Genomic DNA, 57,671 nt, shown 5'->3' on the forward strand with positions numbered 1-57,671 from the left:
CATCGGTGCATCGCGCGGGCTCGGTCATGCCATGGCCGAAGAATTCTTCAAGAAGGGCTGGTCCGTCGTCGGCACGGTGCGTGCCTCGCCGTCAAGGACGAAACTGCACGATCTGGCGGACGGCTCCGACGACCGCGTCACCATCGAGAGGCTCGACATCAACGAACCGGCACAGCTTGCGTCACTGCGCCAGCGCCTCGACGGCCGGGTCTTCGACATGCTGTTCGTCAATGCCGGAACGATAAATGTGCCGACCGAAACCATCGCGGAGGTGACGACCGAAGAGTTCGTGCGCGTCATGGTGACGAACGCGCTGAGCCCGATGCGCACCGTGGAAGGCCTGCAGGATCTCGTCTCGCCCACTGGATTGATCGGTGTCATGTCGTCGGGGCAGGGGAGCGTCAGCAACAATACGACGGGCATGAGAGAGGTCTATCGCGGCAGCAAGGCGGCTTTGAACACATTGATGCGTAGTTATGCCGCCCGGCATGCAGACGAGGCGCGCGCATTGGTGCTGATGGCGCCCGGCTGGGTCAAGACCGACTTGGGCGGTCCCGACGGGAGGCTGACGATCGAAGAGAGCATTCCGAACCTGGTGAACGTGCTTCTCGATCAGCGCGGAAAGCCGGGGCTGGAGTATCTGGACTATCTGGGCCGAACCGTCCCCTGGTGATTTTTCTGCAGAGGAGAGATGCGGGCAGCCGCTTTGGTGAAGGCGGCGCCGCAGATGGCCGAATACATAACGGAAATGAATCGGACCTGACCGACCGATTCAAAACACTCGTTGGACCGCAGCGGCGTGATCGACGAGTCTGCTTCCATGCTTGCTCAGCCCTATCATCTCTACATCGAGCGCACCAATGTCGCGAAGAACATGGCTCGCTACTACTCTTTGGAGATATCGACGACATTGTTCGGGGACACCTGTCTCACCCGACGCTGGGGCCGCATAGGCTTCGGCGGCCAGACGATGGCGCATCATTTCGAGGACGAAAGGGATGCCGTCAGACTGTTCCTCGCGCTGACGCGACAGAAGCGGGCCAAAGGCTACCGCCCGTGCCCCTTGCGGAGCAGGGCGCTCTTCTGATTTGCATCGCCTTTAGCGAGAATTCCGTACGCGGCTGCAGCTTATGCGAGATCAACTCAAGCTTCAAGCAAGTCAAGAATGCAACCTTGCATTACGTTCCCCCCATGCTCGGAGGCTTGCGCTGGGATGCAGATTTCGACAGACAGATACGGCATGCAGATCCCGATCAAGGCTCGTTCCGCCCTGGGCGATGTCGCCATGATCGATGCCCAAAGCGAGGCGGCAAGATCCGCCTCTGGATCATCTGCGGCCCCTGTTCCCGATCGTAAGAACCCTGCCTCTGCATTCCAGGCGTCGCTTTCGGCAATGGCCCTGGATAGGGCGGACGCCGCAACCCAGCAGACGAGCGGACAGACCATCAACCCGGCAGACTATCTCATCGCGTCCGACATCAAGCTCTATGAGAAGACCACGGGCGGAACCATCAAGGATGGTGTTCTTTACGACAAGGATGGCAATGTGAATGCGAGTCAGGCCAATATGGATCTGGTCTGCGCCATGTACGAGATGCGGGCTCATGGCACCTTCTCGTCCCGCGATCAGTCACGCACCTTGCTCTCGGGTGACATCACAGCCGCCGATCTCCGCAGTTTCATCGAGCATTACAGCAAAAATCCCGGCGCATACGATATGGACATTCTCGATAGGGCGCTGGGCGAAGTGGGAGCGTGACCCGAAAGGGCAAGCGGTGTCGTGGAGGTCGTACAGTCGCGACTGAAGGTTGGAGCTTCGCGATTTTCGCGCGTGCAATAACTCCAAGCCGCTTGAGGCCTACCCGGCCATCAAGTGGAGACGGACATCGCGCCCGAGTGCACTACCCGAGATCTCGGGTAGTGACTTGTCCGTAGTGATTAGAGCGGTCTGACGTTTTCCGCCTTTGACTTGCCGGTCTTCCGGTCCTGACCCAGATCGTAGGAAACGGATTGTCCCTCTCTGAGCACATTGCCGTATTGCAGGGCGGAGACGTGAACGAAAACGTCAGGTCCTCCGCTTTCCGGCGTAATGAAGCCAAAGCCCTTATCGGTGTTGAAAAACTTAACCGTGCCAGTTGGCATGATATCCCCATGTATTTGCAGTTGATCGCGGCGGCAACCTAGCGGGCAACTGCCGCCAGATCAAGCTGATCTAATAGCGGAACTTGACAGGTGTTGCGATCAAAATGTGCTTTCTGCGCTCGGACAGTGTCTGAAGCCCCAATGTCACCGCGGTAAATACGGGAAAGGTGCCCAGTTATGGGCAAGATGCTCCCGATGCGGGAGTTGGCTTCATCGATCCTTCCTTGCAGGGGAAATGCACAGTTTCTGTCAGCCGCGGTAACTGGAATCTGATGCAAACTGTGATGGACTAGCCGGCAAAAGGATCTATTCTCGGGATATGCCTTCCGGTTTGGGAGGCATCAATCATTCGATCCGCCAACAAGCATGAGTTCCATCCATGACCAAAGGCTCAGATCTCCTGGTGGCCGCACTCGAAAACGAGGGTGTCGACCGGATCTTCGGTATCCCAGGCGAAGAAAATCTCGATGTTGTCGAGTCCATCCGCAAATCGTCCATTCAGCTCGTGTTGACACGGCATGAGCAGGCGGCCGCATTCATGGCCGCGACCTATGGCCGTCTGACAGGCAAACCGGGCGTCTGCCTGACGACGCTCGGGCCGGGCGCCTTGAATCTTTCGACGGGTGCGGCATACGCGCTCCTCGGCGCCATGCCGATGGTGATGATCACCGGACAGAAAGGGATACTTTCGTCCAGGCAGGCCCGGTTCCAGGTGGTCGATGTGGTCGCCTCGATGAAGCCGCTCACCAAGCTTACCAGGCAGATCGTCTCGCCGCAGATGATCCCGACAATGGTCCGGGAGGCGTTCCGGATCGCGCAGGAGGAAAGACCCGGGCCGGTCCATCTCGAGCTTCCGGAGGATATCGCCGCCGAGGAGTGCCAGCCGGTCGCGCTGGTCGCGCCGCATCAGTTGGAACTGCCGATCGCAAGCGACGCGGCCCTCGACCGCGCGGCAGCACTCATCATCGCGGCGAAATGCCCGCTCCTCATGCTCGGCGCCGCCGCTTCACGCCCGCGTTCGACGTCTGACATCGCGCAATTCGTCATCCGTACCCGCATCCCGTTCTTTACGACGCAGATGGGGAAGGGAACGGTTCCCGGCGGAACGGAGCTCTACATGGGTACCGCCGCTCTCTCGGAAAAAGACTATGTCCACGAGGCAATCGAGCAGGCCGATCTCATCATCACGATAGGCCATGATACGATCGAGAAGCCGCCCTTCATCATGGGCAAGGGCGGGCCGAACGTCGTCCATGTCGGCTATCAGCCTGCGACGGTCGAGCAGGTCTACTTTCCGCAATCGGAAGTCATCGGCGACATCGGCCCATCGCTGAAGGCGCTGGCGGACCGCCTCGAAGGCAAGTTGCCGAACGCGCAGGCCCTGCTGCATCTGCGAGAGCGCATCCTCGATCGCATCGCGGATCGAGCAACGGAAGATCGCTTCACGCCGCAGCGGCTGGTCCATGACATCCGTGAGGTCATGCCGCATGACGGCATCCTCGCGCTCGACAACGGAATGTACAAGATCTGGTTCGCGCGGAACTATCGCACGCGTATGGCGAACACGCTGCTGCTCGACAACGCGCTTGCGACCATGGGCGCCGGGCTCCCGTCTGCGATGGTCGCCTCGATGCTCTATCCCGGACGACGCGTCATGGCGGTCTGCGGCGACGGCGGTTTCATGATGAACTCGCAGGAAATCGAGACTGCTGTGCGGCTAAAGCTGAACCTCGTCATTCTCGTCATCGAGGACGACGCCTATGGCATGATCCGGTGGAAGCAGGCGGTGGACGAATTCCCGGATTTCGGGATGACCTTCGGCAATCCCGATTTCGTGAAATATGCGGAGTCCTATGGCGCCAAGGGAACGAGGGTCGACGATATCAGCCAGTTCAAGCCGGCTCTTGAAAATGCCTTTTCCGGAGGTGGCGTCCATCTGGTGAACGTCCCCGTCGATTACTCTGAAAACGAGCGCGTGCTGGTGAAGGAATTGCGCGAGCGGCTTCCCGCCATTCTGGAGGACGCAAATGACGCCTAACCTGCAGGTCTATCAGGCATTTGACCGCGAGCTCATCGCAGAAATCCCGGCGGACGATGCGGGCGCTCTTGAGCGCAAGCTCGACATCGCCGCGAGGACTTTCGCCGACCGTGATGGCTGGCTGCCGGCGCATCGCAGGATGGCGATCTTGAGAAGGGTGTCCGAGCTTCTCTTCGAGAACCGCGACCGCTTTGCCATGGTGATCGCCCGCGAAGGCGGCAAACCCCTGACGGACGCGATCATCGAGGTGACGCGTGGCATCGATGGCCTCGTCAATGCGGCCGACGAGCTTCGTAATTTTGGTGGCAAGGAAATCCCGATGGGCCTGACTGCCGCCAGCGCGAACCGATGGGCTTTCACCACCAAGGAGCCGATCGGCGTCGTGGCGGCGATATCGGCGTTCAACCATCCCCTCAATCTCATCATCCACCAGATTGCCCCGGCCGTGGCCGTTGGCTGCCCGGTCATCGTCAAGCCGGCGGCGACCACGCCGATTTCCTGCATCGAGATCGTCAAATTGTTCTGGGAGGCGGGGCTGGACGAGCGCTGGTGCCAGACATTCATCACGGAAGACAATGCGCTTGCCGAGCGTCTCGCCACGGATCAGCGCGTTGCGTTCATGAGCTTCATCGGTTCCGCAAAGGTCGGCTGGTATCTGAAGAGCAAGCTGCCGCCAGGCACGCGATGCGCGCTGGAACACGGCGGAGCCGCCCCCGTCATCGTCGACCGCAGTGCGCGCGTCGATGCGATCGTCGGGACGATCGTCAAGGGCGGCTACTATCATGCGGGGCAGGTCTGCGTGTCGGTGCAGCGCATCCTCGTCCAAAATGATATTCTAGCCAATTTTACCGAGGCGCTTGCCACCAAGGTAGCCGGCCTGCATGTCGGCGATCCCAGGCTGAAGGAGACCGAGGTCGGGCCACTGATCCTGCCGCGCGAGACCGAACGTGTGGCAAGCTGGATCAAGGAGGCGATCGACGCAGGGGCAAAGCAGTTCGGCGGAGGGCGTTTGTCCGAGACCACGCTTCTGCCCTCTGTCCTGCTCGATCCGCCTGCCGATGCCAAGGTGTCGCGGCTGGAAGTCTTCGGTCCGCTCACTTGCGTCTACGGGTATAGCGACGTTGACGAGGCAATCCGAATTGCCAACTCGCTGCCATACGCGTTCCAGGCAAGCGTCTTTTCCTCGGATATAGCGATCGCTCTTAAGGCGGCACGGCATCTCGATGCCGCGGCTGTACTCGTGAACGACCATACCGCCTTTCGAACCGACTGGATGCCTTTTGCCGGGCGCAGGCAGTCGGGATATGGTGTCGGGGGTATTCCCTGGACGATGGAAGAGATGGCCGATGACAAGATGGTGGTGTTTAACGGCGTCGGCTAGACGACTGGCTGCAATTCATTGAAAGCCCTGCCGTGTCGGGACGGGCCCGCAATTGATTCGGCAGAGATTGCAGCCGGCATTCCGTGGCGCGCAGTTGAGGGTCAGATAGTTCCAATTTCGTGGAGGGTGCAATTTGCGGCTTTTGCGGCGAGGCCCGGTGTTATATGGGAAGGGAATCGCTTTGAACTTGGCGACGCAACCGCTCGTTCATCGAGTTTCAAGATGGTCCGTGGTGCCAATGGATGTACGTCCACCATGTGATCCCGTAACTGAAGGCAGATGATGAACAAGTTTCTCGGTCTCATTTTGACCTGCCTTGCCCTTTCCGCATGCGAGCAACGCGGTACGGAGGCTGTGGACTGCCCGTCTCAGAGCCCCAACCAGATCGCTCAAGGTCCCGACGGCCCCTACGAGTTCCGGGAGGATTGCGCACCCAGTGCCTTGACCTGTATCGATCCGGACAAGAAGGCCCGGACGGGTAACGGGACCGTCATATGCAGAGCCAGGAAGCAATAGCGCGGGTCAGTGAAAGACTTTGGCCTTGGCTATATTCCGGGTCGCCGTAAGGACCGCGCCAGCGTGAGCGCGATCCCTGATTGCGAGATCAGACAATCCTGCGAACTGACCCGCAAGGACTGGCCGAGATCCATAGATTAAAACTCTTCCCAGGAAGCCGCAGCCGCCGCGCCGGAGCCGGCGAACGCGCCGGCGATCTTGGAGCGGAGCGAACGCGCCGGCGATGCGGCCGGGCTGGAGCGTTCCGTTGCGACGACGGGTCGTGCATGGTTTCGGCCGTTCTGCAGGTTGAATTCTCCCAGAAGGTCGTTCAGCGCCGTAACCTCCTTGGCGAGGCTATAGCTTGCGGCAGTGGATTCCTCGACCATGGCGGCGTTCTGTTGCGTCCCCTGGTCGATGCTGTTGACGGCCGTGTTGATCTCCTGCAGGCCGGTCGCCTGCTCGCGGGCAGATTCGACGATCGCTCGCACATTGCGGTCGATTTCCTCGACTTCCTTGACGATTTGCTGCAGCGACTGTCCGGTTCTCGTGACGAGATTGACGCCGCTGTCGACCTGCTGGCCGGACGTCGAAATCAATGCCTTGATCTCCTTGGCGGCCGTGGCGGATCGTTGCGCCAGTTCGCGCACTTCCTGCGCGACGACGGCAAAGCCCTTGCCGGCGTCGCCCGCCCGGGCAGCCTCAACCCCCGCATTGAGCGCAAGCAGGTTTGTCTGGAAGGCTATGTCGTCGATAACGCCGATAATGTTGCTGATCTCGCCTGAGGATTTCGAGATTGCCGCCATTGCTGCAATCGCTTCCTGCATGACCTCGCCGGATTTTTCCGCGCCGATCCGCGCGCGGCCGACGAGCGAGCTTGCCTCCTCTGCGCGGCGGGTGGAATCCTTGACGGTGGTGGTGATCTCCTCCAGTGCGGCGGCGGTCTCCTCGACGGAGGCTGCCTGCTGCTCTGTGCGCTTGGAGAGATCATCGGCCGCGGAGCGGATCTGGCTGGCGCCGGCGGCGATGGCCTGGCCCCCTTGGCCGACGGAACGCAATGTTTCCTCCAGTTTCGTCATCGAGGCGTTGAAATCCGCCCGCAGGCGGTCGAGATGAGTAACGAAGGGCTGCTCGATGCGGTAGACCAGATTGCCGTTCGAAAGCTCGGCAAGACCGTTTGCCAGACCGTCGACCGCAAATTGCGTATCCGCTGCGTCCTTGGCCTTCTGGGCCTCGCGTTCAAGCCGCTCCTTTTCGGAGAGGCTGCGGTTGGCGTCGGCCTGCTGCTCCAGCCTGATGCGTTCGATGGCGTTGTCACGGAAGATGGAGACGGCGGCCGCCATCTGACCGACTTCGTCCTTGCGTTCGATCCCAGAAATCGCCTCGTCCGTATTTCCGTCGGCCAGCGACACCATGCGAGCCCGCAGGCGTTCGATGGGAGCGGCAATGCCGCGCGCGGAAACAAGAACGGCAACAACGATTGCTGCGGCAAAGAGAACGCCGAGCGCGATCAGGGCATTCATGATCGTGCTGCTCGCGTGCTCGTCCAGCCTGTCGCTCTTGTCATTGATGTTCTTGTTGAATGTATCGATCCACTCGCGAACCGCGACGACTTCGTTGTTGATAAGCGGGTCCGCCTGCTTCAGGAACTTGGCGGCGGTATCGTTGTCGTCGACCAGTCCGGCCTTCACGGCCTGGTCCGTGAGGGCAAGGATGTCATTGGCTTTTGCCGCCAGCTTGTCGATTGCGTCCGCTTCCGAGGGGATCAATTGCCGAACTGTCGCGAAGCGCTGGAGAAGGACTGTCTTGTTCTCCTCATATTGCTTGGAGAACGTCGCCATTTCCGGATCTTTCGTACTGTAGATCAGGATCTGGTAGGCATTGTAGCTCAATGCGGTCACGCGCTGGCTGGCCCTGGCCATTTCCACCGCTGCCGTCTCATCCTTCGCAATGAAATTCGAATAGGTCGCAACCGTATCCTTGTATTGGCTCGATACGACAAGGACACTGGCAATCCCGATCAGGCAGATCGGAATGATGATGGAAAGCACCTTCGTGCGGATCTTGGCGTTCTGAAGAAATGACATGGCGGCTCGTTGACTTTTAGCGAGCCGGCGACTGCCTACACGACGAAGATCGAGATAGGTCGGGGGTTGCCTGCTCTGAAGACCGGGAACATTGCAGGCGTGGAGCATTCTGCTCGTCGCATTGGGCGCTGCAATAGAAAGCAAGCCAGATATGTCTGAGAAAATGATTAATGGTGACGAATATTACATAATTTTAATTAAATAATTCAATAGGTTGAGCATTGACTACAAATTGTATAATCAAAAAATTCTCTGCAAATCAACGGTAGTCTTTTGATTGAAATGACGTGTCAGTGCTTGCAATGTACCTCACACAGATGGTGGCGTCGCATCCGATTTCAGTTTTTGATTGCCGTAATCATGCGATCGAGCAAGCAAACTGCAACTGCTGACCGCATTAGCAGATATGCATGCGCTGCTGAAATTCAGGCCGCCTGATCAGATCAAACGGTGCTGAATGATCTTAAAATATGGCAGCTGTTCCCGAACGGATACAGGGTCACCGCTGCTGAATTATACTTTTGATAGTGTCTACTGGCGCCTTGTCGGTATGCGAGTGCCGGCGATGAAGACCGCCGGCATCGTTATTTGCATGAAATAGCTGCCTGCCTTGTCCGGGTTCAACCCTCGCCCAATGCAAGCTGGACGACGCGCACGAGTACCATGCCGACCGCGACGACAAGATAACCGCGCAATACGATCATCCATACGCGCCGCGACAGTGACAGATGGATGGGTTCCAGGTCGGAGAGCGGCGGCATGCGCCAGGTGAGCCGTTTGGAGCGGTCGTCTTCCAGCAGCCTGGGATAGCCGCTCTGGCCGGGTGCGCGTTTTGCACGGCGCTGCAGCGTCGCGGTTACGACGAAGCCAGCAAATCCGAGAAGCGTTCCCCCTGCAAGTACCCAGAGGATCTGCTCGCCGGTGATATCCGGATAGAGAACCGAAGCCGTCAGAATGATCGACAGCATCACGAGCACGGCAATGACTGCACCGGTGAACAAGTTCATCAACTTGCCGTTTACCCACGGCCCGAGAACGGCCTTATCGTTGCAAAGCAGCAGCAGGAAGACCGTGGCACTTGGCAGCAAGACGCCGGCGAGGGTCTGCACGGCAAGCGTAATCAGGCCGAGCGGCGAGCCGGGGATGAGCACGAGGGCCGCGGCGGCAGCGATCAGGCCGCAATAGACGAGATAGAAGCCTTTCGCTTCACCAACCTTGCGATGGAGAGAATGATTGAGGGAGAGGACATCACCGATTGCATAAGCAGTCGCCAACGATACGGCGGCAGCGCCGATGATGGCGGCGTCGATAAGTGCAATGGCGAACAATACGCCCATGGTCGGGCTTACATATTTGCCAAGTCCGGCAGCAATGCCACCGGCATCCGTGAAGTTGCCGAACTCCGGCTGTCCCTGAAAGATCGCTGCGCAGAACACCATCATTGCAATGGCACCGATCATGACGAGAACGATACCCAGCCAGAGGTCGGCTTTCTCGTAACCGATGAAGCGTGGCGTGATGCGTTTGTCGATGACATAGCTCTGCTGAAAGAACAGTTGCCACGGAGCGACCGTCGTGCCGACAATCCCGATGATAAGAAGAAGAATATCGGACAGCTTGCCGTCCGGCAGATTGGGAACCGTCAGATCGCGTATGATCTGGTGGCCAGATACATGCGCCGCAAGCACGATCGGAACCAGCAGCAGGCTACCGAGGCACAAGAACAGCGCGAAGCGCTCGAAACGGCGAAAACTGCCCGTGCTTGCCGCAGCCATGGTCAACAGTGCAGCAATTGCAACACCTGTGATCTTAGAGACGCCGAGATAGTCGAGCGCCAGGCTGATGCCGATAAATTCAGTAACGATCGTCAGGCCATTGAGGATGAACAGATCGATGACACTGAAAGCACCCCAGAATTTGCCGAACCGTTCCAGAATGAGTCGAGCATGGCCAACGCCCGTCACTGCGCCAAGGCGGAGCACCATTTCCTGGTTCACATAGAGGACCGGCACCAGAAGCAGCAATGTCCAGAGCAGCGATGTGCCGTAGTTCTGTCCAGCTTGAGTATAGGTGGCGAAAGCACCGGCGTCATTATCTCCGACCATGACGATCAGGCCGGGGCCGAGGATCGCCAGCAGGGTGAGTAGTCGGGCGCGCCATGTAGAGCGGGCGGCGACATCGCCGTGATTGATGGTTCCCAGTGCGCCGCGAATATCACCGACATGGGCTGTGTCGAGGACAGCCGAGTTTGCTCCGGTTGATTGCAAATTATCCATAGTCTTGCTCCCGTGCGGGGCGAGCCGCAACGTTTTGACCTGTTATTGAGGAGCCGCCGGTGTGGTGGCCTAGACAAGCATGTTCGATAAAGAGAACCCGTTGGGCATTCAGCCCGATTGGGGGGACGAGATCACGCCTCGTTCCCGATGGTAAATCGGCCGAGGGTAGTAAGGCGAAGCCGCGCAAGCCGACCGGGGGAACAGGTCTGCGAGCCCTTCGTCACAATAGCGAGAGATTGGTTCGGCATGAATGCCGTTCATAACGGCGTGTTCGAAGATGGTGGTCATGATACCGACCTCCTCCTGGTTCGATAGTTGCTCGAACCCGGGAGACCGGAGCCGCGGATCAACGCCGACGGCGTTGGCCCTTGCGGTCACATGTTCTGCCCGGGCATTTTGTCGGCACAGCGGTCTCGACGTTCGACAAGCGTCGACTGTCGCCTTCCGTGTGCTGACTGCTAGATCGCGGGTTCATATGGTCCTCTGTGGCGTTACACGTCCGGTCATGCCGAACTTGTCCGGAACACGATGATCCCGAACATCATCCGGTATACTCCTCTGACGGCAACCTACAACCGATACCTTGGTATAAAGAGCCTCATAGATAGGGGAGACGAAGGGCGTCTATCATCTTGAGTTCATATGAAGGTGCTTAATCTGCCTCTCCGCCCTTAACCCAAGAGATTCGGGAGCATCGGATGTCGGGAAGCGATCGTTCGGCCAAACCGTCGCCGCCGTTGGTCATGGCAAGCATTGGTGCGCTTGGTGTCGTGTTCGGCGATATAGGCACCAGTCCGCTCTATACGCTCAAGACTGTGCTCGACATGACCGGCACCGGTGATCCTTCCGCGATAACGGGCGTACTGTCATTGATCGTATGGACGCTCATCATCGTGACTTCGGTCAAATATGCCGGTTTTGCCATGCGGATCAACAACGATGGCGAGGGTGGAATACTCGCGCTCATGGCTCTGCTCGGCATCAAGCGCCAGGCCCGGCCGCTTATCGTTGCCGTTGGGCTGTTCGGCGCTGCGCTGATCTATGGCGATGGCGCGATCACGCCGGCGATCTCGGTGCTTTCGGCGCTGGAGGGCCTCAATATCGTTGCCCCATCGCTGCATGCCTATGTCCTGCCGCTGACGGTCGCGATCCTACTCGGGCTGTTTCTCATCCAGCCGTTCGGCACGGCGCGAATAGGGCGCGCGTTCGGCCCGATCATGAGCCTGTGGTTCCTGGCGATGGCATTGATGGGGATATGGGGCATTGCGCAGCATCCGGCTGTGTTGTGGGCATTGAGCCCCTTGAACGGCCTTTCCTATCTGCTCCATCATGGCAGCATCGGTTTTCTCGTGCTTGGCGGCGTCTTTCTCTGCGTTACGGGCGCCGAGGCGCTCTATGCGGATATGGGGCATTTTGGCGCAGGGCCGATCAAGCTATCCTGGTCCTTTATCGTCTTTCCAAGTCTTGTTCTGAATTATGCGGGGCAGTCCGCGATCGTCCTTGCCGGCGCGCCGACTGATGGCAATATCTTCTATCGCCTTTGTCCGTCAGGCCTGACCTTGCCGCTGATCCTGTTGTCGACCGTGGCAACGATCATCGCTAGTCAATCGATCGTCACCGGCGCATTCTCCATGACGCGGCAAGCCATAGCACTTGGATGGATGCCGCGGTTGAAGGTGATGCAGACCTCCGCCGAGGGTTATGGCCAGATCTATGTCGGGGCGGTCAACTGGCTGCTGATGATCGTCACGATCGGCCTCGCTTTGACTTTCAAGAAGTCGGACAATTTGGCCGCGGCCTATGGTATTGCCGTGTCCGCCACCATGCTGATGACGACGGCTTTGCTGTTCATGGCGATGCGGGAGATATGGCGCTGGAGTCTGCTCGTCAGCGTCGTCGTTGCCGGCCTGTTTCTCGTCGTGGACATGGCTTTCTTCATATCGAACCTGTCGAAGCTGCTGGATGGCGGTTACGTTCCCCTCATCCTTGCCGCCATCGTCTATGCGGTCATGTACATCTGGCATCGCGGCGTGCTCGCGATGACGGCAAGCATGGAGGAGAATCCTATCTCGGTCGGCGATTTCATCGCCAGCTTGCCACAGCGGCAGATCGCGCGCGTGCCCGGCACGGCTGTCTTCCTGACACGCTCGACGGCCAACACGCCCTTGTTGATCCAGTGGTATGTGAAGCATTCGAATTCGCTGCATCATAAGGTGCTGACGATCACCTTGCGGACGGAATCCGTGCCATGGGTGGCTGAGGCCGACCGCGTCGTCTTTTCCGAAGAAGCGCCCGGCTTCTGGCGCGCCGTCACGCGTTATGGCTTCATGGAGCGCCCCGATATTCCCGCCCTCGTTCGACAAATCGCAGCGCTCGACTGCCCCGTCGACCTTGAGAGCGTCAATTACTTCATCGGTACGCAAAAGATCGTTCGACGGGAGGACGGTCACGGTTTGCCCTACTGGCAACAGGCCTCGTTTGCCGCGCTGATGCGCAATAGTGCCCACATGACGGAGTTCTTCCGCATCCCAGCCGGCGAGCTTCTCGACCTTGGCCATGAGGTTGCCGTCTAGCGCCATTTGAAGAGCCGCCGAAAAAGTGTGGCAGTGAATGCTGTCCGGAGACGCGCGTGTCGTCTTGTCCACGGTTCGCGATGCGCTGGTTGCGCATCAAGTCGACCATGGGTGGTGCTGCTGCCCGCTCGCCCGTGCAGGTCGAGCGCCTTGGCGTGTTAACCAATAATTAAGATTTACGCCGCGGACCGAGGCGCGAAATTGACTTCTCGAACGGCAGAATTTAACCCTTTGTTAACTTGTTCCCTCAGGCAAAGGCGTTTGTATGTTTTGCGTCGTCCGGCCAGCCAACCTTCTCTCTGCAGGCAAGAGCATCCTCCTGGCTCTGTCTTTTACTGCTGCATTGTTGGGATACGACTCGGGTGCCTCAGCGGCATCAAGCCCGTTCATGCCGACGGGATCGGTAACATCGCAGCCGATCGGGCACTATGAATTCTGCAAGCGGCGGCCCGACGAATGCTCGATCCACCCCAGTGACCTGCGCCCGCTTGCAATTAACAAGAAGCTCTGGGATGAGATCGTCGCGGTCAACACCTCCGTGAATGAATGGGTCAAGCCGGTCAGCGACCTCGATCATTATGGCGTGGTGCAATATTGGAACTATCCCGACGACGGCATGGGCAATTGCGAGCACTATGCGCTCGAGAAGCGTCGGGAATTGATGGAAAAGGGCATATCGCTTGCCGATCTGCTCATCACCGTTGTCCGTCTTCCGGATGGAGAGGGGCATGCGGTTGTCACAGTTCGTACTGATCGCGGTGATTTCATTCTCGATAATCTGACCGACCAGGTGAAGAACTGGACGCAAACGCCCTATCACTACCTCAAGCGACAGGCGACCGATGATACCGGGCTTTGGGTCGATATCATTCAGAAGCCGACCGTTGTCGCGGCCGTCGCCAATTGATGTGTCGAGCGGTGTAGCCTATGTCGTTGCGCGCTCCCCCGAGGCTTTTGCCTTCACGCATTCGGGATGGGAGGCCGCCACGTACTCTTCCGAATCGTTAATTCCATGAATTGTTGCAAGCCGGCCATGCTGTCCCGATAGCTGTTCGAGGCGGCATGGCCGGTTCGCGCCTGCTCATTTCAGCGTGACAACGCCGGAGGCGACATCCGGAGCGGCCGGGATGATGCCGTTCTTGGCATACCATTCCGCCACTTTGCCGATCTGCTCCGCATCGGCCTTCGAGACAGCTGTCGTCGGGACGGCATTGTTCTCGCCGATCTTCTGGGCGAGATCGGCCGGCACATTCATTTCCTTGGCCCAGATGGCGCCGGCTTCCGGCTTGTTGGCAATGGCCCAGGCATTTTCCGATTTGATGACGTCGAAGACGAGCTGAAGCTGATCGAGCTTGGATTGGGCGAATTCCTTGCTTGCGACCAGAACGACGGCATTGTCGGAGCGGATGGTTGCGCCATCGGCAACGATCTTTCCATCATAGGCCCTTTCCGCAATGGTCAGAAAGGGGTCCCAGGTCGCCCAGGCGTCGACATGGCCCTGGACGAAGCTCGGGCCGCTGTCGCTTGGACTGAGATAGACGCGCTCGACGCTCTTCGGATCGATGCCGTTGGTCGCAAGACCCTGCATGAGCAGATATTCGCCCGTGCCGCCGCGGTTGACCGCAACCTTCTTGCCGGCGAGATCCTTGATCGAACTGATGCTGGAATCCTTCTTGACGACAATCCCTTCCGAACCCGGCGCCATTTTCTGATAGGCGAAGACGACCAGCGGGATCTTGGCGGCAAGTGCTGCGATCGCGGATGTCGAACTGCCGGCTGTTATGTCGATACTGCCGGCATTGAGCGCTTCGAAGGCGGGAGCTGCCGCGGGGAAGGGACCTGCCCATTCCACCTTGATGCCTTTTTCGGCAAGCGCCTTTTCAAGCGTGCCGCGCGATTTGGCGAGAGTGATATCGTTTGGCCCTCTGAGCCAGCCGATACGCACGACCTGATCGGCAGCCCGAGCGACAGAGGTCAGGTTCGCGACAGCGGCCGTCACCGCCATGGCGATGAGGAATTTGCGCTTGGTGATCATTTTCTTGGTTCCGATCTGCCGAAATGGCGTGGCTTGGAGCGATAAATATCAGGCATGGGACGGTTCGACGCCGAGCTCTGTCAGAAGCTCGGCTTCAATGCGACTTGCTTCCGGGTCGCTGCGGCGACGGGGATGGTCGAGGGTGACGGGTATCTCCCGGACGAAGCGGCCGTTATCGAGCACGAGGATGCGGTCGGCGAGTGTAATGGCCTCGCCGATGTCATGGGTGACCAACAGCACGGCGGGTCTGTGCTTTCGCCAGAGATCGAACACCAGCCCATGCATGCGCAGGCGGGTCAGCGCGTCGAGAGCGGCGAAAGGCTCGTCCAATAGCAGAAGTTCGGGCTCACGCACGAGCGCACGGGCAAGAGCCGCGCGTTGCGCCTCGCCCCCGGAGAGGGTAAGCGGCCAGGCGTTTTGCCGATGCGACAGGCCGACATCGTCGAGCGCCTGCATCGCAACCGAGCGGGCATCCTGATGTCTGACGCCGAGTGTGACGTTGTCGATCACGCTCTTCCACGGCATCAGCCTCGGCTCCTGAAACACGACGGAGCGGCGTTGCGGGAGTTGCAACTGCCGGGCCGGCGCGGCATCGAGGCCGGCAAGCACGCGCAGCAAGGTGGATTTGCCGGAGCCGCTACGACCAAGCAGGGCGACGAATTCTCCCTTTTCGATCGTAAGATCTATACCGTCGAGGATGGCTGGGCCGCCGAAAGAGCGTGTGAGACCGCGAATATCGACCAGAGCTGTCATGCGATCACCTGTGGGCGCCAGCGCAGCGCATAGGCCTCGATCAAGCGCACCAGACCATCCGTCAGCAGTCCCATGATGGCATAGACCATGAGGCAGACCACGATGACATCCGTCTGCAGGAAATCTCGGGCGTAGGTGATGATATAGCCGATACCGCTCGACGCATTGATCTGTTCACCGACCACGAGGCTCAGCCAGGCAACGCTCAGGCCATATCGAACGCCGATCAGAAGCGAGGGCAGCGCGCCGGGAATGACGATGTGGCGAATGATGCCGAACGTATCGAGACCGAGCGTGCGCCCGGCTTCGACGAGTTTGCGGTCAATTCCGCGAATGCCGCCGTGCAGGGTCAGATAGATCGGAAAGACCGAGCCGAATGCGACAAGGCCGATCTTCGGCGCTTCACCGATCCCGAACCAGAGGATGAAGAGCGGCAGGAGGCCGAGAAAGGGCATGGCCTTCAGCATCTGAAGCGGCGGGTCGATCGCGCTCTCTCCAAACCTGGAGAGACCTGCAACAAGCGCCAGCGCGACACCGACGATGAAGGCAATGGTAAAGCCGAGCAGAACACGCAGGAACGAGACGGCAAGGCCTGTTATCAGTTCTCCCGACATGATCAATCGATTTGCCGCGCCGAGGATTTCTCCGGGCGAAGCAAGGATGCGCGGCGGCAGAAGTCCGGTCATGCTGGCAATCTGCCAGACAATGATGATTGCGACCGGCGAGACGAGACGCGCTGCAAAGCGCGCCAATCTCTTGCCGGCGAGTCCACGCGGCGGGGCACTGCCGTCATGGCGGGAGACGTCTCGATCCAGGGTCGAAATTTCAGCCATGCTGCGCGGGCTTTCCACCAAGATCGCGATCAAACAGCGTCGACCAGGTGAAGTGCTTGCGCTCCGGCGCGGCACGCTCGACCGGAAGTCGCGGCAGAACGAGTTCGCCGAAGCGATAGGCTTCCTCCAGAAGCGGCATGCCGGAGAGGATGAAGGTGTCGACGCCAACCTTCTGATAGGCTTCCAGCGTGCGGATCACCGTATCCGGCGAGCCGACGATTGCAGTCCCCGGTCCGGGGCGCACCAGACCTATTCCGGCCCACAGATTGGGGGAGATTTCGAGGTCACGCAGGTTGTCCGGCTTGATGCCGCCATGCATCGCGCTCATCCGCTGCTGGCCGACGGAATCCGTGTTGGAAACAAACCGTTGGTTGGCTGCAATCGCTGCAGCATCCATTTGTTCGTAGAGATCCTCGGCTGCCTCCCAGGCCTTTTCGTCGGTCTGGCGGACGATGACATAGAGCCGAATGCCGTAGTCGAGGGTGCGGCCGTGCGCCTCGGCGCGCAGTTTCACCTTGGCAACCTTGTCGCCCATCTGCTCCGGGGTTTCTCCCCAGGAGAGATAGGTTTCGACATGCTTGGCGGCGACTTCGATCGCGCTGTCGGAGGAGCCCCCGAACCAGAGCGGCGGCGGCTTGATGGCCGAGCCGGCCGGCAGCGCAAGCTTTGCGCCGTCCGTTTGGAAATACTTGCCCTCATGGGTCACGCTTTCGCCGGCCATCAGTCGGTGCCAGATGGTCAGATATTCGTCCGCCATCAGATAACGTTCGTCGTGCGGCAGCATCATGCCGTAGGCGCCGAGCATCTTGGCATCGCCGGAGACGACGTTCAGCATCAGCCGTCCGTTCGAGAACTCCTGGAAGGTTGCCGCCATCTTGGCGAGCAGCGTCGGTGCGATGAGCCCCGGATGGAAGGCGATGAGAAATTTCATCCGCTCGGTATAGGGGAGGAGCGCGCCGGCAAGCGGCCAGACGTCGTGAGCGCCGGTTGCAAACAATGCACCGGTGAAGCCCAGATGATCATAGGCCTGGGCGAGTTGCTTGTAGTAACCATAGTCGATGGTGCGCGACCCCTCGGCCTTCCACGGATAAGCACCGTCCGGCGCGCACATGTACCAGAGTACGTTCATTTCAAATCTCTTTGTCGCTTGTCGTCTCTATTGTCAGTCTGGCCGGCAGATCGCCATGCTTGAAAAGTGTGTCGGCTTCTGCCTGCTGCTCGCGAAGTAGTGCGGCGTTGATGGCGCTCACCTGCCAGTTCCGGCCGGAAACGACGCGCGTCCAGGCCCGTTGTTCCGTCTCATCTCCCGATTTGGAGAGGAGGGATGCCGCCTTTTCTGGGTCGGCTGCAATCTCCTGGCCGAGGCGCTTCAGTTCGCCGGCAAAATCGACCGCCGCATCCCCGGAAAGGCCGCGTTCGTCGATGGTCCAGAACAGGGAACGGTTCGGAATGAGGTCGCCGCAATGGGCAAGCACGCGAAACTCGCCGCCGAGCAGCGATTGTTCGAGATGCGGAGCCATCGCGACCCAGGCGGCAACGGTGCCGTCTTTCAGCGCATCCCGTGAGGGAACTGGCGGCATGTCCCGGCGCTGGATATCGGCGAGCGTCAGGCTGGCTTCTTCCAGCCGTCTGGCAAGCAGGTATGTCAGGAAGGAGCCGTCCACCAGGGCGATTGCTGCGCCTTTGAGATCGGTAATACTTTCAATTGTCGAGGTTTTCGTCACCAGGATTGCCCCATTGGCCGGGCGGGGTGCCGATGCCGCGACATAGGAGACCGAAAGCCCGGATGCGGCGGCAAGGATCGGCGGTGTGGACCCGGTTCCGCCAATATCGAATTCTCCGCGAACCAGTTTTTCCGCCGTATCGCGACCTTCGTCGTAAGCGATGAATTCCGGGTTCATCGCGGCAAAGGCCCCCGGCCACAGGGACGCCAGGTGCAGGTGGAGATTGTTTGGATGGTGGCCAATCCTGAAAGCCAAGATATTTACCTCGTTGCCAGTTGTTATATAAATTTATATAATAAGTAGAGAATTGCTGGCGAGAAATTCGACGCTGAAAATTCCCCAAGAAAGAGAAAACTATTCCGATCGAATGCGAGGGCCGAAACGGATGACCAAAACTGAAGACGATCAGGGGCGACAGCGCAGACCGCACGAACCCAAGGTCAAATGTCGCGCCATTGGTACGGCCTCGGATTTCATGAAAGCCATGGCGAACCCGGTTCGGCTGGCGATTCTGTGCGTGCTCATGGAAGGTGCGAGGACCGTGGGCGAACTGGAAGAGATTCTCGATGTTCATCAGCCGACGCTTTCACAGCAGATCGGCGAATTGCGAGATGCCGGCATCATTATCGGAAGACGGGTCGCGAAGGCTGTCGTCTATCGTCTGGCCGATCCGCGCGCCGGCCAGCTCATAGCTCATTTGCGGCTGCTATTCGCAGATCCCGAAGCATCGGTCATATGGCGTGGAGCTCAATTCGAAGCCGGCATTGCCACACAGATGGCGTAGTTACCTCGCGATGCTGCTCGTAGGTGTGGAGATCGAGCACAGCTCGCCAACCCCGGCGAGAATCAATGAAGCTGTCTTTATCTGTGGGGCCTGCCGCCCGGCACATGGGCACGGCGTTCTGGCTCGGTTTTCCACTTTCCCGTTTCGGCGGGCTGCGACGCCCGATCCAGGCGACAGTCTGGCGCATCGGTATCCCGATGAGTGCTCCAGAACCCGATATCGCGCTGGCACCTTATCCCAATAAGTGGGAATATCCGATATTTTTCAATTGCATATGGAAATAGATGCTGGCAGGCGTCGACGCTTGCGAACCCTATCGAGGGTCTTCGTGGCGACCATACTGATAGCATTTCGGCCAATCGCCAGCGTGTGCGTGGGGACACAGCTAGGCGCGGAATTCTCTTTCTTCCTTCGGGGTACTAGCGTCTTACCGTTAACATTGTGTAAGAAATCGAAACTTAAGGCCGGGATTATTTCGATTCCGAAATTTATTAATAAGCGAATTGAGTTGTGGGAGAAAGTGATGGTTTCCATTCGTACTGCCGCCCCCGCCCTGCTGCTAGTTTTGGCAGGTTGCGTGAGCGGCCCAGACCACAAGCCACCGGAAATGCCGCTTCCGGCCAAATTCTCGGAGGGTGGCCTGAAGGCGAACGGCGATGTCGCCGGCTCGCAATGGTGGACCGCCTTCAGTGATTCCAAGCTGAATGCCTTCGCCGCACAGGGACTTGCCCAGAACCTTAACATCCAGCAGTCGCTGGAGCGCATCAACCAGGCGGAAGCCGCCGTCGTAACCGCAGGTGCAGGTGGCCTCCCAAGCCTCACTCTTTCTGGCGACCATACGACGAGCGGCCAAAAGGGGTCGTTGCGGACGCAGACCGAAACGAAGAACGCCACCAGCGGCAGCGCCTCGGTGTCTTGGCTGCTTGACCTGTGGGGCCAGTACCGCCGGGCGCGGGAAGGTGCAAACGCTTCGCTTGACGCGGCCTACTCCAGCGTCGACGTTGCGCGCCTGACCTATCTGCAGGATCTTGCCAACAGCTACGTCAACGCCCGCTATTACCAGGCGCTGATTTCGATCGCTCAGGAAAACCTGAAGTCACGCCGCGACACGCTTTCGCTGACGAAGTTCCAGTTAGAGGCTGGTGCCGCATCCCGCCTCGACGTGGTTCAGGCCGAAGGCCTCGTCAACCAGACGCTGGCCCTGGTCCCGGGCTATGAAATCAGCTACCGCCAGCAGGTGCATCATATCGCAACGCTGCTGAACGTGCCTTCGGCAACGATCATCGCGCAGATGCAGGGCGGTGGCAGCCAGCCGGTGTTCCGTGGCAACGTCACGACCGGCGTTCCCGCCGACCTGATCCGCAACCGTCCGGACATTCGCGTTGCAGAACGCACTCTCGCTGCCTCGACGGCTCAGATCGGCGTGGCGGAAGCCAAGCTGTACCCGTCAATCACGCTCAGCGGCTCGATTTCGCCGTCCTATGTCAGCACCCACGCAGCAAACGGTGGCCTGACGAGCTGGTCGTTCGGTCCGTCGCTGAACCTGCCGATCTTCGATGGCGGCGCCCTGCGCGCCGGCGTCAAGAGCGCGGAATCGGCTAGCCGGGAGCAGTATATCGTCTGGAAGCAGACGGTGGCCTCTGCGGTCGAACAGGTCGAGAACGGGCTGTCGGCTGTCAGCCGCGACGCACAGACGGTTGCCGCACAGCGGGCTCAGGTCAAGTCCTATCAGTTGGCCCTGCAGCTCTCGACTGCAAGCTACAAGGACGGCGCGTCCTCGCTGCTCGACGTTCTAGATGCGCAGCGCAACGTGACGGCCGCCCAGCAGAGCCTGGTTCAGGCCATTCAGCTGAGCGCGATCGACTATATCTCGCTCAACGTCGCGATTGGCGCCGGCTATGTGCCGGCGAGCAAGGCGACCATCGCTGCGGCTCCGGCCAAGGCCAAGGTCGTCAAGGTTTCGGCCAAGAAAGTAAACTGACGATACCGCCCGCTTAGGTGGGCGTATCGCTGAAGTCAAAGACCGCCGCAGAAACCTGCGGCGGTTTTTTTATGCGAAAAGTGCGGCAGCCTTTGCTCTGAAGAGAAGATCGTAGACCTCGGCGGCGCTCCGAGGTGGCCGCCTACGACGGAAATCTCGGAGCGCCCGGCTAAAGCGGCAATGCGGTCGTATTCTTGACCGTCTCCAGAATGACGGAGCTTTGCATTTCCCGAACTCCGGGCAGCGAGAGGAGCTTGTCCTGGAGCAGGGATTGATAATGGTCGATATCGCGGACGACCACGTGCAAGTGGTAGTCGAAGTCTCCGAGCATCAATACTGCCATCTGCACTTCGGGGATTTTCTGCACTGCAAGCTTGAAATCCTCCAGGGCAGAACGCTCGTGGGTACGCAGCTTCACGCGTGCGACAACCGTCGTATTGAATCCCAGTTTTCGAGCGTCGAGAGCCACCGTTCTGCCGAGGATAACACCATCCTCTTGCATTTGGATGATCCTGCGCGAGCAGGGGGACTGCGATATTCCCACTCGCTCGGCAATCTCGGAAACGGTGAGGCTTCCGTCCTTCTGCAAGGTACGAAGAATCTTTAGATCGGTTTCATCGAGCGTGCGCATGAAACATGTTCCATTTTTCTGGATTTGAGCATGGATTATGCTCACTTCATCGTAATCCCAATAAAGGTCGATAGGAATATGCGCAAGGATGGGTCTATAATGGCCGTGTTGGTGTTGAGGAGGAGCAACAATGACGAATGTCGCAATCATCGCGGCGAAGCGCACGCCCATGGGCGCTTTTCTGGGAGAGCTTTCCGCACTTTCGGCCGTCGAGCTGGGCGGGGCGGCCATCGCCGGTGCGCTCAGTGACATTTCCCTCGATCCCAATCGCATAGATCAGACCCTGATGGGGATCGTGCTGCCTGCGGGCGTCGGCCAGGCCCCCGCGAGGCAGGCAGGCGTCGCCGGCGGATTGCCTTTCTCCGTCCCGGCGACAGCGATCAGCAAAGTTTGCGGTTCGGGAATGAAGGCGGTCATTGACGGATTTCGAGACCTTTCGGCCGGCGCCGCGGATGTCGTCGTGGCCGGCGGCATGGAAAGCATGTCGAATGCTCCGCATCTTCTGCGGTCATCCCGCAAGGGGCACAGATTGGGGGACGTCGCGCTGATCGATCATATGGCCTTCGACGGCCTGCAGGACGCCTACGAGACCGGCGCCTCCATGGGGAAATTCGCGGAGGACTGTGCAAGCCAGTATCAGTTCGCCCGCAAGCAGCAGGATCAGTACGCGCTTGAATCCCTGTCCTTATCCCTGGCGGCGGAACAGCGCGGTGCATTCAACAGAGAGATCGTCGCCGTAAAAGTGAAGGGGAGGCAGGCCGAGGTCGTCGTGGGCTCCGACGAACAGCCGCGAGCCGCCAAGCCGGAGAAGATCCCCACGCTGAAGCCTGCTTTTGTCGCTGGTGGTACGATTACCGCGGCAAGCGCCTCATCGATTTCCGACGGAGCTGCCGCTCTGGTTTTGGCGAGCGGCGATGCCATTGAGGCCAACGGCCTCGCCCCGCGTGCATGGATTGCGGGTGCTGCCTCCCATGCGCAGGAGCCGGGATGGTTCACGACAGCTCCCGTTTTTGCCGCCCGCAAGCTGCTGGCCAAGCTCAACTGGGCGTCGAGCGATGTCGACCTGTGGGAGGTAAACGAGGCCTTTGCAGTCGTCGCATTGGCATTCATGACGGAAATGGGCATCCCCCGGGAGCGGCTGAACGTGAATGGCGGGGCATGCGCGCTCGGCCATCCCATCGGAGCATCCGGCGCAAGGATCATCGTCACATTGCTGCATGCGCTGGAAGAGCGCTCGCTGAAGCGAGGTATTGCGGCAATCTGCATCGGCGGCGGCGAGGCACTGGCAATCGCAATCGAGAGGAGAGCCTGATGAGTGCGATTCTGAACGATGAACAAGGGATGATCCAGGACATCGCGCGCAAGTTCGCACAGGCGCGTTTGGCTCCCAAGGCCGCCGAGCGCGAAAAGGCGGGGCGGATCGAGGCGGATATCATCAATGAATTGGGCGAGCTCGGATTTCTCGGAATGACCGTCCCGATAGAATCCGGCGGGGCAGGGGCGGACTATGTATCCTACGCACTTGCGCTGATGGAGATTGCGGGCGGCGATGGCGCTGTTTCCACGATGATGTCGGTTCACAACGCTCCCTTCCTGGCGATCCTTCAACGTTTCGGCTCGCCCGAACAGAAGGAGCGCTGGTTGGAGCCTGCCGCTCGCGGCGCCTTCATCGGTTGCTTTGCGCTTACAGAGCCTGACACGGGCAGCGATGCCGCCGCCATCAAGGCAACCGCTCGGAGATCCGGCGACGGCTATGTGATCAACGGCACAAAGCAGTTCATAACGTCGGCCCGGATCGGCGGAGCGACGATCGTCTTTGCAGTGACCGACGCGGCAGCCGGAAAGAAGGGGCTTTCCGCATTCTACGTACCTCAGGACACACCCGGCCTGACCGTCGGCCCTCCCGAACATAAGATGGGGCAAAAAGCTTCCGATACCTGCCCGCTGACATTCGACGATGTCCATGTCGGCCGGGATGCGTTGTTGGGCGAAGAGGGGCAGGGCCTGGCGATAGCGCTGTCGTCGCTGGAATCAGGCAGGATCGGCATAGCGTCCCAATCGGTCGGCATGGCGCGGGCGGCGTTCGACTATGCGGCGCGCTATGCGCTGGATCGCAAGACGTTCGGAAAGGCGCTGGTCGAGCATCAGGCCGTTGCGTTCCGATTGGCCGACATGGATATGCAGCTGGAGGCTGCGACGCAGCTCACCCTGAATGCCGCACGTCTCAAGGACGCCGGTCTCCCATGCCTGCGGGAGGCGTCGATCGCAAAGCTGTTTGCGAGCGAGATCGCCGAGCGCGTGACGTCCGATGCGATCCAGATACTGGGCGGCTACGGCTATTTGCAGGACTATCCGCTCGAGAGGATCTATCGGGACGTGCGGGTCTGCCAGATCTACGAGGGTACGTCGGATGTCCAGAAGATCAATATTTCGAGGGAACTTCTCAAGAGGTTGAAATCATGAATCTCGGAACCAACACTCCGGCCATCGTCACCGGCGGCTCGTCCGGACTCGGCGCTGCAGTCGCGCGCATGCTGGCGTCAGCCGGTATTCCCGTTGGCATACTCGATCTGAATGCCGAAGCCGGCGCCGCCTTTGCCAAGGAGATCGGCGCATCATTCGCCAGATGCGACGTCGCCGATTCTCTCTCGGTCACGGCCGCACTGGAGCAGGTTCGGTCCCTCCACGGACAGGAGAGGATCTGCATCAACTGTGCCGGAATTGCGCCGGCGGCGCGCACGGTCTCGAAGGGGCTACCCCATGATCCCGGCCTGTTTGCAAAGGTCGTCTCGGTCAATCTTGTCGGCTCGTTCAATGTCGCCTCCCAGTCCGCCGCGGGAATGAGCGGCGGCGAGCCGATCGGTGACGATGGGGAAAGAGGCGTCATCATCAATACTGCGTCGATCGCCGCTTTCGAGGGGCAGATCGGTCAGATCGCCTATGCTGCGTCAAAGGCCGGCATCGTCGGAATGACGCTGCCGATGGCGCGTGATCTGGCAAAGTCGGGCATTCGGGTTGCCGCGATAGCGCCCGGTATCTTCGCAACGCAGATGGTCAGCGGATTTTCCGCGGAGGTGCAGGAAGCCCTTGTCCAGACGGCCGAGTTTCCGCGCCGTCTCGGCCGGCCCGAGGAATTTGCATCGCTGGTCCGGCACATCGTCGAAAATCCGATGATCAATGGAGAAATCATTCGTCTCGATGCAGCGGTGAGGATGGGTTCGAAATGACCTTGGCGAAAAGACTGAACCATCCGCATCCGCCGGCCCGGCCGAGCGAGACCCCCGATTTCTCCAGGATAAGGATACCGCCTGCCGGGACACTTGATGTGCCGCCTGTGGATCTGACGGCCGAGAATTCACGGCCATACGCCGAGGGGATGGTCCGCATTCTCGATGCAGACGGTCGCGCGGTCGGGCCGTGGGTGGCTCTGCTGGAGGATCTGTCGGCAGACGAGCTTCGGCGCGGCCTCCGGGATATGCTGCGCATGCGCGCGATCGACAAGCGGCTTCTCAACGCACAGCGGCAAGGCAAGACTTCCTTCTATCTGCAATGCGCCGGCGAGGAAGCGATCGGATGCGCCTTCCAGCGGCAGCTGCGGCCGGGAGACATGAATTTCCCGACATATCGGCAGCAGTCCTTGCTGGTGGCCGCCGAGTATCCGATCGAAAGCCTTATGGGGCAGATCTATGGCAATCGGCTTGATCCCATCGGGGGTCGGCAACTCCCCACCATGCATTCGGCCCGCGACTACGGATATTTCTCGATCTCGGGCAACCTTGGAACCCAGTTCGTGCAAGCCGTTGGCTGGGCCATGGCATGCGCGCTGCAAAACAGCGACAGCATCGCCGCGGGCTGGATAGGAGATGGCGCGACGGCATCCAATGATTTTCACAGCGGCCTTCTCTGCGCCTCCGTCTACCAGCCGCCGATTGTTCTGAATGTCGTCAACAATCAGTGGGCAATTTCGACCTATACCGGCGTCGCCTCCGGGGCCGGCCGGACGTATGCGTCGCGCGCCCTTGGCTACGGGGTTCCCGCCTTAAGGGTGGACGGCAACGACTATCTGGCGGTTGTGGCTGCCTCGAGATGGGCGCTGCAGCGGGTCCGCTCCGGTCTCGGACCTGTGTTGATCGAGTGGTTTACGTACCGCGTCGGGGCGCATTCGACCTCCGACGATCCCTCGGCCTATCGGCCGAAGGACGAGGCGCTTGCATGGCCGCTCGGCGATCCGATCGAAAGGCTGAAAGAGCATCTGATCGTCGAAGGTCAATGGAGCGAGGAGCGCCACATTCAGGCCGAAGCTGAAATCGTGGATGAGGTCATGCAGGCGCAGAAACTGGTCGAAAGCCACGGCACCTTCGTGAACCCGCAGCCCTTGTCGCCGGCGGAGATATTCAGAGGCGTTTACGCCGAGATGCCGGAACATCTGCGTCGTCAACGCCAGGAAATGGGATACTGATATGCCGGCAATGTCGATGATTGAAGCGTTGCGCGATGCGATGGACGTCATGCTGGCACGCGATCCGGCCGTCATCATATTCGGAGAGGATGTCGGTTATTTCGGCGGGGTGTTCCGATGCACCTCCGGCCTGCAGGCGAAGTTCGGTGAAGAGCGTGTATTCGACACGCCGATCAACGAGAGCGCAATCGTCGGATTGGCTGTCGGTATGGCCGCTCAGGGAATGAAGCCCTGTGTGGAAATCCAGTTCGCCGACTACATGTATCCCGCCTATGATCAGATTACCCAGGAAGCTGCCCGCCTCAGATATCGTTCGAACGAGCAATTTACCTGCCCCCTCGTCGTTCGCATGCCAACGGGGGGAGGCATCTTCGGCGGGCAGACCCATAGCCAGAGCCCTGAGGCGCTCTTTACGCACGTTGCCGGGTTGAAGGTGGTTGTGCCATCGACGCCGCGGGACGCCAAAGGCCTGCTCATCGCCGCAATTGAAGATCCCGACCCGGTCATCTTTCTGGAGCCGAAGCGGCTCTATAACGGGCCGTTCTACGGCAATCATTCGGGCTCGTCGCTCAGTTGGTCTTCCCATCCCGACGGCGAGGTTTCGCCGGGTTATTTCCGGATAGAGCTCGGAAAGGCATCCATCCGCCGCCCGGGAACGCAGCTGACGATCCTTGCCTATGGCACGATGGTCTATGTTGCCGAGGCCGCAGCCAAGGCAAGCGGTGTCGACGCAGAGATCGTCGACCTGAGAACGCTCCTCCCGCTCGACCACGAGACCATCGAGGCCTCCGTCAAGAAGACGGGGCGTTGCCTGGTCCTCCACGAAGCGACCCGCACGAGCGGTTTCGGAGCCGAGTTGATCGCCGAGGTTCAGGAGGCGTGCTTCTGGCACCTGAAGGCGCCGATCCTGCGGGTAACGGGCTGGGATGCCCCATATCCCCTTGCGCAGGAGTGGGATTATTTTCCGAGCGTCGAGCGTGTCGCCCGCGCGATCAAGAAGACGATGGAGGCATAGATGCCAATTCTGTCGATTAAGCTGCCCGATATCGGGGAAGGCATCACGCAGGTCGAGCTGCTCGAATGGCAGGTCGCGGTTGGGTCGGATATTCGCGAGGATGACGTGATCGCGGCCGTCATGACCGACAAGGCGACGGTGGAAATTCCGTCGCTGTATCACGGGACGATCGTCGCCTTGGGATGCCAGGTCGGGGATACGCTCGCGGTCGGCTCCGAGCTGGTCCGCATCGAGGTTGCGGAGGGCACGCAGACAGCCGACGTCGCGAACGCCGTTTACAGCGACGAACCTGTAGCGCCGGAAAGGGGTCACGAGGAGGCGGATCGCGTACAGCTTTCGGACAAGTCATCCGAGGAAAGCGAGAGATCGGAAATACCGGCTGCGTCCTCAGCTACCATTACGCCTTCCGACGTGGCTCCTTCCACGCCCCGTGGCCCGGCCACGGCTCCCCGTCCGGAAGGCGAGGAGCCGCTTGCCGCGCCGTCAGTTCGCTGGCGTGCGCGAAACGCCGGCGTCGATCTTCGGCAGGTCAAGGGAACAGGCCCTGCGGGCCGGATTTCGCACGAGGACCTCGACGCCGTCTTCCAACAGAGCGGCTCGCGATCGAAGGTGGCTGAGGCGCCTCGTGCCGAAAGCCGCCGCAGCGGCGAGCAGCAGATCAAGGTGATCGGCCTTCGCCGGAAAATTGCCGAACGGATGTCGCTCGCCAACGCGCGGATCGCGCATATCACGGTGATCGAGGAGGTCGACGTCACCTCTCTGGAGGATCTGCGCGGAAAGCTGAATGCCGACCGGGGCGAGAAACCGAAGCTGACCGTGTTGCCCTTCATCATCGCCGCTCTTGCCAAGGCGATGCCGGATCATCCGGAAATGAATGCTCACTTCGACGACGAGGCAGGCGTGATTACCCGCTTTGCTGGCCTGCACCTAGGTATTGCCACGATGACCGAGTCTGGGCTTGTCGTGCCGGTGCTGCGGCATGCCGAGGCATTGGAGCCCTTTGCGGCCGCGCGGGAAATCGCGCGTCTCGCCGAAGCGGCGCGCACCGGAAAGGCGACGCGCGAGGAACTGAGCGGGTCGACCTTCACCATCAGCTCGCTCGGTCCGCTCGGCGCATTGGCCACGACGCCAATCATCAATCATCCGGAAGTGGCGATCCTTGGCGTCAACAAGATGGCCGTGCGCCCCATGTGGGACGGTCAGCAGTTCGTCCCGCGAACGATGATGAATATTTCCGCGAGCTTCGACCATAGGGTGATCGACGGCTGGGATGCGGCAAAATTCATCCAGCGCCTCAAGACGCTGCTGGAGACGCCCGCGATGATCTTTATCGGACGCTGAACATGAAACAGATCAAAACCAAAGTCCTTATTATCGGCGGCGGCCCAGGCGGCTACGTTTGTGGCATCCGATGCGGTCAGCTTGGTCTGGACACCGTGCTTGTGGAGGCGAACGCGCTTGGCGGGACCTGTCTCAATGTCGGGTGCATTCCGTCGAAGGCGCTGATACATGCCGCGGAGGAAGCCCATAGGGTCACGACGCTGTCGGCGGGGCCGCTCGGGCTATCGGCGCATTTGAGCGGCATCGATTTTCAACGGACGATGGCCTGGAAGGATGGGATCGTCCAAAAGCTGACCGGCGGCGTTGGTGCACTGCTGAAGAAGGCAAAGACGACCGTCCTGCAGGGGAAAGCTCGTATCCTCGATGGCAAGACCGTCGAGGTCACCGGCGGGCCGGAGCCGATCGTCGTGCGGGCGGAGCATCTTATCCTTGCGACCGGATCGCGGCCCTTCGGGCTTCGAAACCTTCCCTTTGGCGATCATGTCATTTCCTCCACTGAGGCGCTGCAGCTGCCGGCAATTCCAGAAACATTGGCGATCGTCGGTGGTGGGTATATCGGCCTTGAGATCGGAACCGCGATGGCGAAACTCGGATCGAAGGTCACGGTCGTCGAGGCAGCGGATCGCATCCTGCCGCAATATGATGCCGACCTGACAAGGCCGGTTGCCTCCCGCCTGGCGCAGTTGGGCGTGACGGTCCATACCGGCGCGCAGGCGAAGGGCCTGAGCGTAGATGGGAAAAGCTTGCTCTTCTCGACCGAGGATGGCGAGCAGACGGTTGCGGCGTCCAAGATACTCGTCACCATCGGCCGCGAGCCTGTTCTAGACGGCTTTGGGCTGGAGCAGCTCGGACTGGAGATGCAGGGACGCTACATTCGCATCGACGCCAAATGTGCGACGTCGATGCATGGCGTATATGCCATCGGTGATATTACGGGCGAACCGATGCTCGCGCACCGCGCGATGGCTCAGGGCGACCTGGTCGCCAATGTCATCGCCGGCGATCATGCCTCATGGGACAAGCGCGCGATCCCCGCAGTCTGCTTCACCGATCCGGAGATCGTCAGCGTCGGACTTTTACCCACCGACAGGAGCGATCTGAAAGTCTCGTCCTTTCCTTTTGTCGGCAATGGTCGTGCGATGAGCCTGGAGAGGAGCGATGGGTTCGTCCGGTTCGTATCGGAACCGCGCAACGATCTCGTACTTGGAATCCAGGCGGTCGGCGCAGGCGTTTCGGAGCTTGCGGGCCAATTCGGTCTCGCCATCGAAATGGGGGCGACGCTGCAGGATGTTGCCGCCACGATCCACGCGCATCCGACCTTGGGGGAGACTGTGCAGGAGGCTGCCATGAAGGGATTCGGACGGGCACTCCATATCTGACAATATCTGACATTGGAATCGGCCGACGCTCGCCGGCGGGCCATCGCCGGTGGGACCTCGGCCTCAACGACGATGGACGGGCCGGAGATTCGACCTCGTTGAATCCGGACGCAGCCCTAGATCATAGCTGTCCGGCACGATATCGGTCGGCGATGGTCCTGCAGGCGCGGATGGTCAGAGCCATCACCGTCAGCGTCGTGCCGGCAATCCCACTGCCCGGGAAGGCGGATGCATCCGTCACGATCAGGTTGGGGACGTCCCAGCTCTGGTTATAGGCGTTGAGGACGGATTCCCTGCTCGACGTCCCCATGCGCGCGCCGCCAGTCTCGTGGATCGCTGCTCCCATGCACATGGTCTTGCGGAACCATGTGCGGAACATGAAGCGGCTGAATGGATCGGCATCGGGAAACGCGCCTCGGCCCATCTCCCTGAGGCCGGTGGGCGAGCCGATGAACTCCAGCTCGCCGCCGACCTCACGCACCATGTCGATCAGCACCTCTTCCTGCCGGCGCAACAGGCCATGTTCCTCATCACCCATGACGCAGCGTATGTGCGGCACTGGAATGCCCCACGCATCCTTGCGCTTCACATCGAGCGTGATGCGATTGTCGGCATAAGGCAACATGCGGCCAAAGCCGAAGAAGGCTAGTCGTGAAGGTTCGTTATCGGGCGTCGGTGCCCGACCGATACTGCCCTGATAGTCGAAATCATCGCGGCCTGCATCGCCTTCTCCGAACCGCGGCACGAAGATGCCGCCGGAGGGATTGTAGAAGGGATCTGTCGGCGCGGAATCGTCGGCCGCCCAGCCGTTTGCCTTGGGAAACGAGCCGAAGGCCAGGCAAGGCAGCTGGTCCATGAAATAGCGCCCAAGCGTGCCCGAGCTATTGCCGAGCCCCTCGGGATGGCGGGCACTGGCCGAGTTGAGAAGCAGCCGCACGCTTTCGATCGGCGATGCTGAGAGCACGACGAGGGCCGCGCGAACGGTCTCGACCCTACCGGTCACGCGGTCGATGAATTCTGCTCCAGTCGCCCTGCTGTCTGAAACATCGGTGGTGATGCGCCGCACGATGGCATCGTGGCGGATGGTCAGCCGCCCGGTTGCCAATGCCTCGCGCAAGGGTTTCGGCGTGCGCTTCGCGTCAGGCGCGATATATCGCCAGGAAACGACGTGCCGCTTCGGCCAGCGTCCTTCCACTTCCGTCTTGAAGGTCGTTTCGGCCGGTGTCAGCTTGGCGGGATGTGCGTAGACGCCGTCGGGCAGTGTCTCCACGCCATCCTCATTGCCATAAAGGCCAAGGCTTGCCTCGACCTCGGCATAATAGGGAGCGAGTTCATCGTAGGAAACCGGCCAGTCGACACCCTTGCCGGTCTTCGAGCGGATCTTGAAATCATCGTCCGTCCAGCGCAGCAGCACACGACCGAAGCTGTGCAGGCGGCCGCCGCCCTGACGTCCGCGTATCCACAGGAACGGCGCATCCTTCGGCGTCGTATAGGGATTCTTGCGATCGTTGACGAAGAAATGGCTGAAGCGCTCGGTAAAGAAAGCGGCGCGCGCCTGGATGGGCTGCCCCTTGAGCGTGGCGCGGGCGCGCTCCCAGATATTGATGCTGCTGGCGGGCGCCTTCTTGCGGTTCGGGTCGAAATCCTTCTGCGTCACGGCAGGGCCGGCTTCGAGCAGCAAGACCGTGAGTCCTTGGGCGGTCAATTCTTTGGCGGCGAAGGAGCCGGCGGCGCCGGAGCCAATCACCAGCGCGTCGTAGACAGTCTGAGACATGGATAATTTCCGTATGCTTTGAAGGTGGTCCTAGAGGCGAGCGCCATCGGCACCGAAGAGGGAGGCCTTGGCGATATCAAGGCCGGGTGCGATCGCCGCGCCCGGCTTCAGGACGGCATCATCTCCCATGATGCGATAGGAGAGGCTTTGACCCGCCCAGTCGAACCACAAAACGGTGTCGGCGCCCATCGGCTCGACAACTGAGACGACGCCGGGGATGGTAGGCCAGCCGATGTCTGCGCCATCAGGCGCGATATGTTCCGGCCGGATGCCGAGCGTCGCGGGACCAGCCTTCGCGGAGTTGAGAAAGGGATAGCCGGCGAGATCGATGGCAAGCCCGTTGCTTTCGAAGACCGGCGTGCCTGCCTTCAAGGCGATCTCGCCCTCGATAAAATTCATCGCCGGCGCGCCGATGAAGCCGGCTACGAAGAGATTGGCCGGGCGATGGTAGATTTCGGACGGGCTGGCAAGCTGCTGGATCACGCCGTCCTTCATGATGGCGATGCGGTCGGCAAGGGTGAGCGCCTCGACCTGATCATGCGTGACATAGATCATCGTGTTGCCGAGGCTCTGATGCAGCTTCTTGATCTCGACGCGCAATTCGTTGCGCAGCTTGGCATCGAGATTGGAGAGCGGTTCGTCGAACAGAAAGACGTTAACCTCGCGCACCAGGGCACGGCCGATGGCGACGCGCTGGCGCTGGCCGCCCGACAGTTCCGAAGGGCGGCGGTCGAGCAGTTTGTCGAGATGCAGGAGCGAGGCCGTGCGGGCGATGCGCGCCTCGATCTCGGTCTTGGGAAGACCGGCCACGCGCAGGCCGAAGGACAGGTTCTTGCGCACCGACATGCGGGGATAGAGCGCATAGGACTGGAAAACCATGCCGATACCGCGATCCTTCGGCTCGGCCCAGGTGACGTTCTTGTCCGATATCCAGATCTCACCATCTCTGATGTCCTGCAGGCCGGCAATGGAGTTGAGCAGGGTCGATTTTCCGCAGCCGGAGGGTCCGAGCAGCACCAGGAATTCGCGCGGGGCAATGTCGATCGACAGCTTCTCGATGACGGTGTGGTCGCCATAGGCGATCTTGAGGTCCTTGACGGAGACGGCAGGCTGCATGGCGTTACCCCTTGACGGCGCCGGCGGCGACACCACGCAGGAACCAGCGGCCGGAAAAGAAATAGATGGCGAGCGGAACGACGGCGGTCAGGATGGTGGCGGCCATGTTCACATTGTAGGCGCGCTCGCCCATGGTGGTGTTGACGATGTTGTTGAGCTGCACTGTCATCGGCAGATTGTCCCGCCCGGCAAAGACCAGGCCGATCAGGAAGTCGTTCCAGATGCCGGTAAACTGGAAGATCGAGGCGACGACGATCATGGGCACCGACATGGGCAGCATGATTTCAAGGAAGATCCGCCAGAAGCCGGCGCCATCGACGCGAGCGGCCTTGCAAAGTTCTTCGGGAATGGCGAGGAAATAGTTGCGGAACAGCAGCGTCACCAGCGGCAGGCCGAAAATGACATGGACCAGAACGACGCCGGCTACCGAATTGTAGAGACTGAGATTGGCGAGCAACCGCACCAGCGGATAGAGGAAGATCTGGTAGGGGATGAGGCCGCCGGCCATCAGAAGCCCGAACAGCAGGTTCGAGCCTCTCGGCCGCCAGAAGGAGAGGGCATAGCCGTTGATAGCGCCGATGAAGACGGAAATCGCCACCGCCGGCACGGTGATCCTGACCGAGTTCCAGAAGCCGACACGCACGCCCAGGCATTGCGTGCCCATACAGGCTCCCGACCAGGCGGTCTTCCACGCGTCGAAATCGATGGTATCGGGCAAGGCGAAGATACGGCCCTGGCGGATTTCCTCCATCGTCTTCAGCGAGGTGACAAGCATCGTATAGAGCGGCAGCAGGAAGAAGAGCGCCGACAGGATGAGGAAGGCGTAGAGCCCGATCTGACCGGCCGTCAGCCGTGACGGCTTAGGGCCGCGAGGGTGAAGAGCCGCCATCAGTGTGCTCCCCTTCTTCTGGCGCGCATGTGGAGCGCATAGCGGAACGGCGCGACGGCCATGACGACCGAGAGCACGAGCACGGTGGCGCCGGCGCTCGCAAGGCCAAGGTTCTGGCGCTCGAACAGATTGTCCATGATGAATTTCGCCGGCACTTCGGTCGAATAGCCGGGTCCACCACCGGTCTGCGCGACAATCAGGTCATAGGTCTTGATCACGCCCATCGAGAGCAGCATGCCGGATGCGGCAAGTGCCGGGCCGAGCTGCGGCAGGATGATCGAGACATAGATGCGCCAGACCGGAATGCCGTCAATCTGCGCCGCCTTCCACTGCTCTTCGCCGATTCCGCGCATGCCTGACAGTGCGATGACCATGACGAGGCCGGCGCCCTGCCAGACACCGGCAAAGACCACGGTGTAGATCGCCATATCGCGATTGACGATCCAGTCGAAGACGAAGCTCTGCCAGCCGAGCGCCCTGACCGTCGCCTGGATGCCGAAGGTCGGATTCAGCATCCATTGCCAGATGAGACCGGTCACCACGAAGGACATGGCATAGGGATAGAGGAAGATGGTGCGGAACATGCTCTCAAAGCGGACCTTGCGATCAAGGGCTGCGGCGAGCACGAAGCCGAGAGTGAGGCATCCTCCCACATAGAGCACACCGAAGATCAGCACGTTTTCCAGCGATGCCAGCCACCGCGCGTTTTTAAACAGCTTGGCGTATTGCGCGAAACCAACATAGTTGGACGACGGAAAGATGGTCGAATCCGTAAACGACAGCCGCACCGACCAGACCATGGTGCCGATATAGACGAAGATCGCGGCAATCCAGGTCGGCAGCAGGGCAAGGGTCGCAGCAAAGGGACGTCTGCGCTTGGCTTGCATCAGCAAACTTTCTCGAAAGAATGGTTGGAGCCGATCGACCGACGATCGGCTCGCTGGAAGAGCTATTCGAAGATCGCGAAGAACTTTTCCGCACCCGAAGAGCTATCCTCGGATGGATTGGTCCAGAACTCGTCGACGAAATCGTTGAGGGCGCCGGCCTGTTGCGGCGAGAGGATCAACGCTTGATCCGGCACGATCTTGCCGGCGCTCATCAGCTCGAGGCCCTTTTGCGCGCAGATGTCGAGTTTCGACTTGTCGACGTCGGTACGCATCGGCACCGAGCCTTTCCTGAGTGAAAACTCGACCTGCACGGTCGGGTCCATGGCGACTTCGGCCAGCAGGGCCTGACCTTTTTGCGAGGCGGCGTCGGCGATCTTCGGGAATGAGAAGGAATCGGCGACATAGACCATCCCAGGCGATTGCGGCGCGAGCATGCAGCCGTAATCCTTGCCCAGCTCTTTGCCGGCGGCGACGAATTCACCCTTGGCCCAATCGCCCATGAATTGCACGCCGGCCTTTCCGGTGATGACCATGGCTGTCGCGTCGTTCCAGTTGCGGCCTGCGGCACCTTCATCGACATAGGCGCGCAGCTTGCCGAGGATATCGAGCGTCTTCTTCACCCCTTCCGTCGATGCGTCACTCTTGTCCTTGTCGACATAGATCTTGAGGAAGCCGTCAATGCCGACCTGGGTCAGCAGGATCATGTTGAAGACCTTGGATTCCTGCCAGGATTGGCCGCCCCAGGCGACAGGCTGAATGCCGGCAGCCTTAAGCTTGTCGAGTGCTGCGAAGAATTCGTCCCAGCTCTTCGGTTCCTCGCTGACGCCGGCCTTGGCGAAGGCTTCCTTGGAATAGAATACCCAGCTTTCGCCATGGGCATCGCTGGGAGAAAGATAGACCTTGCCGTTATAGGAAATGAGGTCGTAGATCGACTTCGGCAGGACATCGGCCCATTTGCCGGCCTTTGCCACATCGTCGATCGAATTCATCAGACCCTGATTGACGAAATCGGTGTTGGCAAGGCCAATCACGGCCTGTTTGGCAGCCGGCGGATCGCCGGCGACCAGACGGTTCTGGAATGCGGCATCGGCCGCGCCGAAGCCGGCGATGGAGGAATCCTTCCACACGCCGCCTCGCCTTTCGAATTCCTGTCTGATGACACCGAGGGCTGCGGCTTCGCTGCCTGATGTCCAGGACGTGATCACCTCGGCTTGAGGCTTGTCTTCGGCAAGGGCAGGCAGGGAGGTCGCAATAAGCGCGACTCCCATCAAGAGCATTTTCATTATGTCTTTCATTGTTCCACCTCTTCAGGAAAGCCCTCTTGGCGGGGCTATTCGTCTTCGGATTGTTGGTATCAGCGATAGATCGGCAAAAGCGCCTGCCTGACGAGCGTCAGCCCGTTGGCGATATCGCCGACGGGATCGGGCGCGGCATCAAGCTCGAGAATGGCCCAGCCCTCATAGCCACGGTCGCGCAACAGCCTCGCCCAGCCCGGCCAATCGACCCGGCCAAGACCAAAGCCGCAGAAATAGGGGCGATGGCGATCATGGATGTGCTTGTCGATGATGGTATCGGCCGGCATCGGCCCCAGGGCATCCTTCCAGTGAGCGATGATGACACGTTCATGGTGACGGTCGACAAGCTGCAGCGGATCGGAGCCGGCAACGATAATATGCGCCGTATCCGGGCACATATGCACATAGGCAGGATCGGTCAGTAGCATCAGCAGATCGACATCGCGTGCAGCCGCGAAGATCGAATGCGCCTCGGTATGGAGCGCGAGCTGTACACCCTTGGCATAGAGAGCGGCGCCGAGGCGATTGAGGAAATCGGCAATCTTGCGCGCCTGCTCGAAATCGAAGAACCGCGTCGGCTGAGCGCCGGGCGTCTGACGAAGCGGCGCGCCGATGACCATGATGTCGCTGCCGCAGGCTTTGAGAAATTCGGCGTATTTTTCCGCCTTGTCGACGATGGCGGCCTGCGCGGATGGCTCGGTGAAATCGCCGGCAGCCTCCAACTCGGCGAAGAACCCGCTCGCAAGCGTCAGCCCGCGTCTGGAAAGCTCTGCGGCAAATTTCTCGACCGAACCGTAGGTCTTTGTCGCATCCTGCCAGTTGAATGGCGAGAAGGTGAGTTCCACACCGGTCACGCCGGAGGCTTGCACCGCATCGAGTATCTTGTCCCAGAAGGCGCGGGGCTCATTGCGCGATAGTGCGATGATGCCGTCATAATCCTCGACGCCCCAGAATCCGGGGTGGAAAAAGGTGACGAGGTCGACACCAAAGCGCAGCCGTTCCGTGGAGGTCATGAAACTATCCGTTCTTTTGACACGGGAAGTCGTTCGCGAAAGCATATTTCGCGCCGAATAATCCCTAATGATTTCAATGCACTGCAATTGGCAAACGTTTGCCGTTCCCAAATAGTAGACAAGTCGTTTTTATATGCAAGCGATTTTTGGCAAACGTTTGCTAAACGGTTCGGATTGCCGTAGCATTCGGGACAGCAGGCATTGGGAAGGGCGCGAAAAAGTGAAGGTTAACAAGGATTTGCCGGTTGAAGAGCATTCCGGTCCCTTAATGGCGGATGTTGCTCGGCTGGCAGGAGTTGCGATCTCCACCGTAAGCCGGGCACTCGCCAATCCGGGTCGCGTCAACGAGAAGACGCGCGCCAAGATCGATGCGGCCGCAAGGCAGCTCGGCTACACGCCGAATGCCATGGCAAGGGGGCTTCGCGTCGGTAAGTCCAACGTCGTCATGATCATTCTCCCGGGTTCGCTCTATTACGGCGTGTCGCAGGTCATTCCTCAGGTTTTGCAGGGGATAAACCGATCGCTGCGCCAAAATGGTTACCACCTGATGATTGCCAACCTCGATCGTGACGAGGTTTCGGAGCGTCATATCCTCGATCTTGCCTTCGGCGGCACGGTGCGAGGCGCCATCATTCTTTCCTCGGATCTCCCGGTCGACGGCGGCCGTTCACTCAGGGATTCGGCTCTGCCGGTCGTCTCGCTATTGTTCGACATGAGCCATGCGGCTCTGCCGAGTGTCGTGACTAACGACCGGCAAGCCGTTCGCGATTCAACGACGGAACTGATTGCCCTCGGCCACCGGCGCTTCCTTTATCTTGCCGGTCCGCAGGGCAATTATCATGACAATGAACGATATCTGGGCGCCGTCGAGGCGCTTGCCGCTGCTGGTCTGCCCGAGACGGCGATCGTCCGGTCAGGCGGACGTCTCGATTATCAGCATGGCTTCCAGATCGGCGCCGCCGCCGCCACGGAATTCGCCAATCTCATGTCAAAGCCGACGGCCGTCATTGCCACGAGCGATGACATGGCGATTTCCTTCATGAGCTGCGTTCAGCGGATGGGCTGGAAGATTCCGACAGATCTTTCCATCGTGTCCTTCGACGGCGCACCGGTATGCGAATATTCGACACCGCCGCTGTCGACCATCGAACAACCGGTCGAGGAGATGGGGCAAATGGCCGTAAGCTTGCTGATGGAACGAATCGACACACCGGAAAAGGCGACGGCCATGCGTCACGTCATCAAAAGCAAACTCATCCGGCGCGAAAGCTTTGGCCCGGCGCCGTCGAGTGCATAGAGATGATGTGGCATCGTGCCGGCCGGCGTCCCCACAAAGGCGCCGGCAACGCGTGCAGCCTTATGATCATTTCCATTCCCATTGATCAGGCGCGTTTGGCCGGGTTCAAGTCGCCGTTTGCGGGTATGTAGGGCGGCAGTTCCAGGTTGGAGCGGAAATCGTCGCCAACATAATCGGTATCGATGATTGCACGACGCCGCAACTCGGGCAGCAGCCCGTTCACTAGCAGATCCTCCTGGTCGGGATTGCCGAAACCGTGCAGGGAGAGCACATCGAGAATTCCGGCGCGATAGCGCTCCTCGATTGCATCAGCAAGCTGTTCCGGCGTGCCGGCTACCGACCAGTGACCCGTTTCCTGTGCCTGAATGATGAGTTGCCGCAGGGTCAACCCCTCGCGCGCGTAGCGCCGGAAGATTTCGACGCGCCCGCGCCGGCGGTTGATGCTGGTGACATCTGGCAGCAATGCTTCCGGCAGGGGCTCGTCGAGCGGCAGTTCGGAAAGATCAAGATCGCCGCCGAGCATATCTGCCAGTTTCAGCCGTCCTTGCTCGTAGTCGATCCGCTCGTGCTTTTCCTTCAGCCGTCGCGCGACATCCGCATCCGATTCTCCGATGATGGCGTGGAACGAATTCATGATGAAGGGGAGGCCCGTCGCACGGCCGAAGCTTGCCGCACGGCGCCGCAACTCCGTCGCAAAGGCGATGGCGTCATCGAGCTTGGGCTGGGATGTGTAGACCACTTCGGCATAGCGCGCGCCGACGGTCACGCCTGCCTCGGATTGTCCAGCCTGAAACTGGACGGGGCGGCCCTGCGGCAAAGGCGGCACGTTGAGGGGGCCGTCGACCTTGAAATGCTTGCCGCGATAGTTGATCGGATGGAATTTCGCCGGATCGATGCCAATCGCGCCGGACGCCTTCCGCTCGGCGGCATTGCCTTCGTTGGCATCATAAAGCGCATTGACGATCTCGATGAATTCCGCAGCCCGCTCGTAGCGCTCTTCCGGACTTGGCAGGGTCTCGCCGAAATTCTCTTCACCAACCGAGGAGGTCACGGCGTTCCAGCCGGCGCGTCCGCCGCTTGCATGGTCGAGTGTGCCGATCTGGCGCGCCAGATTGTAGGGATAGTGAAAAGTGGTGGAAACGGTAGCGATCAGGCCGATGTGGGACGTTACCTGGCTCAAGGCGGCAAGTGCAATGATCGGCTCCTGGATGCCGGCGGTTCCGGCAAGTCCCGCGGGGTCGATGTGGAGCAGGTCCGCCGTGAACAGTCCGGTGATCTTTTCCGCTTCAGCCTTACGGGCAAGTTCGACGGCACGCTTGATGCCGATGACGGGACTTGCGTCGTTTGCGGCGGAAATGACACTGCTTGCTCCGGTCAATGTCTTCAGGCGTCGGGGACGATTGTGGGTCATTGCGAATTTCCTTGATCGTTTAAAATTCTGGTCTGTGCCGGTGTTTGAATTGTGCGTCTCACGGCAAAGCCGGAACGGCTTCCAGCAGCGTGCGCGTGTAGCTGTGATGTGGACTGGTGAAGACATCTGCCACGGCGCCGGCTTCGACGATGCGCCCCTCCTTCATCACCAGAACTCGGTCCGTCAGGTGATGGACGACGCCGAGGTCGTGTGAGATGAAGAGCAGTGAGGTTCCGGATGCAGCCTGAAGCTCCGCCAGAAGGTCGAGCACCTGCGCCTGCACCGATACGTCGAGTGCGCTGACCGGCTCGTCGGCGACGAGAAGCCGCGGGCGCGGTGCAAATGCGCGTGCGATTGCGATGCGTTGGCGCTGACCGCCGGAAAGTTCGCGGGGATGGCGCTTCAGGAAGGCGTCGCTGAGGCGGACCGCATCCAGCACCTCTCGTACCCGCTCTCGGCGCGCTGCGCCGAAGATGCCGGCGCTATCGAGGCTTTCGCCGATGATTTTCTCGACCGTGTAGCGGGGATCGAAGGAACTGAGCGCGTCCTGCGCGATAAGCTGCATGTTGGAGCGCCGGGCGCGACGCGCATGTTCCGGGATATTGCTCCAGCCGCCGCCGTCAAGGCGCACCGATCCTTGATCCGGTTCCATCAAGCCGAGAACGATTTTTGCCACCGTCGTTTTGCCGGAGCCGGATTCGCCGACGATGCCGAGGGCTTCACCGGCTGCGAGGTCGAAGGAGACATCGTTGACGGCAAAGATACCGCCCGAGCCGCCATAGCGCTTGACGAGATTGCGAGCCGACAGAATGTGATTGTGACGATCGATCGTCTTTGCGGGCAGGGGGACGCGTTGCCGCGTATTTGGCGGGAGCGCGGCGAACGGCTTCTCGGTGCTGGTGCTTGTCATGGGCGCGGATGACAGCCGGAATCCCTTGGAGGCGGCTGAAGGCACGGCATCCAGCAACTGCCGCGTATAGGGGTCGCGAGGTCTCTTTAGGATCTGTTCGGTCGGACCCTCCTCGACAATCCGGCCGTTGTTCATGACGAGGACGCGATCGGCGAGATGGGAGACGACGGCGAGATCGTGGCTGATCAGAAGAAGCGTGTGGCCGCCCTTGCGCCGTTCGAGAAGCAGGTCGAGGATCTGCTTTTGAACCGTCGCATCCAACGCAGTCGTCGGCTCGTCGGCAATTAACAATGACGGGCGTCGGGCTACGGCCGTCGCGATAAGGGTGCGCTGGCGAAGACCGCCGGAAAGCTGGTGCGGGTATTGCTGTAGTCGTCGATCCGGATCGGGAATGCCGACCGACTGCAGCAGCAGGCGGCTGTCTTCGTGTCGGTTGGGTCGGCGAAAGAGACTGCGCCCGCCGAAGGCGTCGGATAGCTGCTGCGAAATCCGTCTCAGCGGATCGAGGGAGACGAGCGCATCCTGCAGAACGAAGCCGATCTTTTCGCCGCGAAGGCGCTGCCATTGCCTTTCATCGAAGCCGCGGACATCGGTTCCGTCGATATCGAAACGATCAGCACTCACAATTGCATTTGGGCCGGCGAGGCCGATGATGGAGCGGGCCGTCACCGATTTGCCGGAGCCGGATTCTCCGACAAGGGCAACTGTTTCGCCCTTGTCGATCGTCAGATCGATGCCGTGGACGACTTTGTCGTCGTGGCCATCTCGGCGAAAGCCGATTGTCAGGTTTCGAATGTCGAGAACCGGGGTCACGACGGCCTCCTGCCTTCAAATGCGAGCTGCCAGCGTCTTCCAAAGACGCTTATGGAAATGACCGTCAACGTAATGGCGAGGCCTGGCCAGACGCCGATCCACCAAGCAACGCGCAGATAGTTGCGGGCCTCCGCCAGCATCGCTCCCCATTCCGGTGCGGGCGGCTGCGGCCCCATGCCGAGGAAGCTTAGTCCCGCGGCCTGTATGATGGTCGTGCCGAGGCCGATCGTCGCGAGGATGGGTACCTGTGCCAGGGCATGGGGCAGGATATGGCGGGCCACAAGTACGCTGCGCCTCAGGCCGAACGTCCTTGCCTGCTCCACATAACCGCTTTTGGCGATCACGAAGGTCTGTGCGCGCACGACCCTGGCAAAGCGTGGCACCGAGGCAACGCCGAGCGCGAAGATAAGGTTGATCGTGCCAGGTCCGGTAAAGGAAATCAGCACGAGAGCCAAAAGCAGATCGGGGAACGATGAAATCACGTCGAGAAAACGCGAGATAGCTTCGTCGATGAGACCACGGGCAAGACCCGACAGGAGGCCTAGAAGAGCGCCGGCGATTGCGGCGATGGCAACGGCGCTGACGCCGATAAGGATGGAGTAACGCGCACCATAAATGACGCGCGCGAAGACATCTCTTCCCAGATGATCCGTACCGAACCAGTGTTCTGTCGACGGCGGCAGCTGCGCCTGTAAGGGATCGGCAGCAATCGGATTGGTAGTGGTGAGAACTTGCGGCCAGATGGTTGCGATCGCTACCAGCAACAGGAAAATCGCGGAAACAGTAAGACCCGGACTTGAGAGCCGCGCACGCAGTCGCGGCTGATGCCGACCGGCTTCTCGCTCTGAGGGGGAGGAGACGCTCAATGGCCCGCCTCCAGGTTGCGATTGCGCAGGCGAGGATCGAGTAGCAGATAAAGCACATCCACCAATGTGCTGAGGGCGACGTAGACGAAGGCTGAAAGGATGGCGACGGCGAGCACGACGGGGAGGTCGTGCGCCAGCACGGCATCGACCGTAATCCGCCCCAGCCCGGGCCGGCCGAATACCGCTTCGGTGATGACCGCGCCGGACAACAGATTGCCGACGAGCCAACCGGCAAGCGTCACGGCGGGAAGTGCGGCATGACGCAAACCGTGGCGCAGCTTCAGCACGAAATCATTGGCGCCCCAGCTCTTCACCGTCAGCATGAAGGGTTCTTCCAGTGCCCGTTCGAGCCCTTCTCGCAGCACCTGTCCGATAACGGCGCCGAGTGACAGGCCCAGAGACAAGGCCGGCAGGACCAGCGCCGAGAACGTCCGGTCGCCGGCGACGGGAAAGAGCTTCAAGGTGAAGGAGAATATGAATAGGAGCACAATGCCGAGCCAGAAGGACGGCGTCGAGATCAGGATGAGTTCAACGCCGCCGGCAATGCTGCGTGGCAGGCGCTTGCCAGCGGTCAGCAGGGCGCTGGTGACGGCAAAGACCACGGCGACGAAGAGGGCGGCCGCAGTCAGCTTCAATGTCGGCAACATCTGCGACAAGACGAGGCCCGAGACATCCGTTTGCAGGATATAGGAGCGTCCGAAATCGCCATGCAGGACACGCAGGAGATAGGTCAGGTATTGCGTCAATAGCGGCTTGTCCAAGCCCCATTCGAGGCGGATGGCGGCTTCCACCTCCGGTGTGCGCAGCTGCTCTCCGATCAAGAGGCTGACAATATCGCCCGGCGCGAGATGAATGCTGATGAAGCTCAACGTTATCGCCGCCCATAGAACCGCGATGGCGGAGCCGATCCGCACCAGGATCTGTGATGCGAGGCTGTTGCGCCTCAGCCGGCGTCTGCGCGAAAGCCAATCCGATGCGGTCTGGTCGAAGGCCGTTGTATTGTCAGCAGTCATGATCTGTCGTTCCTCCACTGTCCCCGGCCTCCACTGTCCCGAGCTGTCGCCGGGGACGCGTTGACAATACGGTTCACTCGCTGCGCCAGATGTCGTAGGCGCTCTCCGGCAATTGCTTGAAGGGTCTGAAGCTGATGCCCTTCACATAGCTTGCCGCCGCCACCTGGTCCTCAGGTTCGTAGAGCGGCAGGGCATAGCTCTGATCGAGAATGGCGAAGCGCTGCAGCTTCGAATAGAGATCGAAGCGCTTCTTCTGGTCCAGCGTCGAGGCGGCTTCATTCAGCCACTGGGCAAGTTCCGGCGCAAAGGCACGGCTGTAGTTGATGCTGCCGCCCTTATCGAGGGGTAGGTAATGATATTCGATGTCGATCGCATCCGTCGGCGTATTGGAATTGGCGATCGAGCCGAACTGACCGGTCTTGCGCCGATCGGTATAGGTACCTGCGTCCACGAAGACGATCTTGAGATCGATGCCGGCGTTCTGGCGTGCCTGCGCCTGCAGGGCCTGTAGCAGCACGTCGCGCTGATCGCGCACCGTCGCCTGCGCCTGGATGACCTCGATGGTCAGCCGCTTGCCGTCCTTTGTCCTGAAGCCGTCGGCATCCCGCGCGGTCCAGCCCGCCTCGTCAAGAAGTGTGTTTGCGACCTTGGGATCTGGCTTGTATGCCGCCTCGATGCTCTTGTCGTAGAACTGCGGATCGATCGGCGATGTGATGCCCCAAGCGCGGGTGCGTTCGCCGCGATAGACGGCTTTCAGCACCGCATCGACGTCGATTGCGGCGATCAGGGCCTTGCGTACCTTGAGATCCTGGGTTGGGCCCCAGGTGACATTGAGGAACAATGAATAGGGCGTACCGGTGTTAAGAGCCGTCTGGTAGCTGAAGTCCGGATTGCCCTTGAAAAGGCTGGCATCATTGCCGGCGATCCCCTCGATCACGTCGACCTGGCCGGACGAGAGAGCACCGGTCCTGACTGAAGATTCGGAGAGAAAACGATAGGTCACCTCATCCAGATAGGCTGGTCCCTGATGAGCTGATGTCTTGGGTGCCCAGTTGTAAGCCGGATTCTTGACGAACTGAATGTCCTGCCCCTTGGCGTAGCGCTTGAGGATGAAGGGGCCGGTTCCTGCAATCTCCGGTCCGCCGGATTTCAGCTGCGTCGAATTGAAGGCCGCGGGCGAAAGGATCTCCAGGCTGGTGGCATAGTCGAGAAAGGGGGCGTAGACCTGGTTCAATGTGAAGGAGACGGTGTGGTCGTCCAGCGCCTTCGCGCCGATGATGCGGGAAACCGGGCCGGCGCTCACGCTGCCGCTATAGGCGGCATCCTTGAGCTTGGTGAAATTGGTGATGACGGCCTGCGCATCGAGCTTCTGTCCATCGGTAAAGCTCACATCGTCGCGCAACTTGAACGTATATGTCTTGCCGTCGTCGGAAATCTTGTATTCGGTTGCAAGCCAGGGAAGGTAGCCGCCATCGGCGCTGCGCGCCAGCAGTGACTCGTAGGAGTTTCGCAGCAGCAGCTTGGTCTTATCCTGCCCGTTGAGTTGCGGATTGAGCGTGGCCGGCTCCGTCTCGACGCCCCATGTCAGCTTGCCGCCGCTGACCGGTGTGCCGTCGGCCGCCAGTGAAATGCCTGACAGCATGGAGGCCGCAAGGGTAACGGCGGTCAGGCTCAGAAAATGTCTGCGAATAAGCATTTATCGATATCTCCTTTTGAAAAACCTTTGGGAATCCAACTCAGACCTGTTGTTGGAGCCAGACGTCGTAGGCGTTTTCGGGTAGGCGCTTGAACGGGCGAAAGCCGACACCCTTGACTGCGGCCGATGCAGCGATTTGATCGTCCGGAACATAGAGCGGCAGTCCGAGTGCCTGCTCCTGAAGCGCGAAACGCTGCAGCGCCGAGTAGATCTCGAAGCGCTTCTTGGCGTCGAGCGTCGAGGCGGCCTCGGCAAGCCAAGTCGATATTTCAGACGCCACGGTGCGGCTGTAGTTGATTGATCCACCCTTTTCGCGCGGCAGATAATGAAAATAGAGGGTGAGGCCGTTTTCCTGCGCCGTGGTCGAGTTCGGAATGATGCCGTATTGGCCGTCGTTCTGTCGGTTCACATAGGTGCCGGCGTCGACATAGCGCAAGACAATATCGATGCCGGCGTTCTGACGTGCCTGCGCCTGAACAGCCTCGAGAAGAACATCGCGCTGATCGCGCAACGTCGCCTGCGACTGCACGATCTCGATTGTCAGCCGCTTGCCGTCTTTCGTGCGGATGCCATCGCCGTCTCTTTGCGACCAGCCGGCCGCGTCGAGCAGTTTGTTTGCCAAATCCGCATCAAAGCCGTAGCTGCCCTCAATGCTCTTGTCGTAGAAATCGGTGTCGGCGGGCGTCAGTACTCCCCATGCCCGCTTGCGTTCGCCGCGATAGACGGACTGGATGATCTGTTCCACATCGATCGCTGCAAGCAGGGCCTTGCGTATCTGTAGGTCGCTCGTGGGCTCCTTGGCGACATTCAGGTAAAGCGTATAGGGAGTGCCGGTATTCAACGCGCTTTGATAGGTGAAATCCGGATCGTCACGGAAGAGTGCCGCGTCATTGCCGGAAATACCTTCGATGACGTGTACTTGGCCGGAGCTCAGGGCACCGGTGCGAACCGCGGATTCGGGCAGGAAGCGATACACGACCTCATCGAGATAGGCAGGGCCTTGATGCCCGGCATTGGCCGGGGCCCAATTGTAGGCGCGATTTTTGACGAAGCGGATTTCCTGGCCTTTGACATAGCGGTCGAGAATGAAAGGGCCAGTGCCCGCGATTGCGGGGCCGCCCGCCTTCAGCTGTGGGGATGAGAACGACTTCGGAGAAATGATCTCGATGCTGCTGGCGCCGTCGAGGAAGGGCGCGTAGACGTCGTTAAGCGCAAGCACGACCGTATGGGCATCGCGTGCCGTCGCCCCGGCGATGTGGGAGACGTGACCTGCACTGATGCTGCCCGAATAGAGCGGCTCCTTCAGTTTCAGGAAATTCATTACGACGGCCGCCGCGTCGAATGCCTCTCCGTCACTGAAGGTTACGTCCTCGCGGAGGTTGAACGTATAGGTCCTGCCGTCTTCAGAGATCGAATAGTCTTTTGCCAGCCACGGTGCATAGCCGCCATCGGCCGAGCGGGCGAGAAGGCATTCATAGGCATTGCGTAGAACCAGCTTCGCCTTGGCCTGACCGTTCAAATGCGGGTTAAGCGTGGATGGTTCCGTCTCTACACCCCAGGTCAGAGATCCGCCGTGAACGGGCGCTTCGTCCGCGCGCGTCCGCGAAGGTTTCAGCCCGAGCGACAATGAGAGCGCTGCGATCCCTGAGCTCTTCAGAAATTTCCGCCGGTTGACCACTGTGTGCTTCCTATCCGATCTCGGTCTGGCTGAGGATCAGGCTGCGGCCGCGTTGCGCGTACCGGCCAGCAGTTCGATGGTGCTCAGCCGGTGCGCGCCCTCGGAAACCGGGCAGTCAATGATAAATTCATCGATGCCGAACCGGTCGTGCAGGCGCTGCAGCTCCAAATGAACGTCGGCTGGCGTTCCGCGAAGAACGCGCGGGCTTCTTTCTTCGATCCGATAGTCGGTCGCGCCTGCCTGGCGGGCATATTCGAGCGCCTGCTCGTGGCTTCCGACATTGACGTTTTGGCCGCCCTTGATTTCCAGGTGAAATCGCCGTGTGTCGCCCAGGAACCTATCGGCGATGGCGGCTGTTTGCGCCGTGATGACACTGATAGCGAGCACTGCGATCTTGCCGCCCGCCTGCCGATAGGCAGTCAGAGATTGCGCGATTGCCGCATCGTCACCGTGGATATGGCCCGCATAGACGAAGCCCCAGCCCAGACGAGCAGCCAGTCTCGCGCTGTCCGGGCTCGCCCCGAGCAGGAAGCGGCCGGGTGGCTCGTCGGGAGCTGGAAAGGCCGCGAGCTCCTCGATGGTGCTTTCAATATCGTGTTCATGACGCAGGAAGCCATCCAGCTCGGTCAGCTGCGCTTCGAATGACGGTTTGCGCGAGGGGTCGTATGCCTTCTGGAGGGCGGCGGTCGAAAGCGGAAAGCCGCCGGGTGCCTTGCCCACCCCAAGGTCGACACGGCCCGGCGCCAGAGCGGCAAGGAGATTGAAGTTCTCTGCGACCTTGTAGGCACTGTAGTGCTGCAGCATCACGCCGCCGGACCCTATCCGGATGCGGCGCGTATGCGCCAGCAGATGGCTGATCAGAATCTCTGGGGACGAACTTGCGAGCTTGGGTGAATTGTGATGCTCAGCCACCCAGAAACGCCGGTACCCGAGATCTTCGGCTCGTCTGGCGAGCGCCAAACTGCGCTGTAACGCTTGCGAGGCGGGCTCGGAGCCATCGATCGGGCTCTTGTCGAGAAAACTCAGGGCGTAAGACATCTGTCCTCTTGCGGGTTATCAGTATGATCAGTCTTTATAATCTATATTTTTAATAGATTAATTGATCGAGCAATGATGTTTTAATCGACGACTGCACAATGAAAGATCATCCCGCGCCAGGCCCCGCGCAGAACATGCATCCTGCCGAACCGGGGATTGAGCATTGGTGGCGGAGCAGCCGGCAGGGCTCAACGAGCGCCGGGGACAGATCGCGCAAGTCCGTTGCGGATTGAGTTGAAGACCTGTGGCGCGCACCGGCGAGCACGGGGCCTTGTTGCGCTTGCCTTGATCGGAATCAGGGGGTACGTTGCAAAGACCCTGGCGCCTTCCACTCCCACTGCGGAGCCCTGAACTCCTCAAGCGGGTACGATCCGCGTGCAGGGAGTCGGCGTGTATCCATTGCCGACAATCCGATAGGCAAAGGAACAAAGGGGCTTACGGAGTGCTTCTAGCGGGTGGCGCGATCAAATCGATTAAAATATTAAAATCGATTTAAATACGTTGAACTTGTTCGTATTTCTTTGAATTTCGCTTTATCCGCCCTAGACAGCACCGAGGTGTTCTGGTCGTTATTGCCGCCAACTCAACTCATGAACCAGCGGGTTTCGAAAAACGGTAACGATCAAACGCTAAGCCATCGAAGCTGAAAAACTTCGCACACTATAGTTCACGTTTCCACCACCACGCGCCCTAAAGAGTTTAGGGTAAAATCAGGAATGTTACGGGGAGAAAGCATGGTCGACGCTAAGCAGATGGCGCAGATGTCCGAGAAGAAGGGTTTCATCGCCGCCCTTGATCAGAGCGGCGGTTCCACTCCAGGCGCCTTGCGTCTCTATGGGATAGCAGATTCCGCATATAGCGGCGACGAGGAGATGTTCCGTCTGATGCACGAGATGCGCGTGCGCATCATGACGGCGCCCAGCTTTTCCGGAGACAAAGTCATCGGCGCCATCCTGTTCGAAAAGACCATGGATGGGGAGGCACAGGGCAAGCCGGTGCCTTCCTACCTGTGGGAAGATCGCGGTGTGGTGCCCTTTCTCAAGGTCGACAAGGGGCTGGCGGCCGAGGAAAACGGCGTCCAGCTGATGAAGCCGATGCCCGATCTCGACATCTTGCTCGCCCGCGCGGTGAAAAAGGGGATCTTCGGCACCAAGATGCGGTCGGTGATCGCCAATGCCGATAAGGCCGGCATTGCTGCCGTCGTGAAGCAGCAGTTCGAGGTTGGGCGGCAGATTCTGGGCCACGGCCTCATTCCGATCATTGAGCCGGAAGTCTCGATCAAGAGCCCGACGAAGCAGGAGGCGGAAGCCATTCTGAGGGACGAGATCACCAAGGAACTCGACGCTTTGCCGTCGGGCACGAAGGTCATGCTGAAGCTGACTATTCCGACGGTTGCGGATTTCTACGCGCCTCTCATCGCCCATAAGGCGGTCGCCCGCGTTGTGGCGCTGTCTGGCGGCTATAGCCGTGCCGAAGCTTGCGAAAAGCTGAGCCACAACCATGGCATGATCGCCAGCTTCTCGCGCGCTCTGACCGAGGATCTTCGCGTCACGATGAGCGATGCCGAGTTCGACGCGAGCCTTGCTGCCACGATCGACCAAATCTATGCCGGCAGCGTGACGAAGGTCTGAGTTCGAAGCCGTGATATCGCCGCAACGTCGACGATATCACGGCATTCCCGACGCGATCGCAAGGCGATAGCCCGCTCACTTGAGCGAAGCAATTCCTGTATGGGCGGCGTTCGCCGTCGCGGATGATAAACTAGTTTCGTGTCAGCTTGCCACGAAGCTGATGGCCACGAGGCCGCCCCCCCTTTTCTCATCGGAATTCTGCGGTAAATATTGCCTAGCTCAAAAAGCAGGATTCGATATGGACGAGATGGTCGAGCAGCTGCTGCGTCTTTGTGCGACCAGTTCGACGCTCATCGCAGTCTATGACAGCGAGGATCGCTTGCGATACGCGAACGATGCATTTCGCCTCGCCTTTTTCATCGATCCCGATGAGACGCCGCTATGGCCGGACCTGATGCGGCGCAACTTCGAACTCGGCCGGGGGACGGTCATTCGTTCGAGCGATTTCGACGGGTGGCTACGGTCGACGCAGTCGCGTCGCGGAAAGATCGGCTATCGAGCCTTCGAAACGGATCTGACCGATGGTCGCTGGCTCTGGATGACAGAGACCGTGCAGAAAAATGGCTGGATGCTGTGCGTTGCAAGCGAAATAACGACGTTGCGCGCCGGCGACCGAAGCGTCCGGCAAGATCGCGATCAGGCCATCAGGGCTTCTCAAACTGACGAACTGACTGGGGTCGCTAACCGCCGTTTCGTCATGGCGCGCGTCGACGATATGTTGATTGGCGCCAGGGATGGTGGCGCCGGATGTCTTGCCGTATTCGATATCGATAATTTCAAGCTGATCAACGATAGGCACGGCCATGACGCCGGAGATCTCGTTCTGCGGGATTTTGCGCATCGGCTTCATCAGTATGTGCGGCGTACCGACTGCTTCGGGCGGGTTGGCGGCGAGGAGTTCGTGCTGGTCATGCCGGGCACGGGGCTTCAGGATGCAATCGAACTCACGGAACGGATGTTGACGACGATCCGGTTTTCCCGCCCGCTCCCCAACTCACCGGATTTTGGCTACACCTGTTCTGCCGGCATTGCTGCCTGTATTGAGACAGACAGCGCGCCAGATCTGTACCGACGCGCCGACCAAGCTCTCTATGCTGCCAAGCTTAGCGGCCGTGATCGTGTTCGCGCTGCTTGAAATGTCGACACATATCAGGCACATCGCCTTGCTTCTCGACGATGGCGATAGGCAGGCCCATCAACCGATCGGCATATGCGATAAATGGCGCTTCCATTTCGCGGCATGCGTTGGTTTTGCCGCTTTTATGATGAGCAGTTGAGATCATGGCCAAAACTGGCTATCTGCCCGTCTGTCCAATTCGCAAACAGTAAGGTCATGGCCGTATGGCTCCAAATTTCCTCGTCACACATTCCGGCGGCTTTCATGCCGACGAAGTGTTGTCCAGCGTCATTCTTACGCGGCTTTTCCCTGATGCGCGGGTGGTTCGCAGCAGGGCGTCGGAATGGATTGCACCCGGCGCCGATCGCATCGTCTACGATGTCGGTGGCGCTTATGATGCGGCTGCCGGTATTTTCGATCATCACCAGCGCGGCGCGCCGCAGCGCGACGACGGTCAGCCCTACAGCTCGTTCGGGCTGATCTGGAAACATTTCGGCCGTGATTACCTGACTGCGCTTTCTATCCCGAGCACCTTCGTTGAGACTGTTCACGCTGCTTTCGATGCCGGCTTCGTCGTACCGGTTGATCTGGTCGATAATGGCGCGCTGAGCCCGGATAGCGCCGGTCTTCTAGCCGGATTGACCCTGCCGTCCTTATTCGAAACGTTGAAACCCGTCTTCGACGATCCTGATCCGGAAGCGACTGATCGGGCATTCCATGCCGCAGTCGCGATTGCCCGCCATTTTGTCGAAGGAAAGATTGCCGGCATTCATGCGAAGCTGCGCGCCGAAGCCTTGGTCCTGCAGGCGATTGCGTCTGCCGGGAAGGGCCGCGTTCTTGAACTGCCGATGGGGATGCCGTTTCGTTCGGCGATCGTCAAGGCAGGCGCCGATCATCTCCTGTTCGTGGTTCATCCGCGCGAGGCGGATTGGTGCCTGACCGGAATCCGCCGGGCGGAGGAGGGGTTCGAACTGCGCGCGGATCTTCCGCTCGCCTGGGCCGGGTTGAGCGGTCGCGACCTGGAAGTTGTCACGGGAGTTGAAGGTGCCAGTTTCTGTCACAACGGCCGTTTCATTGCCGCCGCAAAGACGCGGGAGGCAGCGCTTGCCCTGGCGAAACTGGCTGTGGAGAATGCGCAGGGGGGAGCCGGTTAGGGTACCGTCGGACCTGTCTGCATGACGCGCGATGCTTGAGCTACTTTGATGAAGGCGGATGATATCGAAACAGCAAATCATAGATCCGCATGCCGTCCGATGGAATGCGAACCCCGTCGATCTTGCGCGACGTCGGGAGAAGCGTCGCGATCAAGAACAGCGCCTGGTAAAATCCGAACACGAGTAACACTTCCTCGTGGCCAGGCCACAGTCGATAGAGCGCCGCGATTGGCGCAAGGGCCAATCCATTTGCCAACGGGCCGGCGGCATCGATGACGATGCGTGCCCAGCGCCGCTTCGTTGGTTCTCGCCATATGTGACCGGTAATCGGTACCAGCTTTAGAATAAAGTCGGTCCGCCCCACACGCAACTTTAGGACGGTCGGGCCGATGCCGATGACAAAGGAAGAAAGCCGGAGCCCACATGCGAGCGTCGCGAGCGCGTGGCCCTCCTCGTGTATGATCACCGCAACGAGGACCGCCGCAATCGTCTCGCCGACAATGACAATGATGACAGATAACATTGGACTGTTGATCCCAAGTATATGGCAATTGGTGGAGGCTATCATGATGTCAGCATTCATTGTGTGGCTGCCGCCACGCGATTGTCGACGGACTCGACACTCAAACGGAGAATTCTCGTCAATCGCTCGGAAAAGCATGATGAGCGATGCAGGATTCCTATCTGCGGGAGGCCTGCAGAGCTTCGATTCGGCGCTTCCAAACCTACTCGCCGTCTCACCTCACGAGCGCTCCGTCCCCGCCATCTAGCTTCATCGGACATGCGCGGTCGAACGTGCTGATCGCACCAGGTAATAAATTTGAGCAATCGGGCCAGCCCACGCTGGCGACATCAATAATGGCGTCGACAACTTCGAGCCTGCTGCAAGCTTGACGGCGCGAGCGCTCCCGAAACATAGATAGGGCCGCATTTGTCGGAGTCTTTGCTGACGGGGGAGCCTTTTGGACGCGATTTCCGAGTTCGCATTGTTTCGAACCATTGTCGAGGAAGGCGGAATTTCCGCAGCCGCATTGCGCCTGGAGTCGTCGCCGGCGGCGGTCAGCCGTCGCTTGTCGGCGCTGGAAGCGAAGCTCGGCGTTCGCCTGGCCGATAGGAGTTCACGCCGGTTTCGCCTCACTGACGAGGGCCTGCTTCTCTATGAGCGAAGCCGGGTCATATTGGAGCAGGTAAGGGATGTCGAGGCTGAGGTTGCGTCGCTCGGTGGTGTGGCAAGAGGGCTTCTTCGCGTCGGAGCTTCGGCGGATTTCGGGCGGAGACACCTTGCTCCCCTGCTCTCTTCCTTCGTCGCGCAGCATCCCGGTGTCGAGGCGCATCTGGTCTTGTCCGACATCGGCCTCGAGAATGAAATCGATCACTGCGATCTCGTCCTGCGCTTCGGGCTGCCGAATGACGAAGGCATGGTTGCACGCAAGGTTGCCACCACGCGCCAGGTCGTTTGCGCGGCACCGTCCTATCTCGAACGGTTCGGCACTCCCATGGAGCCGGCCGATCTCGTGAGCCATCGCTGCCTTCGTCTGGCCCGCCGCCACAGATTGATCGACATGTGGCGTTTCAGGCGCGATGACGAGGTGTTCGAAATCCAGGTCACGGGGGTTCTGTCGAGCGGCGATGGAACAGTCTTGCGGGACTGGGCCCTGTCGGGCCAGGGCATCTCCTGGGAGGCCAGGTGGGACGTCAGCGCCGATCTTGATGACGGACGGCTCGTCGAATTGCTGCCTGACTACCAAAGCGCTGAAATGGACCTCTACGCCGTCTTCGCGCCCGGCAGGCCTATACCGCCGAGGATCAGGTTGTTCCTGGACCATGTATCCCGGGCGTTCGGGCCGTTGCGGAAAGATCCAGGCAAGGACGGTCTGTCGCAATAACCGCCTGGAGCGCCCCTGTTGCCGGATCGAGATGTCTCAAGTCGAAGGCATGCCAATCGCAGACAGGATTGCCCCGAGCCATTTGGGTGGCGTCGCTATCGTTACCGTCGGCTCGACCGACATGCCTGGCGACAGCATGTCGAGTGTCTGCTGTGGCCCGTCGAGCATGATTTTTACCGGGATGCGCTGCACGACTTTGACATAGTTGCCGGTGGCATTCTCGGGGGGTAGCAGAGCAAAGCTCGAACCGGTTCCCCGCTGAATGCTGTCGAGATGGCCCTCGAGTATTTGTCCGGGAAGGGCATCGACCCGGATGCGAACAGGCTGCCCTTGCCGCATGCCGGAAAGTTCGGTCTCCTTGAAGTTGGCAACAATGTACATTTGCCTTGGAACGTCTGAGAACAACGTCTGTCCGGGTTGCACGAAGCTTCCGACCTGAACGGTCTTGTTGGCGACGCTGCCGGCGTCGGCGGCATAGATCTTCGTGTATGAGAGGTTGAGCTGCGCCTGGGCGACAGCCGCCTGCGCCCCCGTGATCGCCGCATCGGCCTGATCGATCTGGCTCTGCAAGACATTGATCTGCGACTGGGCCGCCGCAAGAGCGGCGCGGTCGTGCTCGACCAGAGCCTTGCGCTGACCGATATCCGCTTGAGCCTGTTGCCAGAGCTGTTCGCTTCCGGCTCCATGCGTCGCCAGATCGCTGTTTCTTGCGAGCTGCTGCTGTGCGTATTGAAGCTGTGCTTCGTCGCTTTGGACCGTTGCCTGCGCAGCGGCAATCTGGTGTTGCTGCTGCGCCAACTGTGCGTTGACGTTTTCCTTCGAGGCCTGTGCGCTCAATAGGCCCGCCTGCGCACTTTTCAGAGCGACCTCGAAATCACGGGGATCGATCTCCACAAGCAGGTCGTTCTTCGCGAAGACGCTGTTATCGTCGACGTGCAATGCGGTGACATAGCCCGCGACCTTCGGAACGACCGCAACGGTGTCGGCCTGGACGCTGGCGTCATTCGTCTGGCGTATATAGAGCGCGGGCATGTATATGTAGGCGCCCGCCAGAAGGATGACGGCAGCGACGCCCCCCACCCAGGCAGACATTCGCCGACGCTTGCTCGGAGCAATTGCCGCCGCCGGGAGTGTGTTGCCAACTGCGGGGTCGGCCTTGGGTGCTGGAAATTCCATCGTCGAGCGAGGTGCTGTTGGGGAGGCAAGTTTGAGCTTGGTCATTTCTTCACCACCGGTGTTGGAGACATGAGGGGTATGAAGCAAAGGGAGATGATCCCGATTGCCGCCATGAAGAGAAATGCGTCGGCATAGGCAAGGGTGGCCGCCTGGCGAGTACTCGTTTCCGCCAGCAGTTTCAGTGCCATGTCGTGGGCCTGTTCGGAGGTAACACCGCCGCGCTGCATCATGCTGTCGGCCGCCGTTGTGATCCATTGCGACATCACAGCCGATGTCGCGTTCAGGTGTTCGAAGAGACGACCGGAATGCAGCTCCTCGCGGCGATCGATGATGATCGTCACCAATGTCACGCCGAGCGATGCGCCGAACTGGCGGAAAGTCATATAGATCGAGACGGCATCCAGCTGCGCTTCCTGTGGAAGGCGCGCGACGGTTCCCCCGGCGATTGATGACAAGAGTGGTGCCAGGCAAAAGGCATAAAGAACCAACGGCAACGCGAAATAAGTGTAAGGGGTTTCAGTTGTGATCAGCCTTGCCATCATCAGCATCGAAGCGATCAGCATCAGGAGGGCAAATGCCAGGATCTTTCGCTGACCGTATTTGCCGATTGCCGAGGTGACGAACGGTCGGATCAGGGCAGCCGTCAGGGCGTAGACCGCCATCAGACGTCCGGTGTCCGTTGCGCTCAGCATCTGCGGATTGACGTTGCGAAGAAACTCGGGAAGTGCGTAGAGGCTTCCGGAGAGAATGATGCCGGCGAAAACGCCGAGGAAGATCGCTGCCAGCAGGTGTCGATCGCGGATGAGTTCGAGCCGCAACAGGCGAGCGTCGTTACGCTCGTTCAATTGCCATGCCACGAAGGAAGCCAGAGATGCCACGCAGATGAGGGACAGGACCTGAATCCGCGTCGAGCCGAACCAGTCATCGATTTCCCCACGGCTGAGCACTGTCTGTCCGCATATCAGGGCTGTGGCGAGAAGCACTATGCCTGGCCCATCGATGCCTCGCGCACGGCGGTCCAGACTCCTCGGAATTTGAGGAAAGTACTGGCGCAGAAGAATGATCGCGGCGATGACAAAGATCACATTCGGCAGAAAGATCAATCGCCAGCTGAAATTGTCGGTCACGAAGCCGCTAAAGAGAAGGCCGGCGCTGGTTGCGAGATAGAGCATCACCGAGATCTTCATGAGCGATCTGCTGCGGCTCTGTTTCGGGACGAGCATGTAGACGCTGGCGCGCCACCACATAGTCAGACCGGCGCCGGAAAAGCCGAGGATGATGCGCCATAGGAGCATCGTCTCCTGGTTGGTTGCGACAGCGCACCCAAGCGAGGCGATCACGAAGATGATGGCGGAACCGAGGATATAACGTAGATGGCCGACATAGCCGGCCATCCAGATCGATACGGGAACGCCAAGGAGCAGCGCCGAGCTATACGTCGTCAGAAACCAGCTCGCCTCGTCCTGGGAGATTCCGAAGGAGCCGGCCATGTCAGGCAGCACCAGATTGACGGCGTCATAGGTGTAGAATTCCATCCATGTGGCAAGGCCGAGCCCTATCAGGACCATGTTGGTCTGAGCGGGGTTTGTCATACTGAATTGACCGACACCGCCGGCCAGCGCGGCTTGCGACGAATTGTGACCCGTTTCATCCGACATCATTGGTAAACACCACTGTTGATATTTTCGACGCCAATGTGCCGCCGCGGGCCACTTTTCGGAAAGTGGCGTGGGTGCAAACCATCATTGCGAATAATGGAAGCCATCGATCGGAAGATGGGGCGATAGCGGCGAGCCTACCGATCCATAGTGCGGCTTGAACCGGTTGCTTTGCGCAAAGCCAGCGTGGGGAATGTCTCCGAAGGGCTTTTTAAGCTCACCGCCGCGAAGAGCTGAAATAGGGATATGGCTTTGGTTTATGCCGCGTGAAGGCGGGCGACTTGGCACCAACTATCGAATGCTGTTGGGCGCAGTTCGCGACGGCGAGCTGATGCGGTGTGGTCTCGAGCCGAAGGCTCATGCTTGAATACTCTAGGCGCGAATCCCGCGCATTCAGTAATCGATGACTCGGGCGTCGGCCGGATCAGCCCAGCGCGTATTTGGTACGGTAGAGAACCAGCCCGGGCGGGCCGGGTCTCGATCGTAAAGGTAGCCGCCCAGCGATTTATACAGATCTGAATATTGGCCGAGCTTCTCGCGGTCGATTTCCACGCCGAGGCCATGGCCGGTCGGCACTTTGATCGAGCCGTTCGTGTATTTCATAGGACCGCCGACGATGATGTCGTCGGTCAGCTGGTGGTAGTGCGCATCCGCCGTGTAGACGAGGTTCGGCAGGACGGCGCCCAGATGCAGCATGGTCGCGAGTTGGATGCCGAGTTCGCCGGACGAATGCACGGCGACCCCGAGCTGGAATGTCTCGCACACGCCCGCCGCCTTGATACAGGGTCGGATGCCGCCCCAGAAGGTGGTGTCGAGCAGGATTACATCGACCGCCGGGTTCAGCACGTTGGTGGCAAGCTGCTCGAAGTTGATGACGATCGTGTTGGTGGCAAGCGGCATATGGGTGTTTTCCCGCACGCGCCGCATGCCGTTCAGACCCCAGGTTGGGTCCTCATAATAATCGTTGTTCAGGTCCTCGATCCCTTTGGCGAAGCGGACGGCCTCCTCGACGCTGAAGGCCGCGTTCGGGTCGTAGCGCACGGAATCAGTGCCAACGGCGCTTGCAAGCGCACGGAAGACCTCGAGCTCGTAGTCCGGCGGGAAGACGCCGCTTTTCAGCTTGTGCGCCCTGAAGCCGTGGCTGCGCTTGAGTTCCAGCGCCTGTTCGATCAACTGATCGGCAGTGCGGATCTCGCCCGTGCCGGTGTCCTTGTTGGGCAGACGGAAGAACAGATAGCTTGCAAAACCGACCTCGTCGCGCATCTTGCCGCCAAGTACGTCATAGGCAGGCACACCCAGAAATTTGCCGATGATATCTATGCAGGCAAATTCAATGGCGGCATGCATCTGCGTGCGGTTGTTGTAGAGGCTGGCCGTGGGGTTGCAGATCTTGAAGCGCAGTTGCTCCAGTTCGAACGGGTCGTGG

At 60.0% G+C, this 57,671-nt stretch carries 48 protein-coding genes (2 of these 48 running past the window's edge); 22 read left to right on the plus strand and 26 right to left on the minus strand.

The genetic code is table 11. The features are described 5' to 3' along the window. The 3 genes from BJ928_RS16305 to BJ928_RS16315 all read left to right on the plus strand — a co-directional run. A protein-coding gene (locus BJ928_RS16305) for an SDR family NAD(P)-dependent oxidoreductase (protein ID WP_047631456.1) crosses the window boundary here: on the plus strand, positions 1-673 show its 3' portion. It extends 41 nt beyond the left edge of the window; only the last 673 of its 714 coding nucleotides appear in the window; its start codon lies beyond the left edge, outside the window; its stop codon occupies positions 671-673. Between the two features lie 147 nt (positions 674-820). Further along, on the plus strand, positions 821-1,087 hold the full coding sequence (locus BJ928_RS16310) for a WGR domain-containing protein (protein WP_052227695.1): 267 nt from the start codon (positions 821-823) through the stop codon (positions 1,085-1,087). A 126-nt stretch (positions 1,088-1,213) separates the two neighbouring features. Further along, the gene (locus BJ928_RS16315; RefSeq protein WP_047631454.1) at positions 1,214-1,759 is read left to right on the plus strand and encodes a hypothetical protein; all 546 of its coding nucleotides are present in this window, start codon (positions 1,214-1,216) and stop codon (positions 1,757-1,759) included. A 179-nt stretch (positions 1,760-1,938) separates the two neighbouring features. Here BJ928_RS16315 and BJ928_RS16320 read toward each other — a convergent pair whose 3' ends face one another. Further along, positions 1,939-2,142 (minus strand): cold-shock protein, encoded by a 204-nt coding sequence (locus BJ928_RS16320; protein ID WP_047631453.1) that lies wholly within the window; start codon positions 2,140-2,142, stop codon positions 1,939-1,941. Between the two features lie 379 nt (positions 2,143-2,521). Here BJ928_RS16320 and BJ928_RS16325 point away from each other — a divergent pair, with 379 nt between their 5' ends. Both BJ928_RS16325 and BJ928_RS16330 read left to right on the plus strand, forming a co-directional pair. Beyond that, on the plus strand, positions 2,522-4,180 hold the full coding sequence (locus BJ928_RS16325) for an acetolactate synthase large subunit (RefSeq protein WP_047631452.1): 1,659 nt from the start codon (positions 2,522-2,524) through the stop codon (positions 4,178-4,180). Next, entirely contained in the window at positions 4,170-5,561 is a 1,392-nt protein-coding gene (locus tag BJ928_RS16330; RefSeq protein ID WP_047631451.1) for an aldehyde dehydrogenase family protein, read from the plus strand. Before BJ928_RS16325 ends, BJ928_RS16330 begins: the two co-directional genes overlap by 11 nt. 653 nt (positions 5,562-6,214) lie before the next feature. Here the strand turns inward: BJ928_RS16330 and BJ928_RS16340 are convergent. Together BJ928_RS16340 and BJ928_RS16345 are read right to left on the minus strand one after the other, a co-directional pair. Then, on the minus strand, positions 6,215-8,143 hold the full coding sequence (locus tag BJ928_RS16340; RefSeq protein ID WP_047631449.1) for a methyl-accepting chemotaxis protein: 1,929 nt from the start codon (positions 8,141-8,143) through the stop codon (positions 6,215-6,217). Between the two features lie 620 nt (positions 8,144-8,763). Next, the gene (locus BJ928_RS16345) at positions 8,764-10,419 is read right to left on the minus strand and encodes an NRAMP family divalent metal transporter (RefSeq protein ID WP_047631448.1); all 1,656 of its coding nucleotides are present in this window, start codon (positions 10,417-10,419) and stop codon (positions 8,764-8,766) included. A gap of 698 nt (positions 10,420-11,117) precedes the next feature. On the opposite strand from BJ928_RS16345, the gene BJ928_RS16355 reads away from it, so the two are divergent. Both BJ928_RS16355 and BJ928_RS16360 read left to right on the plus strand, forming a co-directional pair. Continuing rightward, positions 11,118-12,992 (plus strand): KUP/HAK/KT family potassium transporter, encoded by a 1,875-nt coding sequence (locus tag BJ928_RS16355; RefSeq protein WP_047631446.1) that lies wholly within the window; start codon positions 11,118-11,120, stop codon positions 12,990-12,992. Between the two features lie 265 nt (positions 12,993-13,257). Further along, positions 13,258-13,899 carry a transglutaminase-like cysteine peptidase gene (locus BJ928_RS16360; RefSeq protein ID WP_082011851.1) on the plus strand — a complete coding sequence of 214 codons (642 nt, stop codon included), beginning with the start codon at positions 13,258-13,260 and terminating at the stop codon, positions 13,897-13,899. A gap of 174 nt (positions 13,900-14,073) precedes the next feature. On the opposite strand, the gene BJ928_RS16365 is transcribed toward BJ928_RS16360, so the two are convergent. The 5 genes from BJ928_RS16365 to BJ928_RS16385 are packed head-to-tail and all read right to left on the minus strand — an operon-like array spanning position 14,074 to position 18,592. Further along, positions 14,074-15,027 (minus strand): aliphatic sulfonate ABC transporter substrate-binding protein, encoded by a 954-nt coding sequence (locus BJ928_RS16365; RefSeq protein ID WP_245432373.1) that lies wholly within the window; start codon positions 15,025-15,027, stop codon positions 14,074-14,076. A gap of 48 nt (positions 15,028-15,075) precedes the next feature. After that, the gene (locus BJ928_RS16370) at positions 15,076-15,780 is read right to left on the minus strand and encodes an ABC transporter ATP-binding protein (RefSeq protein ID WP_047631445.1); all 705 of its coding nucleotides are present in this window, start codon (positions 15,778-15,780) and stop codon (positions 15,076-15,078) included. Further along, positions 15,777-16,613: an ABC transporter permease subunit gene (locus BJ928_RS16375; protein ID WP_047631444.1), complete on the minus strand. Its 837-nt coding sequence runs from the start codon at positions 16,611-16,613 to the stop codon at positions 15,777-15,779. The genes BJ928_RS16370 and BJ928_RS16375 overlap by 4 nt, the downstream gene beginning before the upstream one ends. Further along, on the minus strand, positions 16,606-17,742 hold the full coding sequence (locus BJ928_RS16380) for an LLM class flavin-dependent oxidoreductase (RefSeq protein ID WP_047631443.1): 1,137 nt from the start codon (positions 17,740-17,742) through the stop codon (positions 16,606-16,608). Before BJ928_RS16380 ends, BJ928_RS16375 begins: the two co-directional genes overlap by 8 nt. Before the next feature lies 1 nt (position 17,743). Beyond that, positions 17,744-18,592, minus strand: a complete 849-nt coding sequence (locus BJ928_RS16385) for an ABC transporter substrate-binding protein (protein ID WP_047631442.1) — start codon at positions 18,590-18,592, stop codon at positions 17,744-17,746. Between the two features lie 130 nt (positions 18,593-18,722). On the opposite strand from BJ928_RS16385, the gene BJ928_RS16390 reads away from it, so the two are divergent. The 3 genes from BJ928_RS16390 to BJ928_RS16400 all read left to right on the plus strand — a co-directional run bounded on the left by BJ928_RS16390 (position 18,723) and on the right by BJ928_RS16400 (position 21,102). After that, complete coding sequence (locus tag BJ928_RS16390; RefSeq protein WP_245432374.1) at positions 18,723-19,121, plus strand: metalloregulator ArsR/SmtB family transcription factor; 399 nt, start codon at positions 18,723-18,725, stop codon at positions 19,119-19,121. Between the two features lie 65 nt (positions 19,122-19,186). Then, entirely contained in the window at positions 19,187-19,405 is a 219-nt protein-coding gene (locus tag BJ928_RS16395; protein ID WP_147413916.1) for a hypothetical protein, read from the plus strand. 239 nt (positions 19,406-19,644) lie between these two features. Then, positions 19,645-21,102 carry an efflux transporter outer membrane subunit gene (locus BJ928_RS16400; RefSeq protein WP_047631439.1) on the plus strand — a complete coding sequence of 486 codons (1,458 nt, stop codon included), beginning with the start codon at positions 19,645-19,647 and terminating at the stop codon, positions 21,100-21,102. 169 nt (positions 21,103-21,271) lie between these two features. Here the strand turns inward: BJ928_RS16400 and BJ928_RS16405 are convergent, their stop codons facing one another. Further along, a complete protein-coding gene (locus tag BJ928_RS16405; protein ID WP_197070130.1) occupies positions 21,272-21,904 on the minus strand; it encodes an Lrp/AsnC family transcriptional regulator in 633 nt (210 codons plus the stop codon). Here BJ928_RS16405 and BJ928_RS16410 point away from each other — a divergent pair. Genes BJ928_RS16410 through lpdA form a run of 7 tightly spaced genes read left to right on the plus strand, consistent with a single transcriptional unit; the run spans position 21,864 to position 29,927 of the window. Beyond that, entirely contained in the window at positions 21,864-23,045 is a 1,182-nt protein-coding gene (locus BJ928_RS16410) for a thiolase family protein (protein WP_047631437.1), read from the plus strand. The genes BJ928_RS16405 and BJ928_RS16410 overlap by 41 nt on opposite strands. After that, positions 23,045-24,196: an acyl-CoA dehydrogenase family protein gene (locus tag BJ928_RS16415; RefSeq protein ID WP_120296573.1), complete on the plus strand. Its 1,152-nt coding sequence runs from the start codon at positions 23,045-23,047 to the stop codon at positions 24,194-24,196. Before BJ928_RS16410 ends, BJ928_RS16415 begins: the two co-directional genes overlap by 1 nt. Beyond that, on the plus strand, positions 24,193-24,960 hold the full coding sequence (locus BJ928_RS16420; RefSeq protein ID WP_047631436.1) for an SDR family NAD(P)-dependent oxidoreductase: 768 nt from the start codon (positions 24,193-24,195) through the stop codon (positions 24,958-24,960). The genes BJ928_RS16415 and BJ928_RS16420 overlap by 4 nt, the downstream gene beginning before the upstream one ends. After that, positions 24,957-26,192 (plus strand): thiamine pyrophosphate-dependent dehydrogenase E1 component subunit alpha, encoded by a 1,236-nt coding sequence (locus BJ928_RS16425; RefSeq protein WP_047631435.1) that lies wholly within the window; start codon positions 24,957-24,959, stop codon positions 26,190-26,192. Before BJ928_RS16420 ends, BJ928_RS16425 begins: the two co-directional genes overlap by 4 nt. A 1-nt stretch (position 26,193) precedes the next feature. Next, the gene (locus BJ928_RS16430; protein WP_047631434.1) at positions 26,194-27,207 is read left to right on the plus strand and encodes an alpha-ketoacid dehydrogenase subunit beta; all 1,014 of its coding nucleotides are present in this window, start codon (positions 26,194-26,196) and stop codon (positions 27,205-27,207) included. Then, positions 27,208-28,548, plus strand: coding sequence for a dihydrolipoamide acetyltransferase family protein (locus BJ928_RS16435; protein ID WP_047631433.1), 1,341 nt, complete (start codon positions 27,208-27,210; stop codon positions 28,546-28,548). Between the two features lie 2 nt (positions 28,549-28,550). Further along, positions 28,551-29,927, plus strand: a complete 1,377-nt coding sequence (gene lpdA, locus BJ928_RS16440) for a dihydrolipoyl dehydrogenase (protein ID WP_047631432.1) — start codon at positions 28,551-28,553, stop codon at positions 29,925-29,927. Positions 29,928-30,048: 121 nt separating this feature from the next. On the opposite strand, the gene BJ928_RS16445 is transcribed toward lpdA, so the two are convergent. From BJ928_RS16445 to BJ928_RS16470, 6 genes are all read right to left on the minus strand, one after another. Beyond that, complete coding sequence (locus BJ928_RS16445; RefSeq protein ID WP_047631430.1) at positions 30,049-31,701, minus strand: GMC family oxidoreductase; 1,653 nt, start codon at positions 31,699-31,701, stop codon at positions 30,049-30,051. 30 nt (positions 31,702-31,731) lie between these two features. Beyond that, positions 31,732-32,817: an ATP-binding cassette domain-containing protein gene (locus BJ928_RS16450; RefSeq protein ID WP_047631428.1), complete on the minus strand. Its 1,086-nt coding sequence runs from the start codon at positions 32,815-32,817 to the stop codon at positions 31,732-31,734. 4 nt (positions 32,818-32,821) lie between these two features. After that, positions 32,822-33,706 carry a carbohydrate ABC transporter permease gene (locus BJ928_RS16455; protein WP_047631426.1) on the minus strand — a complete coding sequence of 295 codons (885 nt, stop codon included), beginning with the start codon at positions 33,704-33,706 and terminating at the stop codon, positions 32,822-32,824. Then, entirely contained in the window at positions 33,706-34,593 is an 888-nt protein-coding gene (locus tag BJ928_RS16460) for a sugar ABC transporter permease (RefSeq protein ID WP_047631425.1), read from the minus strand. Before BJ928_RS16460 ends, BJ928_RS16455 begins: the two co-directional genes overlap by 1 nt. Before the next feature lie 62 nt (positions 34,594-34,655). After that, a complete protein-coding gene (locus tag BJ928_RS16465; RefSeq protein ID WP_047631423.1) occupies positions 34,656-35,888 on the minus strand; it encodes an ABC transporter substrate-binding protein in 1,233 nt (410 codons plus the stop codon). A gap of 59 nt (positions 35,889-35,947) precedes the next feature. Next, positions 35,948-36,901 (minus strand): sugar phosphate isomerase/epimerase, encoded by a 954-nt coding sequence (locus BJ928_RS16470; RefSeq protein ID WP_047631421.1) that lies wholly within the window; start codon positions 36,899-36,901, stop codon positions 35,948-35,950. Between the two features lie 220 nt (positions 36,902-37,121). Between BJ928_RS16470 and BJ928_RS16475 the strand changes: the two genes are divergently transcribed. Then, on the plus strand, positions 37,122-38,198 hold the full coding sequence (locus BJ928_RS16475) for a LacI family DNA-binding transcriptional regulator (RefSeq protein WP_047631419.1): 1,077 nt from the start codon (positions 37,122-37,124) through the stop codon (positions 38,196-38,198). 85 nt (positions 38,199-38,283) lie between these two features. On the opposite strand, the gene BJ928_RS16480 is transcribed toward BJ928_RS16475, so the two are convergent. From BJ928_RS16480 to BJ928_RS16510, 7 genes are all read right to left on the minus strand, one after another. Further along, a complete protein-coding gene (locus BJ928_RS16480) occupies positions 38,284-39,609 on the minus strand; it encodes an NtaA/DmoA family FMN-dependent monooxygenase (protein ID WP_047631417.1) in 1,326 nt (441 codons plus the stop codon). 58 nt (positions 39,610-39,667) lie between these two features. Next, entirely contained in the window at positions 39,668-41,332 is a 1,665-nt protein-coding gene (locus BJ928_RS16485; RefSeq protein WP_047631415.1) for an ABC transporter ATP-binding protein, read from the minus strand. After that, entirely contained in the window at positions 41,329-42,198 is an 870-nt protein-coding gene (locus BJ928_RS16490; protein ID WP_052227669.1) for an ABC transporter permease, read from the minus strand. The genes BJ928_RS16485 and BJ928_RS16490 overlap by 4 nt, the downstream gene beginning before the upstream one ends. Beyond that, positions 42,195-43,211 carry an ABC transporter permease gene (locus BJ928_RS16495; RefSeq protein WP_047631414.1) on the minus strand — a complete coding sequence of 339 codons (1,017 nt, stop codon included), beginning with the start codon at positions 43,209-43,211 and terminating at the stop codon, positions 42,195-42,197. Before BJ928_RS16495 ends, BJ928_RS16490 begins: the two co-directional genes overlap by 4 nt. A 73-nt stretch (positions 43,212-43,284) precedes the next feature. Continuing rightward, positions 43,285-44,907 (minus strand): ABC transporter substrate-binding protein, encoded by a 1,623-nt coding sequence (locus tag BJ928_RS16500; protein WP_047631412.1) that lies wholly within the window; start codon positions 44,905-44,907, stop codon positions 43,285-43,287. 40 nt (positions 44,908-44,947) lie between these two features. After that, positions 44,948-46,585, minus strand: a complete 1,638-nt coding sequence (locus tag BJ928_RS16505; RefSeq protein ID WP_047631410.1) for an ABC transporter substrate-binding protein — start codon at positions 46,583-46,585, stop codon at positions 44,948-44,950. A 36-nt stretch (positions 46,586-46,621) separates the two neighbouring features. After that, on the minus strand, positions 46,622-47,623 hold the full coding sequence (locus tag BJ928_RS16510) for an LLM class flavin-dependent oxidoreductase (RefSeq protein ID WP_047631408.1): 1,002 nt from the start codon (positions 47,621-47,623) through the stop codon (positions 46,622-46,624). A gap of 734 nt (positions 47,624-48,357) precedes the next feature. Here BJ928_RS16510 and BJ928_RS16515 point away from each other — a divergent pair. From BJ928_RS16515 to BJ928_RS16525, 3 genes are all read left to right on the plus strand, one after another. Beyond that, positions 48,358-49,254: a fructose bisphosphate aldolase gene (locus BJ928_RS16515; protein WP_047631406.1), complete on the plus strand. Its 897-nt coding sequence runs from the start codon at positions 48,358-48,360 to the stop codon at positions 49,252-49,254. Positions 49,255-49,492: 238 nt separating this feature from the next. After that, positions 49,493-50,389, plus strand: a complete 897-nt coding sequence (locus BJ928_RS16520; protein WP_047631405.1) for a GGDEF domain-containing protein — start codon at positions 49,493-49,495, stop codon at positions 50,387-50,389. A 206-nt stretch (positions 50,390-50,595) separates the two neighbouring features. After that, positions 50,596-51,525 (plus strand): MYG1 family protein, encoded by a 930-nt coding sequence (locus BJ928_RS16525; protein ID WP_047631403.1) that lies wholly within the window; start codon positions 50,596-50,598, stop codon positions 51,523-51,525. A 40-nt stretch (positions 51,526-51,565) separates the two neighbouring features. On the opposite strand, the gene BJ928_RS16530 is transcribed toward BJ928_RS16525, so the two are convergent. Beyond that, on the minus strand, positions 51,566-52,108 hold the full coding sequence (locus BJ928_RS16530) for a site-2 protease family protein (RefSeq protein ID WP_183079420.1): 543 nt from the start codon (positions 52,106-52,108) through the stop codon (positions 51,566-51,568). Between the two features lie 379 nt (positions 52,109-52,487). Between BJ928_RS16530 and BJ928_RS16535 the strand changes: the two genes are divergently transcribed. Next, entirely contained in the window at positions 52,488-53,411 is a 924-nt protein-coding gene (locus tag BJ928_RS16535; protein ID WP_052227668.1) for a LysR family transcriptional regulator, read from the plus strand. Positions 53,412-53,447: 36 nt separating this feature from the next. Here the strand turns inward: BJ928_RS16535 and BJ928_RS16540 are convergent, their stop codons facing one another. The 3 genes from BJ928_RS16540 to BJ928_RS16550 all read right to left on the minus strand — a co-directional run. Beyond that, positions 53,448-54,632, minus strand: coding sequence for an HlyD family secretion protein (locus tag BJ928_RS16540; RefSeq protein WP_052227667.1), 1,185 nt, complete (start codon positions 54,630-54,632; stop codon positions 53,448-53,450). Further along, positions 54,629-56,248, minus strand: a complete 1,620-nt coding sequence (locus BJ928_RS16545; protein WP_197070129.1) for a DHA2 family efflux MFS transporter permease subunit — start codon at positions 56,246-56,248, stop codon at positions 54,629-54,631. The genes BJ928_RS16540 and BJ928_RS16545 overlap by 4 nt, the downstream gene beginning before the upstream one ends. A gap of 390 nt (positions 56,249-56,638) precedes the next feature. Continuing rightward, positions 56,639-57,671: the 3' portion of an enolase C-terminal domain-like protein gene (locus BJ928_RS16550; RefSeq protein ID WP_047631399.1), read on the minus strand. Its footprint extends 215 nt past the window's final position; the window shows 1,033 of its 1,248 coding nt (coding positions 216-1,248); the start codon falls outside the window, past its right edge; it ends in the stop codon at positions 56,639-56,641.

The sequence above is a fragment of the Rhizobium sp. WW_1 genome, from assembly GCF_003610155.1.
GTDB lineage: Bacteria > Pseudomonadota > Alphaproteobacteria > Rhizobiales > Rhizobiaceae > Rhizobium > Rhizobium tropici_A.

Coding starts and splice junctions, on each gene's coding strand:
- BJ928_RS16310 (WP_052227695.1), top strand. CDS start 821: ATGCTTGCTCAGCCCTATCATCTCTACATCGAGCGCACCAATGTCGCG.
- BJ928_RS16315 (WP_047631454.1), top strand. CDS start 1,214: ATGCAGATTTCGACAGACAGATACGGCATGCAGATCCCGATCAAGGCT.
- BJ928_RS16320 (WP_047631453.1), bottom strand. CDS start 2,142: ATGCCAACTGGCACGGTTAAGTTTTTCAACACCGATAAGGGCTTTGGC.
- BJ928_RS16325 (WP_047631452.1), top strand. CDS start 2,522: ATGACCAAAGGCTCAGATCTCCTGGTGGCCGCACTCGAAAACGAGGGT.
- BJ928_RS16330 (WP_047631451.1), top strand. CDS start 4,170: ATGACGCCTAACCTGCAGGTCTATCAGGCATTTGACCGCGAGCTCATC.
- BJ928_RS16340 (WP_047631449.1), bottom strand. CDS start 8,143: ATGTCATTTCTTCAGAACGCCAAGATCCGCACGAAGGTGCTTTCCATC.
- BJ928_RS16345 (WP_047631448.1), bottom strand. CDS start 10,419: ATGGATAATTTGCAATCAACCGGAGCAAACTCGGCTGTCCTCGACACA.
- BJ928_RS16355 (WP_047631446.1), top strand. CDS start 11,118: ATGTCGGGAAGCGATCGTTCGGCCAAACCGTCGCCGCCGTTGGTCATG.
- BJ928_RS16360 (WP_082011851.1), top strand. CDS start 13,258: ATGTTTTGCGTCGTCCGGCCAGCCAACCTTCTCTCTGCAGGCAAGAGC.
- BJ928_RS16365 (WP_245432373.1), bottom strand. CDS start 15,027: ATGATCACCAAGCGCAAATTCCTCATCGCCATGGCGGTGACGGCCGCT.
- BJ928_RS16370 (WP_047631445.1), bottom strand. CDS start 15,780: ATGACAGCTCTGGTCGATATTCGCGGTCTCACACGCTCTTTCGGCGGC.
- BJ928_RS16375 (WP_047631444.1), bottom strand. CDS start 16,613: ATGGCTGAAATTTCGACCCTGGATCGAGACGTCTCCCGCCATGACGGC.
- BJ928_RS16380 (WP_047631443.1), bottom strand. CDS start 17,742: ATGAACGTACTCTGGTACATGTGCGCGCCGGACGGTGCTTATCCGTGG.
- BJ928_RS16390 (WP_245432374.1), top strand. CDS start 18,723: ATGACCAAAACTGAAGACGATCAGGGGCGACAGCGCAGACCGCACGAA.
- BJ928_RS16395 (WP_147413916.1), top strand. CDS start 19,187: ATGAAGCTGTCTTTATCTGTGGGGCCTGCCGCCCGGCACATGGGCACG.
- BJ928_RS16400 (WP_047631439.1), top strand. CDS start 19,645: ATGGTTTCCATTCGTACTGCCGCCCCCGCCCTGCTGCTAGTTTTGGCA.
- BJ928_RS16410 (WP_047631437.1), top strand. CDS start 21,864: ATGACGAATGTCGCAATCATCGCGGCGAAGCGCACGCCCATGGGCGCT.
- BJ928_RS16405 (WP_197070130.1), bottom strand. CDS start 21,904: ATGGGCGTGCGCTTCGCCGCGATGATTGCGACATTCGTCATTGTTGCT.
- BJ928_RS16415 (WP_120296573.1), top strand. CDS start 23,045: ATGAGTGCGATTCTGAACGATGAACAAGGGATGATCCAGGACATCGCG.
- BJ928_RS16420 (WP_047631436.1), top strand. CDS start 24,193: ATGAATCTCGGAACCAACACTCCGGCCATCGTCACCGGCGGCTCGTCC.
- BJ928_RS16425 (WP_047631435.1), top strand. CDS start 24,957: ATGACCTTGGCGAAAAGACTGAACCATCCGCATCCGCCGGCCCGGCCG.
- BJ928_RS16430 (WP_047631434.1), top strand. CDS start 26,194: ATGCCGGCAATGTCGATGATTGAAGCGTTGCGCGATGCGATGGACGTC.
- BJ928_RS16435 (WP_047631433.1), top strand. CDS start 27,208: ATGCCAATTCTGTCGATTAAGCTGCCCGATATCGGGGAAGGCATCACG.
- lpdA (WP_047631432.1), top strand. CDS start 28,551: ATGAAACAGATCAAAACCAAAGTCCTTATTATCGGCGGCGGCCCAGGC.
- BJ928_RS16445 (WP_047631430.1), bottom strand. CDS start 31,701: ATGTCTCAGACTGTCTACGACGCGCTGGTGATTGGCTCCGGCGCCGCC.
- BJ928_RS16450 (WP_047631428.1), bottom strand. CDS start 32,817: ATGCAGCCTGCCGTCTCCGTCAAGGACCTCAAGATCGCCTATGGCGAC.
- BJ928_RS16455 (WP_047631426.1), bottom strand. CDS start 33,706: ATGGCGGCTCTTCACCCTCGCGGCCCTAAGCCGTCACGGCTGACGGCC.
- BJ928_RS16460 (WP_047631425.1), bottom strand. CDS start 34,593: ATGCAAGCCAAGCGCAGACGTCCCTTTGCTGCGACCCTTGCCCTGCTG.
- BJ928_RS16465 (WP_047631423.1), bottom strand. CDS start 35,888: ATGAAAGACATAATGAAAATGCTCTTGATGGGAGTCGCGCTTATTGCG.
- BJ928_RS16470 (WP_047631421.1), bottom strand. CDS start 36,901: ATGACCTCCACGGAACGGCTGCGCTTTGGTGTCGACCTCGTCACCTTT.
- BJ928_RS16480 (WP_047631417.1), bottom strand. CDS start 39,609: ATGACCCACAATCGTCCCCGACGCCTGAAGACATTGACCGGAGCAAGC.
- BJ928_RS16495 (WP_047631414.1), bottom strand. CDS start 43,211: ATGACTGCTGACAATACAACGGCCTTCGACCAGACCGCATCGGATTGG.
- BJ928_RS16500 (WP_047631412.1), bottom strand. CDS start 44,907: ATGCTTATTCGCAGACATTTTCTGAGCCTGACCGCCGTTACCCTTGCG.
- BJ928_RS16510 (WP_047631408.1), bottom strand. CDS start 47,623: ATGTCTTACGCCCTGAGTTTTCTCGACAAGAGCCCGATCGATGGCTCC.
- BJ928_RS16515 (WP_047631406.1), top strand. CDS start 48,358: ATGGTCGACGCTAAGCAGATGGCGCAGATGTCCGAGAAGAAGGGTTTC.
- BJ928_RS16520 (WP_047631405.1), top strand. CDS start 49,493: ATGGACGAGATGGTCGAGCAGCTGCTGCGTCTTTGTGCGACCAGTTCG.
- BJ928_RS16525 (WP_047631403.1), top strand. CDS start 50,596: ATGGCTCCAAATTTCCTCGTCACACATTCCGGCGGCTTTCATGCCGAC.
- BJ928_RS16530 (WP_183079420.1), bottom strand. CDS start 52,108: ATGAATGCTGACATCATGATAGCCTCCACCAATTGCCATATACTTGGG.
- BJ928_RS16540 (WP_052227667.1), bottom strand. CDS start 54,632: ATGACCAAGCTCAAACTTGCCTCCCCAACAGCACCTCGCTCGACGATG.
- BJ928_RS16545 (WP_197070129.1), bottom strand. CDS start 56,248: ATGATGTCGGATGAAACGGGTCACAATTCGTCGCAAGCCGCGCTGGCC.